Genomic DNA, 57671 nt, shown 5'->3' with positions numbered 1-57671 from the left:
CCGCAGGATTGGCGTCCGTCAGCCGCTCGCCAATCAACAGCGCCAGCTCCCCCTCAAAATGACAGCTCCCCCGGCCCCGCGGCAAATGGATCGGCTCCGCCATGGGCACCGCCGCCGTAGACGGCTTGATAAACAGCAGCGGTTCCTCCGGAATCGGGTTGTTCAACTCCTCCGCATGGGCCGCATAGTTGCGACCGACACACAGAATCTTCCCCGGGGGAAGGTCAACTGGAGAGTTACAGGTGAAAGTGTGCTTATACATAACCAGATTCGATAACTAGGATAAAAATTGCGTATAAAGCTTTGCAAAGCCCTTGTGGTATGATGCCGCCCTCGCCGGGACCCCGGCGATATCCAACTGGCTTTCGCCCCTTGTTTGCAATCATGCCGCGATGAAATCATCACCGCGCACGGCCAAGAGACTCGATATGGCTCCTCAGATTTCTCTTCAAAAAGACAAAATCCGAATCCTGCTGCTGGAAGGCGTACACCAGTCCGCCGTAGACCTGCTGAGTTCCCGCGGCTACACCAACGTCGAGTACATCAAAACCGCCCTGCCGGAAGACCAGCTGATCGAGAAGATCGCCGATGCCCACTTTATCGGTATTCGCTCGCGCACCCAACTGACCCGCAAAGTGCTGGAAAGCGCGAATAAACTGATTGCGGTTGGCTGTTTCTGTATCGGCACCAACCAGGTCGACCTGGAAGCGGCCACCGAGCTGGGCATCGCGGTATTCAATGCCCCTTACTCCAATACCCGAAGCGTAGCCGAACTGGTGATTGCCGAAGCCATCATGCTTCTGCGCGGCATTCCCGAGAAGAACATGGTCTGCCACCGCGGTGGCTGGCAGAAATCTGCGGTGGGCTCCTATGAAGCCCGCGGCAAGACCCTGGGTATTGTCGGCTACGGTGCCATCGGCTCGCAGACTTCGGTACTGGCGGAAGGTATCGGCATGCGTGTGATTTTCTTCGATGTGGTGACCAAGTTGCCACTGGGTAACGCGAGCCAGGTAAACAGCCTGGATGAACTGCTGGCGCAGTCCGATGTAGTTTCCCTGCACGTACCGGAACTGCCCTCCACCAAATGGATGATTGGCGCCGAGCAGATCGCCAAGATGAAGAAGGGCGCGATTCTACTCAATGCCTCCCGCGGCACCGTGGTAGAAATCGAACCACTGGCAGAAGCGCTGAAAAGTGGCCACCTGGCCGGTACCGCCATCGACGTATTCCCGGTAGAACCCCGCGGTAACGACGATGAATTCCAGTCGCCCCTGCGCGGCCTCGACAATGCCCTGCTGACCCCACACGTGGGCGGCTCCACCGTGGAGGCCCAGGAAAATATCGGTGTGGAAGTGTCCGATAAGCTGGCGCTTTACTCCGACAACGGCACCACCACCAGTTCCGTGAACTTCCCGGAGGTGGCGCTACCCGGCCACGCCGGTGCCCACCGCCTGCTGCATATTCACAAGAACGTGCCGGGTGTGCTCGGCGCGATAAACCAGGTGTTCTCCGACAACGGCATCAACATCTCCGCGCAGTTCCTGCAGACCAACGAATCCGTCGGTTATGTGGTGATTGATGTGGACGCAGAGTACTCCGACCTGGCGCTGGAAAAGCTGAAAAATATTCCCGGCACCCTGCGCTGCCGCGTGCTTTTCTAATTTCAGCGCGCACATCTAACAGGCCTCGCTGAGGTCTGTTACACTTTCTGAAACCCGGACCAGCGCATTCGCGCTGTCCGGGTTTCTTTTTTCTCGCTGTTTCATGTCGCCCGCAAACAGGCAGATCAACCCGTGCGCAACCAGGCTTTAAAGAACCAAAGTTCAGATTCCGCCACCGCAGGTTTGCTGGCCGGCCTCGGCGCCTACCTCCTGTGGGGGTTCGCACCGCTGTACTTCAAACTGCTCGAGCACCTGTCCGCACCGGAAATTCTGGCACACCGCAGCATCTGGTCACTGCTGTTGGCGATGGCACTGTTAACGGTACTGGGAAAACTGCATGGCGTGCGCGCTGTATTGCGCTCGCGTAAAGCCCTGCTGGCACTGCTGATTTCCACCGCACTGATCAGCACCAACTGGCTGATTTTTATCTGGTCGGTCACCAACAATCACCTGCTCGACGCCAGCCTCGGTTATTACATCAACCCACTGATCAGTGTATTGCTGGGTGTATTGGTGCTCGGGGAAAAGCTGCGGCCACTGCAGTGGTTGGCGGTAATGCTGGCGGCGGTGGGCATAGGCTATGAGCTCTGGCAGTTCGGACGCCTGCCGCTGGTAGCCCTTGGTGTCGCCATCACCTTCGGATTTTACGGTCTGGTGCGCAAACAGACGCCGGTTGACAGCCTGACCGGTCTCACCGTGGAGACACTGTTTATGCTGCCACTTGCGCTGGGTTTCCTGTTCTGGACCAACAGCCCCACCAGCAACCTGCTGAACAATTCCTGGCAGTTGAACGGCTTGCTGCTGTTGGCCGGCCCGGTAACCCTGACCCCGCTACTACTGTTCAATATCGCAGCGCGCAGACTCAACCTGTCCACACTGGGCTTTCTGCAGTATCTCGGCCCCACAATGATGTTTTTCTTTGCCGTGCTGCTCTATCAGGAGCCCTTTGATCAGGCAAAACTGGTGACCTTTATCTTCGTGTGGACCGCACTGGCATTTTACTCGGCAGATGCGCTGGTACAGCGGCGCAAGCGCCGGCAAATACGCAAAGGTCATTTTTAAGAGTGGATTAAAACGCCGGGATGGAGGAGTAGCGCCTATTGGGATAGCCACTCGTCAAGAGCGGCGATAATCCGCTGTCGGTAGGGCTGGGTCTCGTTGATCATCTGGTGGCGTGCACCGCGCACGATAACGCGCTTGCTGTTGGGGAAGCGGTCGCCGATCACACCCATGTTGTAGCGCCAATCCACGGTTTTATCGTCGGTACCCTGCACCACCAGTATGGTCTTGGTATTGCGCCGGGTTTTCGGAAACAGCGTCAGCCAGTCCACCATTGCCCCTAGCCAGCGAATTGACATTACCGGTGACTGCAGCGGATCGCGGTGGGCCTGACGGCGGGCGAACTCTGCATCGTGGGTATTGATGTTGAAACCCCGACTGGGGTGCGGCAACAGGAAGCGCCCCAGGTAAAACATCCACTTGCGCAAATGCCAGTTTGCCGGCCGCACCAGTGGCGCCAGTAGCATTACCTTGTCGAACGGCTGCCACTGACTGAACTGTAGATAGGCAAGCAGGGTGGCACCACCGGTGCTCTGCCCCATGGCGTGCCAGGGACCCGGCATCTTGTCTCTGGCACGGCTCAGCAGCGCCTCCAAGACCTCGCGGTACTGCATAAACGTATCAATGGCCACCGGCTCACCGCTGGACAGGCCATGACCCGGAAAATCCACCGCCACCACGTTGTAGCCGCGCTCAAGACCAAAGCGAATAGCAGAGCCGTATATACCGGTGTGGTCAAAGTACCCGTGACAGATAAACAAGGTGCCCTTGGGGCTGGCTACCCGCCAGTACTGGGCAACCAGTTCAAAACCGGCGGATGCGAAGGTGCCAATACCGGTCCCGCTGGCTCCGGCAAAATTCAGACGATAGAAATTGCGGTAAGAAATTACCGACTCAGGCAGGGGTTGGCCACAGGAAAAGTCCAGCGCCGGCAGCTGAGTGCGCAGTGCGGAATAGTCCGGCCGGTGAATGACCGGACTGGTATCTACGGCATTGAAATCTTTCAGCAGATCCATGACTCAATGGTACTGCATTTCCCCACTTGCGCCATCCCCAGACTGCGACTGGGTCCCTTGAGACTGCGAGAAGATTCTGGGAGCATCCTGTAAGACGAACTGACACTCTCCTGTTATGACAAATACACGCCTGACATCCGCCTTTGCCCTGACAATCCTTCTCGCTGCCTGCGGTGGCGGTGGCAGCGGCTCCGACAGCCATGGCGCCGATACAGGGAGCTCGTCAGGGGGCGCAGGCAGCAGTTCATCCGGCTCCTCAGGTAGCTCCTCTGGAAGCTCTTCGGGCAGTACGTCCAGTGGTGGTAATTCAGGGTTTTTTACCCTGAGCGGCCACATCCAGGCCCGCCCCTTTTCCGGCAGTGACGCCGATACCAATGACGCACAAGCCAGCGCGACGCCGAACAACCAGTCGGGCGATGCCCAAGCGGTGACGGTACCCGCCCTGGTTGGGGGCTTTGTCACCGCCTCCGCTACCGGCGAGCCCAGCGGCCGTTTTCGGGAGCAGGCCGATAGCGATGACTGGTTCGCCTTTTCCGCGCCCGCAGGCACCCAGGTCCTGCTGCAGATCCATCGCCACCAGACCCTACTGCCATTGCAGAATGATCTGGATCTGTTTCTCTACGACAAGGAAAACCCCGCCGAGCCCATTGCATCCAGTACCGATATCGACGAATTCGAATCGCTGACGGTTCCCCAGACCGGCAACTTTCTGCTGCGGGTAAATGCCGCGCGCGGGTACAGCAACTACACCCTGCGGCTGGATCGGCAGAACCAGTCTCACACTCAGGCCAGCCCATCCGTTGCCGACCCCATGGTGGCCGGTGAGCTGCTGGTTCAACGAGGTGGCAGCACCCCGCAACACTGGCAACGCCAGTTACTGCCGGCAACGGACCTGGACGACGCGTTCGGCGCGGCGCTGTCAATTCATCCCGCAGTCAGTGGCACCACCCTGCAACGCCTGCAACTGCTGTACGCGCGCAAATCACTGCTGGCACAGGGCGACGCTATACAGGTCGAGCCCAATTTCATTTACCAAGCCAGCGCCACACCAAACGACCCGCTGTACCTGCGCCAGTGGCACTACCGGAATATCCAGCTGCCTGCGGCCTGGAGCCTGAGCCAGAGCAACAGCGACACCGTGATTGCGGTGCTCGATACCGGCATTTTCAGTGCACATCCGGACCTCGTGAACAAACTTCGGGACGGTTACGACCTGATCAGCGACCCGCAGCGGGCCAGGGATGGGGACGGCCCGGACCCCGACCCGGAAGATCCGGGCGACTTATCCAGCAATCCGCGCAGCTCCTGGCACGGCACCCATGTTGCCGGCACTGCCGCCGCGGACACCGACAATACCGACGGGGTCAGCGGCAGCGGTTGGGATACCGCGATCATGCCACTGCGAGTACTAGGGGTCGGCGGTGGCACCAGCTACGACACCGCGCAAGCGGTGCTGTATGCCGCAGGGCTTGCCAATGGGGCCGGCGCTCTGCCCACCCGCCGCGCCGATATTATCAATATGAGTTTTGGCGGCAGTGGCTACTCACAGATCATGCAGGATGCCATTGACGCCGCGCGCAGCGCCGGCGTCATCGCGGTGGCCGCGGCCGGGAATGACGGTGCAGAGGCTCCCTCCTACCCCGCCGCCTTGCGCGGAGTAATTGCGGTCAGCGCTACCAATACCGCGGACGCTCGCGCCTATTACAGTAACTTCGGCAACTGGATCGATATAGCGGCCCCGGGGGGAGACATGCGCCTCAGTGCTGAAGATGGAATTTTCAGCACCTATGTCACCGAAGCCGCGACCAACACCGCCAGTTACGGCAACCTGCAGGGCACCTCGATGGCGGCGCCCCATGTCGCCGGTGCCCTCGCACTGATGAAATCACTCAACCCCGCACTATCCCCCGACGATGTGGATGCACTGCTGGCGGAAGGAAAGCTGACCCGGGATATCGGCGAAACAGGAAAAGACCAAGACTATGGTTACGGCTTGATTGACGCAGAGTCCGCCGCCCTCTCCGCCAACCAGACCCCGCAACAGAGCGTTCGCGCGGAACCTGGCCACCTGGATTTCGCCGGCAGCTACCGCAGGCTGACCGTAGTGATCTCCGATACCAGCGGTGGCGACAGTGCCATTGACGGTATCCCCGTCGGCGACCAGCCGTGGATTACCCGGGTAGATGCGGATACGGTGGATGCGCGCGGCTTCGGTCAATATACCGTGTTGGTAGATCGCAGCGCACTGGCCTATGGCAATCATACCGGCGCCGTAATTTTTCCCCTCAATGAAGCCCGCCTATTCTCGCTGCCAGTGCAGCTCACTCACGTCGAGCCTGCGGCCGGAGCAGTCAGCGCCGGTCAACAGTACCTGCAACTGCAGGGTACGGACGACGCAGGGAATTACACCGTTGTGGACCAGATTACGGTGGACGCCGACGGCGGCAGCTACCCATTTCAGTTTGCGAATGTACCGACCGGCAACTACCGCCTAGTCAGCGGCTCGGATCACAACGGCAATGGTATTTTGTGTGAGGCGGGCGAGTCCTGTGGATACTATCCCGGTGCGGAGACCACGTTTACCGTGGATGCCAGCCATAGCGATCTGATTTTTTTTTCGGACTACCTGAACCCCGCCGCGGAACCACAGCCGAAAGCACAATAGTCTCGTGCAGTGTCCCTGACATAAAACACAGGCACAAAAAAAGCGGGCGCAATGCCCGCTTTTTTTGGCTGAACCGATCTCAGTTGATCTTCGGTACCAGCTCGCCTTTCTCGTAACGCTGGAACATGGTTTCCAGGCTGACCGGCTTGATCTTGCTGCCATTACCCGCCGCGTTGAACGCTTCGTAACGGGCCACGCAGATTTCTTTCATGGCCTGGGTAGTGACCTTGAGGAACTTGCGCGGATCGAATTCGGACGGGTTCTGGGCCAGGAAGCGACGCACCGCACCGGTACTGGCGAGGCGCAGATCGGTGTCGATATTCACCTTGCGCACACCGTGCTTGATGCCTTCGCAGATCTGCTCCACCGGCACGCCGTAGGTTTCCGGAATCTCACCGCCAAACTCATTGATCACCTTCAACCACTCCTGGGGCACCGAGGAAGAACCGTGCATTACCAGGTGGGTATCGGGGATGCGCGCATGGATTTCCTTGATGCGATCGATCGCCAGAATATCGCCGGTGGGCGGGCGAGTGAACTTGTAGGCACCGTGGCTGGTACCGCAGGCAATGGCCAGCGCATCCACCTGGGTTTTCTTGACGAAGTCTGCGGCTTCTTCCGGGTCGGTCAGCAGCTGGTCGTGGGACAGTTTACCCTCCGCACCAACGCCGTCCTCTTCACCGGCCATACCGGTTTCCAGAGAGCCCAGGCAGCCCAGTTCACCTTCCACGGAAACACCACAGGCGTGGGCCATTTCCACCGCGCGCCTGGTCACGTCCACGTTGTACTCGTAGGACGCCGGTGTTTTACCGTCGTCCATCAGAGAGCCGTCCATCATCACCGAGCTGAAACCCAGCTGGATAGAGCGCTGACACACTGCCGGGCTGGTGCCATGGTCCTGATGCATTACTACTGGAATATGTGGAAATTCTTCCACAGCGGCCAGAATCAGGTGGCGCAGGAAGGGAGCGCCTGCGTATTTACGCGCGCCGGCGGAGGCCTGCACGATCACCGGAGAATCGGTCTCGTCGGCCGCCTCCATGATTGCGCGCATCTGCTCCAGGTTGTTTACGTTGAACGCAGGAATGCCGTATCCAAATTCGGCAGCGTGGTCCAACATTTGACGCAAGCTGATTAAAGCCATGAAAAAACCCTTTCTCGTCGAAATTTAGCTGGTATTGGGTGCGTGGGTTTCCTGTGAAATCCCCACTTTGTCGTGCGATTCCTGAAGCGGGGCTCCGGTCGCATCTCTTTTTAATTCGGGTCTCGACCACGACGATTGATTGTCGTGAGCGTAAATTTGAGTCGGGCGGTCTGTGACCGACCGCCCACCTTGCCCCCGCGCGCCGCGAGGTAGGTTGCTCGCGGTTATCTATTCCGCCAAGCGGCTATTCATTTCACTGAGCGGCTATTCATTCCGCTGCACGGCTCTCCAGCATCGCCACTGCCGGCAGCACCTTGCCTTCCACGTATTCGAGGAAAGCACCACCCCCAGTAGAAATATAGGAAACTTGCCCGGCAATGCCGTACTTGTCGACCGCCGCCAGGGTGTCACCACCACCGGCAATGGAGAAGGCATCACTGTCAGCAATGGCCTTGGACAGACGTTCGGTACCGCCACCAAACTGGTCGAACTCAAACACACCGACCGGGCCATTCCAGATAATGGTCTTGGCGTTCTTGAGAATATCCGCCAGCGCCGCAGAGGAGTCCGGACCGATATCGAAGATCATGTCGTCTTCAGTCACCGCATCGGCGGGCTTGGTTTCCGCCTCCGCGGATTCACTGAACTCCTTGCCGGTCACCACGTCGGTGGGCACCGGAATATCGCACTTCGCCATCAGCCCCTTGGCGGTATCCAGCAGGTCGTGCTCACACAGGGACTTACCTACAGGCTTGCCACTGGCTGCGAGGAAGGTGTTGGCGATTCCACCACCGACGATCAGCTGATCCACCTTGTCCGACAGGCTCTCGAGCACGGTCAGTTTTGTGGAAACCTTGGAGCCACCGACAATCGCCACCATCGGGCGCGCCGGGTTGGCGAGGGCTTTTTCCAGCGCATCCAGCTCCGCCGCCAGCAGCGGGCCGGCGCAGGCAATGGGGGCAAACTTAGCCACACCGTGGGTAGAGGCCTGGGCACGGTGCGCGGTACCAAAGGCGTCCATTACAAACACGTCGCACAGGGCCGCGTACTGCTGGGCCAGTGTTTCGTCGTCTTTCTTCTCGCCCTTGTTGAAGCGCACGTTCTCCAGCAGAGCGACTTCACCATCTGCCAGTTCAATGCCACCCTGCCAGTCTTTGACGACCGGCACATCTTTGCCCAGCAGCTTGCCCAGGTGTGCCGCCACCGGCGCCAGGGAAAACTCTTCCGCAAATTCACCTTCGGTAGGGCGGCCGAGGTGGGACATCAGCAGGACCTTGGCCCCGGCATCTACAGCGGCCTTGATAGTGGGCAGTGCCGCGCGAATACGCGCATCGGAGGTCACTACGCCGTCCTTTACCGGCACATTCAGGTCTTCGCGGATCAGAACGCGCTTACCCGCCAGATCCTGGTCCTTCATCAATTTAACCGCCATTACCAATCCTCTATTGCTGGTTGCTGAAGGGCACGACTACAAATCGACTGCGCGTGCGCCTGGCGGCGTCCGGCGGTGCTCGGCATGCTCATGTATCGCCCTACACTCCGCTGCCTCTTCTCCGGCGGCCACCACCAGGCACCCGCTCGCTGCGATTTCTAGAGGCGCCCTGAATACTTACTCACCGCTCCCCCATTGTTCTAGCGGGGAAAGCGGGCGCGGATTATACGCTTTTGCGCCGCCGGCGGTCACCGCCCAGGGTCGCGCTGCTGCAGCTATCCCGGGCCGGCTCGGTCAGGCGCGAGTATATCAATCCGTTTTGTAAATGAATTACCGCACACTATGGATAGCGAAGTGACACCGCTGTCATTTTTACAAGAAGGCAAAAAAAGTTCGGCGCCCTGGGTCTTCGGCCCGTCTGCCCCGCAGAGCCCGGTCACTTCGGAGCTATAGTTGGTGAACCCCGGCGAAAGAATGGAGAAACAGATGAGGGCCCAAGTGGAAGAGTTTCACGGCCAGTGTCCCTATTGCGGTGAAACCATCCTGATGCTGATCGATACCTCCGCCGGCAGCCGGCACTATATCGAGGACTGCGCCGTATGCTGCCGACCAATTCAGGTACTGGTCAGTATCGATCTGAGCGGGGATTGGCAGGTCCAGCTCAAGCACGAGAACGATACCTAGCACCCACAACCCGATTCCGTTTCCGCCTTTCCGAGAGGATGGAACCACACCGGACTTGATCCAGATCAATTCCACAGCCCACCCCCGCACATAAGATCCCGGCCCGCGCTGCCTGTCGCGGAATATTGAGCATCGCCGACGACAGAGGCACCGCGCACTAAACGTGGTCAGGGGGGTAAACATGGAAAATACCGATAGCGACACCGTTTTTCAGAGCTATGGACGCTGCTGCAACAACGAACGTTTCTTTATCGATTTCTACGATCGTTTTATGGGCAGCTCTGCCGAGATCCGCGCACTCTTCGTCGATACGGACATGGCCGCGCAACGGCATCTTTTACGCAATGGCATCATGCAGCTGGTGCTCCACGCAAGAGGCATGCCGGACACCAAGCTGCGTGCCCTGGGCTGCAGCCATTCACGCAGCGGCTTCAATATCCGTCCGGAGTGGTATCTACTGTGGCTAGACGCCCTGATCGCCACATTGTGGCAGCACGACCCATACTTCAGCGATGATATTGCGCGGGCCTGGCGTCGTACCATCAGTCCCGGAATTGACATCATCCGCAGCGCCTACTGAAAAATAAAAGAAAAGGCTTGCCGAAGGTACGGCAAGCCTTTTCTTTTTCCTTCCCTGCCCGCTCAGGTGCCATCACCCGAGCAAACAGCGCAATGAATCCACATTACTGCAGATCATTGATGCAGCGGTTGTACTCGTTAAGGTATACCGAGCTGCCCCGATTAGGTACAGCATTGGATTTATCCGCCGCAACATTACGACAACCTTCGATCTGGTCAGCAGTCACACCCGGGCCAGGCTGGGTTACCACAGACTGGTGCGTGGTAGTCTGACGATCCATCACATGAGGCGGATTGGTTTCATAAAAGTAACCACCCTGTTCGTTAAAACGATAGAAGGTGTCGCCACTTTTGTAATAGGTATTACCCATGATCTGCACTTCCTGTGCACCGGACGGCAGCTGAGTCATTGTGCTGTCGGCCTGGGCAAAACCAGCGATTGAACAAAACAGAACTACAGGTAACAGGTAACGCATGATGATCTCCTCATCTCCAATGTGCCCGGTAGTCTACTCACGGCATTTGGTCATCCCAACGAATTTAAAAAAATAAAACCGTTGAAATGACCTGAAGACTCAGCGAGGTCATGAATTAATTTGGACCCTGTAAATCCGCTTTCTGCTGGGCTCTCAGCTCCTCCAGTCGCTCACTGGTTTCCTCAGCATCTGCGGTTTTAGGAGCAAAATTTTCTACGGGCTTTGGGCCGGTTTGCAAAACACTTTCACGGAATCGCTGCTCATCGCTGTAATCCGGTGCCAGCACCAGTTTCGGCGCATTGCTGTTAAAACCGATCAGAACCCAGATAAAAAACAGAAGACACAGCAGGCGAATCACCACCGAGCGGTCCAGCAACCAGTGCAAACCCTCGCCACGCTGACGCAAAAACTGCACGCGCAGAACAATATTCAGCGCCAGCAGCACACAGGCGGCGATCACGATCCAGCTGGCGAGGCCCCCTAGGGCGCTCATCAACCAGTTGGCGATCTGTGAATTGAACTCCATTGAAGAACCCCACTCAGCGCTTGCGCGCAACCTGCTTCATCTGCTCGGAAAACACCGCCTGCTGCAGCCCAATGGTGCCCAGAGCCTCTACCGGCACGAACACTTTATTGTTGGATTCCGCCATGGTTTCCAGCACTTCCAGGGTGCGGTAAGAGAGGTATTTATCCGTTACCGACTTAGCCAGTAGATCATTGACCTCTTTCTGACCCATGGCTTTTTCGCGGGCGATGGCACGGTTCATTTTTTCCCGTTCCAGGTCGCGCTCCATCTGGATTTTCTGGATCTCGAACTGGGCCTTCTCCTGCTCGATCAGCTCGCGCCGTTCCGCTGCGCGCTCTTTCGCTTCGGTAATCACTTTGGGAAACTGCACATCGGCGATACCCAGGCGCTTGATCTTGATCGGTGTGCCATCGAGGGAAGAGGCCACTGCGGTAAAAAGTTCCTGGCTCAGCATCTCGCGGCTGGAGGCGATTTCATTGATGGAGTATTTGGCAATCACCCGGCGTACCACGTCGCGGATCACCGGCTGCGCATAAGTGTTGTACACCTGATTTACAGAAATGTTGCCATTGTGGGGTGGCATGCGGTCGAAAATATTGTCGATGTATTTCTCGTTGACCGCACCAGTCATACGGATATCAAAGCTCATGTTGAGCTGATCCCTGGGCATGAACAGCTTGAACTTTTCCATATGGCCGAAATCGGCAATGGCCAGGGTGACCAGTTTGTCGCAATAGTACAGGCACATATCCAGACGAAACTTGGATGGCGGCACCGTATTGGGCTTGTACCCGTTTTTGGTGAGGATTTTCCCTACGTGGGCCGGCGGCACCTCAACCCGGTCGGCGCAGGCGGAGAGCCCCAGAACCAGCCCTGCCAATGGCAGCAGCATCAGTGGTCGTGTCAGTTTGGACAGCTTTGGCATTCCTTTTTATTTCCTCTCATTTCCGGATGACCTATCAAAGGAGGGAATACCATAAAGAGCTATGGGGCAGGGAGCAAGCAGAAGAAAAAGCGCTGCCGTTGTGATCTAATTGGCCGCCTTATCTGACGAGATGGATCTACCAAGTGCAATCCGAATTCCTTACCGCCACTCTGTTCAATCTGGGACTCAATCTGCTCTACACCCTGCTTGCCCTGTTGATTGGCATGGTGGCGTTGCTGATTATTGACAAGAAGCTCCTCAAGCATGTGGATATCGAAGGGGAGTTGAAAAACGGCAATATCGCCGTGGCCATTTTTGCCTCGACGATCCTGATATTCGTCGCGCTGATTATCTCCTTCGGGCTGAAAGGTTAACAGCACCCATGCGGCAATTGCTTGCTGGTACCCTGCTTGGTATGTCGCTCATGCTGCCGGAGCTGATACAGCAGTGGCAGGCTTTACCGGCAGAGCAGTCACTGGGTGAAAACCGCCTGACGGCCATACACAATGAAGTGGCTGATGTACAGGTAAAAGATAGCCAGCGCGGTAGCGTGGTCATCAGCGGCAGCAGCTCGCCACTGACCGAAGCCATGGTTCAGCAGGCCGTCGCCAAGCGCTCGGAACACGAAAGCAGCTATATCTCCATCTGGAACTGGCAGGGCCTGGAGTCGGTCACCGCGTCTGCACGCGGTCTCGATAAGCTGCACCACTTTGCCAATAGCTATCTTGTGGGTTTCCAACCCTTTGAAACGAAATCCCTGTGGGTTCCTCTATACACCCTGGCAATCCGCAAGGAATATCAATACGACCATTTGCAGTACGCCGGTCTAGCGGATATCTGGCAGACCTCCCGCCAGGCCTATTATCAGAAGCGCGGCGACTGCGAAGACCACGCGATTCTGCTTGCCGACTGGCTGATCAATCTCGGTGTGGATGCACGGGTGGCTCTGGGCACCCATCAGGGCGAGGGCCACGCCTGGGTGGTGGCCATTGTGGATAACACCGAATACTTACTGGAGGCCACCAGCAAACGTCGACAGTCCAGCTGGCAGGCAATGCCACTGGCAGCGCTGGCAGAGGGTTACGAGGTGGAGTTTCAGTTCAACCGCGACTACTTCTGGGCCAAGACCACTTCCGCCCCCACACGCCGCTATCGCGGTAATCACTGGATCCGTAAATCCCAGTTTATCCGCGGCTGAGCAGCGCCCTGTAACTCTGTCGCGACTATCTTGTCCCGTTTCCGGGCCATTCCCGGTTACGACTTTATTGGCGACACCGCCGTGGCCAACGATGGCGACGGCCGCGACGCAGACCCCGGCGACCCCGGCGACTGGCTCAGGGCGTGGGAGTGTGGATTCTTCAATCCCTCGCAACCACGCAACAGTAGTTGGCACGGCACGCACGTTGCGGGCACCATCGCTGCGGTGACGGACAATAACCGGGGCGTTGCCGGCGTCGCCCACGGCGCCAGAGTTCTGGTGGCACGGGTGCTGGGTAAATGTGGCGGCTACACCTCGGATATCATTGATGCCATCGTATGGACAAGTGGCGGCAGCGTGTCCGGGGTGCCAACAAATACCAATCCCGCCCAGGTCATCAACCTGAGTCTCGGCGGACAGGGCAGTTGCAGCGCAGCCATACAGAGTGCGATTGATACCGCCCGGGGCAACGGCGCTACGGTGGTCATTTCCGCAGGTAACAGCAACACCAATGCCGCCGATTTCTCACCCGCCAACTGCGCGGGCGTGGTCACCGTAGCTGCCACTGATCGCCAGGGCAATCGCGCCGCATATTCAAATTACGGGGGAACGGTGGAAATCAGTGCACCCGGTGGAGAAACCTATGTCAGTGGTAACGGGATTCTCTCTACCCTGAATAGTGGCACTCAGGGTCCAACGTCAGAAAGCTACCGCTTCTATCAGGGCACCAGCATGGCGGCGCCTCATGTTGCGGGCGTCGCCGCACTGCTCTATCAGGCGAATCCCGCAATCACGCCGGATCAGGTCGCCAGTGCGCTTCAGACGACTGCTCGCGCCCTGCCCGGTAGCTGCAGTGGCGGTTGTGGCGCCGGCATTGTGGATGCGCGCGCGGCACTGAATGCAGTCAGCGGTGGCAACCAACCACCTGTTGCCGCATTCAGATGTAGTGATGATGCGCTTACCATCGACTGCCAGGACCAGAGCAGCGACGCCGACGGCAATATCACCGACTGGGCCTGGGATTTCGGCGACGGCAACAGCAGCAATACGCAGAGCCCGAGCCATACCTACACCACAGCCGGCACCTATTCCGTTTCCCTCACGGTGACGGATGACCAGGGCACCAGCGCCAGCAGTAGCCAGAGCGTAACGGTCACCGATCCAGATAGCGTTGGGCCCAACCAGCCACCGGTTGCGGATTTCACATTTTCCGTGGCCCGCGCCACCGCCAACTTCAGTGACGCCAGTAGCGACAGCGACGGCAGCAGTTCCACGGCCCGGAACCCCAGCCACGAATACGCCGACGACGGCACCTACAGCGTGACCCTGACAGTGACCGACGACGCGGGCGCGAGCCACTCGGTGAGCAAAAATGTGAATGCCACCTGTCGCTTCCGTTGGGGTGGCCGCTGTTACTTCTAATCGCGAAAAATACACAGCCAAAAACGAAAAGAGCCGCGTAATTTACGCGGCTCTTTTGCGATTGTCGGATTGATGAAAAGGGGCAGTAAATCGACCCCGTCATCAGATCGGCGATCCCGGCGGCATGGGTTTCAGGTCACCCTTGTCCACTTTCAGATCCCCGTTCATAAACGCTGCGATACGGTTGGCCTCATAAAAATAATGGGCGTTGTATCCCTGGGGATCATCACCAAACAATTTCATTTCACCGATCGCGTGCTGGAATTTGGCCAGTTCGAAGTTGGCGCGGGCGCGGGCGGACTCCGGCGCGCTCTTGTCACCGGCCAGTAACATCAACTGATGGATATACACGTGATTGACCCGCTGGTGGATCGCTGCCTGCAGCCCCTGGTACTTATCCTTATCCAGTGACTGCTCGGTAAGTTGCGCGAGCAGGGTATTGAACCCCGGGCCGTCGCCGCGGCGCGCCTGCTGTTGCTGCAACCGCGCGGCACGTTCCGGATGTAGCAGGATGGAATAGGTATGCCCAGCAGCCGCTTCCGCCATGGCAATCGCGTCAAAGGCCACGCCGGTATAGGCGGGGAAGCTTTCATTGCTGCGGCTGTAACCGAATGCCTTGGGCGGCAACAGTTTCAGTACCTTTTCCGGCAGGGTAAGAAATTCCGGCTGCAGGGTAAGTAACAGAGCATCGATGGCCTGCTGCTGCCGGTCGGCATCGACCATGCGATAACTTTCCGAGCCGGCATCGTTGTACAGGTAATCGTAATCCAGTCCACCGATAAGTTTACCCACGGCTTCCGCCTGATAGCGATGCCCGTAGTAGACCGGCACCAGGGTTTCATCCAGAGACGAGCGTGCGGCATCTGGCCTATTTGCGGCGGGGCCGAAATTCTCCAGGGCGTGCTTGCGCAGCTCCGTCATACGCTGGAATTCTTCCAGTGGCTCGCTGCCGTTATCCCACAGGTGGGATTCTGCATGGGCATTGTTGATGGTGCGGGAATCGCGGTCGGTAATAAAACGCAGCTTCTGTTTCCTCGCGTCCTCCAGCACACGTTCGAGATATTCCGACTCATCCCCTTCGGCAATTCCGTAGCCGTAACGGATCGCCAGTTTGTCCCAGGCGCCAATGCCACTGTCGTAAGCTTCGTGCACGTTCAGGCGCTTGCCGTTCATGGTCACCAGCGGTGCCGGGTAGTCCATCACCGAGGCGCGATCTTCCGCGCTGGCAATAAAGTTGTGCGCAAGGCCGATGGTGTGACCCACTTCGTGGGCGGACAGCTGACGAATACGGGCCAGCGCCATGGCTTTCAGTTTTTCCGTATCCGCATTTTCATCGCCGTATGGCTGCAGCAGACCCTGGGCGATCAGAAAGTCCTGACGCACGCGCAGGGACCCCAGGGTAACGTTGCCCTTCAGAATTTCACCGGTGCGCGGATCGTAAATGGAGTAGCCGTAGGACCAGCCGCGGGTGGAGCGGTGCACCCAGTTGATCACGTTATAACGCACATCCAGTGGGTCGGCGCCCTCGGGCAACAGTTTTACCTGGAAGGCATTGTCAAAACCGGCGGCTTCAAAGGCCTCGTTCCACCAGCTGGCGCCATCGATCAGCGCACTGCGCACCGGCTCGGGTACACCCGGGTCGATATAGTAGACAATCGGCTCCACCGGCTCATTACTGCCAGGACGTTTTTCCAGACGGTGACGGAAGATCAGACGCTGATCCATGGGCTGATCAATGGCAGTGGCGTAATCCCGGTAGATCAGCGGAAAGTAGCCGGAATTGGCGTGGAAGCGGCGGGGCGTGTAGCCCTCCTCCGGCAGTTCCACCAGGGAGAGGTGCTGACGCAGGGTCACCAGCTCCGGCGTTGGCACTACCTCTTTAAGATACTGGCCCGGTTCACTGCCGGCAAATGTCAGCTGCGCCTCAAACTCGCTGTTCTTTGGAAAGCTTTTACTGCGCGGTAGATAAATTGCAGACCGACTCGGGTCCAGACTGTAGCTGCCCTGGCCAGCTTGTTTAAGACGGTCGGCTATACCGTGCTGATCGCTGAGTACAAACGGGGTGAAGTCCAAAAGAACGGCCTTACCCTCCTCACCGATCACCTCAAATCCCCAGATCACTGAGGTGGCAAAGGCTTCGGATACGGCGCGGCGCTCGGCCGGGTTATCGGAAATGGCCCGGAACTTGAGGTTAATCTGATGCAATAGGACCTTGTTGCCCACACGCTCGAATTTGACGACCCGACTTTCCCCCACCTGATTGCGATCCAGCCCCACAGGGTTAGATCCCAGCCCCTGGGCGAGCCCAGTAAGCAGCAAAAGCTCGCGGTCAAAGGTATCCACTTCCAGCAATAACCGACCCTCCTGTTGATCCCAGTAAAAATCGAACAGTCCTTGCTGCTTTTGCATTCCGGCGGTCATCGCCGCAATGGACTCCCCATGAGCAACCGCACTGAATAGAAGCAATAATGCTATAGATAGCCGGTGAAACATGAATCCCCCAGGTTATTGTTGCTGATATTGTCAGATTTTTATTAATCGAAAGCCGAAGACTATCACTCGAGCAATGGCAGTCCACTGCCGCAGTGTACTGTTTTATTGGCTACCGTCAGATAATTCGTCTGATCGTACAAAACGTTCGCTTTATCCTCCGTCGAATTGATTCCCCCTCACCGCATTTGCCGTTGGCACGGTTAATGCTTTTTAGAACCTGTTCAATGACGAACAACCGGGGGAACCAATGAGCGTTGAGGAAGTGTCTCTGTTTATCCTGCTGCTTTGTGCCGCAGGTCTGATTGCGGGGATCACCGCAGGATTGTTTGGTAACGGCGGAGGCTTTGTGGTGGTCCCCGCGCTACTCGCCGTCTTTCCCTTTCTGCACAGTGCCAGTGATGAAATGATGCGTGTGGCCGTGGGCACATCTCTCGCCTCCATCGTAATTTCTTCGGCGCGCTCGGTGCAGGCACACCACAAACGGGGAGCGGTGGACTTCAAGGTGTTGCGGGACTGGTCGATCTGGATAGTACTTGGCGTTGGCGGCGGCCTTTATATAGCTTCGTTTACCGACAGTAAAAGCCTGGTCTACGTATTTGCTGCCGGCGTTCTGCTCTACTCCATCTATTTTCTATTTCCCAATTTATTCGATGGCCTAAAAGGAAAGCTGGAAATGCCCACCGGGATCGCCCGCGCAGGACTGGCCAGCTTTCTTGGTGGCTTCTCATCGCTGCTGGGTATCGGCGGCGGCACCATTACGGTAATGACCATGGTGCTGTGTAATCGACCAGCGCACCAGGCGGTAGCAACCGCGTCGGGTATTGGCTTTCTGATCGGACTGCCTGGCGCCATCGGCTTCCTCATTATGGGGCTAGGCGCACCGAATCTGCCCATGGGGTCCATCGGTTACATCAATATTCCCGCGCTGATCGCAATTTCAATTTTTTCAGTCATTTCCGCCCCGATTGGCGCGCGATGGGCTCACAGCCTGAACGAGCTGCACCTGAAACGCCTGTTCGGGGTTTATCTGATCGCTGTGTCTGTTGCCATGTTCGCCAAAGCCTGAATCCAGGCATCACGCTGCGCGGCGAGTTGCAGCAAATAACCCGATAAACAACTCACAACTACGACCTGACCGGGAGGGACAATAATGCATAAATCACTCAGCAGGAGGTTATTTCTTCAGGGGACCACTGCCACAGTTTCAGCTGCCCTTGCTACCGCAAGTGCCACCAGCCTGGCAGCAGCCACGAAAGAAATGACGCGCCCAGCCCCGCTTTATGGACCGCCGCCAGGCGTGGCCAAGCTCAACGCAAATGAAAACCCGTATGGCCCCAGCCCCGCCGCACTGAAAGCGATGATGGAAGCGAGCCAGAAGGGGGCCTATTACGTCTACGATAGCGTTACGCGCCTGAAAGCCATGATCGCGGAGCGGCATGGTGTTACGCCAGACCACGTCACCCTGGGGTCGGGATCCAGTGCGGGCCTTGCGGCGGCAGCCGTTACCGCTGCACAGACCGGCAACATTCTCGGCCCCGATCTGTTCTGGGACACCACTTCCCGGGTCGTCGAAATCCAGAACATCGGCGAAATCAAGCGCCTGCCAAAACTGGAATCCCTCGCCATTGACCTCGACGCGATGTACCGCGCGATTGATGACAGTATTTCAATGGTGCAGGTAACCAATCCGAACAACCCCACTGGCATGCTGATCGATCCGATAGCAATGCGTAACTTCTGCATCAAGGCTTCCAAAAAGTGCACCGTGCTCGCCGATGAGGCTTACAACGAACTCACAGACAATAGCGATGCAAATACTGTGATACCACTTATCAAGGATGGCCACGACATTATCGTTGCGCGTACTTTTTCCAAGATCTATGGTCTCGCCGGAATGCGCGTGGGTTATCTGATTGCCCAACCAGAAAAAATAGAACAGATGGAAAAATTCGGGCTCGGCTGGTACGGCCTTAATCAGGCTGGCCTCGCCGCCGCCATTGCCTGCTATGAAGATCATCGCTTTATGGATTACTGCCGATCGAAAGTGGTTGAAGCACGGGAGATGGTGGGTGCAGCGATCAAGGAGAATGGCCTTAGCGCACTTCCCTCAGTAACCAACTTCATGTTCGTCAATCTCGGTGATCTGAACGCGGAAACCTTCCGTGCGGAAATGGCCAAGGAAAATGTACTGATTCGCGGCATTTATCGTGACTACAATAACTGGTCACGGGTCAGTATGGGGCACTTGGAAGATGTACAGAAATATACATCTGCGCTACCTAAAGTTCTACACCGCATGACCTGACAACCGGTTTACAATCGCTCCAATGTTCAGGCCAGCTTTGCTGGCCTTTTTTGTGCCCGACAATCGATGCAAAACCCTGGACAAAAAAATCCCCGCGGAGCGGGGATAAGGTCTTGTAGAAGACACGTCAAATAACGATAAAAACGTAGCGAGCGCGTATCTGGTGGTGACCGCCGGAACGGAGGCTTCGGAGCGTACATCCAGTACAAGAGCATAGCGACCGGGCTGGCGCACCAGTACCGCCGGGCGCCGCCAGACACGTGCGCAGAAGTTTTTATTAGAAATTGTGGCTTAGGCTCATGTAGTAGAAACTCCCCTGCCAGTCGACAACAGTATCGGCTGCATAAAGCGCACCACAGCAATAGTCGCCGAGAGCATCTTTCTCAGGATACTCATCAAATATATTACGCCCGCCCAAACTGACATTGGTGTTATCCGTGATATGGTATTTCCCTTCCAGATCAACCTGTACGATAGGATCGTAAGTCTGGAAAACCAGACCATCATCAGTTCCCTGGGAGTTTTTATAGCTGCCGTACCAGTTGGCCCGAGCCATAAAAGAGAGAGCGCCGAAATCGTGCGTAGCGGTCAGTGCACCGCGCAACGTCGGGTCAAAATTCTCAAAGTCGTACATATCCTCTTCGTTTAGATACGCAGAGGGATCCGAAGCAAATTCGGACTTATTGTAATTGACCGAAGCGGTGACATTGGTAGTGCTGTCATTGCTCCAGGTGAGCGGGTAAGTTGCAACCAAATCCACCCCCTGAGTTCGGGTGTCAAACGCATTGGTGAAGTAGAAAACCCCTCCGATGGATTCGGCCCCTACAACACCGGCATCCACCAATGCAAGATAATTCACATAGGCGGAACCACTGCCTGCATCGGCAGACACATCCAGCGTGGAAATCGCATAGGTACGATCATCCACATCAATGCGATAGAAATCGATCGTCAAGCTGAGATTGTCGAAGTCCGCGGTCATACCGAAGGTAAAGTTGGTAGAGGTTTCGGGCTTCAGCGCTTCGGCACCCAGTGCCGCTGCTACATCGCTAGAAGCCGGGAAAAGCCCGGTAGCCACAGGAAAGCCATTCGGCAGTCGCGTGGACACGTTGGTAGTCCCCTGCTGACCAGGTGTTGGTGCACGGAAGCCGGTACCGATGGAGGAGCGCAGCCCGATACTATCGGTGATGTCATATTGCATCGCCAGCTTGCCGACGAGTTCGGAATCAAAATCCGAATAATCTTCAAACCGCATCGCAGCCTGCACAAACAACTGGTCACTGAGGTCGGTACTCAGATCGCCATAGACAGCATAGGAATCGCGAGAATAGCTGCCGCTGTATTCCGGTGAGTAACCGGGGAAACCGTTCGATCCTACTCCGACCACGGTGTACACCGGGTCGTCGGGGTTGTCACAGGCGAGACTCGAGCCGGCAAGAATCGCGGCGTTCCCCGCTTCCGTGGCTGTACCGTCGTCGTTACAAAGATTCCAGGGGTCCTGAGTCGCGTAGGGTCCAGCAGCATAGGAATCTGCGTCACCGCCAGTCAGCTCATAGGACTCATCCATATAACTCAGGCCAAACGCAGCCACCACCGGGCTGGAAAGTCCCAGCATCAGCTCCTTGGAGAAGTCCGCCTGAATCTGAAATTCCTCGTTGGCCAATGTGCCCGGTTGAAACGAAGTAGGGCTATCGGGCCCCATTGATGGGTTAATGGTATTTTTCAGAGTGTAAGCCACTTCCGAAAAACCATAGCGTGCACTGAAATCGTACAGCAGTCCGGACGTCATTTCTCCTTTTAGGCCGGATGCCAGGGAGTAATCGGTTACCTCACCGAAAAAGCGCGGGGTAAAGCCTCCGGGAAATTTCTCTAGTGGGCTATAGATGGACCCGTCTTCCTCACGGAGATCCATGATGGTGCCATTGTTGGGATAGCGGTAGTAGAAACTGCCATCTGCTTCACTCTGCGAATAGTTACCGAAAGCGTAAAGCTCTTTGCCATTACCTAAATCGTAGCCGGCATTAAAGAACAATCGCGCCGCCTCCGTGTTTGGCTGCCCCCACGGCTGCACCACATCGCCTTCCAGTGAAGCATTTTTTGCCGCTTCAATAAAATCTGCATTCTGATCATTCAGGCAGAACCAGCTTTCACAATATTGCTCACTGCGCGAGGTAAAATCAGACTGTGAGACTTCGCCAGATATACTCAGGAATCCCTCGCTACTCAGGGGCATCCCCACGTTACCGGTTGCGGTACTTTGAAATCCATCGCCCTCGCTATACTCACCGGCACGCACACCGATGGAACCACCCTCCGCATTATCTTTCAGAATAAAATTGATTACCCCGGCGATGGCATCGGAGCCGTACTGAGCAGCAGCGCCATCGCGCAAGACCTCGACAGATTTCAACGCTGAACTGGGAATGGTGGCAATGTCTGGCCCCTGGGTTCCGGAACCGCCAATCTCAACCAATGCCGCACGGTGACGACGCTTGGAGTTCACCAAAACCAGAGTTTTGTCTGTAGGCATTCCACGCAACTGTGCGGGACGAATGAAAGTACCACCGTCACTGATCGGCTGGCGGGACACGTTATAGGAGGGGACCAGGGTCTTCAGTACATCGTTGGTATCGGTGTGTGATACCGACTCCAGCGCTTCACTACCAAACACATCCACCGGCACCGGAGAATCGGATACGGAACGCGGTTTGCCGCGCAGACCGGTCACCGCCACCTCCTCTATTTCCTCTGCCAATACCGGCGCACTCGGTGCCGTTATTCCACTGGCGATGATTGCTACCACGGCACAACTCAGTACTTTCTTTTGCGTAAGTGACTGCTTCATTAGCGACCCCTTGGTTTGAACGAATGCCATAACGATTATTATTTTTCAGACAAAAGAACCCCCTGCCACGCACACGCTTGGTGCTGACATAGAAACCACATACCAATCCGGCTTTGCTAAAAGGTTCTTAACTAGTGCAGGGCAGCCACCCTGATGGTCGCTGCAGAATCTTTGGTGCCGGCTTCCGCCGATCACTTTCCGGGTTTAGAAATCATTATCCCGGAGGGTCTCACCCTATTGATCAATCTCGAGCAATATGCGTGCCAAATTTTTTTTGCATCTCCCGCATCCAGGAGGTAGCCAGGCCACGTCCTAGAGAAAACCACTGAATTGGATCGAGTAATGAAACCCCTGCTCCCCCTAGTGTTCACCGCCGCATTCACCCTCGCCACGGTCTCTGTACCAATGGCGGCAGCAGCGACCGAGGAGAATAAAGCTACTGAGGCGTACTCCCGGCAGTGCAATATCGATATTCACCACCAGGTTACCGTCGGCCCCGGCTTCCTCGAAGTTTGGGATGTAGACAGTGGCGGGCCACTGTTTGCCTTCAATGCGCCAGACCAGCTCGCGGTGGGTAACACTGGTCTGCTCCTTACCGCCCAGCAGCAGGAGTTGATGGAGGGCTACCAGCAGGGGCTGCACAGTGCGGGACGGGAAGTCTCCGCTCTTGCCATCGCGGCGGTTGATGTTGCCACCGAAGGCATGGGCATCGCCCTTGTGGCGCTCGCCGGCCCCGATGATTCAGACACCCGCGCCTACCTCGCCGACGCTCGGCGCCTGCGCGATACTGCTGCCAAAGAAATGGAACAACCGGGAGAAGTGTTTACTTATGGCAGCCCCTGGGTGGAGGGCAACTTCAGTACAAAGCTCGAAAGTGAACTGGAGCCGCAGATCGCAGATCTCGCTACACGCTTTGCCGGCAAGATTGCCTGGCATGCGATGAAAGCCGCGTTAACCGGTGGGGCCAGTATCGAGGAGCGCGCCGAAGCTGCGGCAGAAGAAGCGGAGAAGATTGTGGAAGCGAAAGCCGAAGTGTTAGAAGCCCGCGCGGACAGCCTGTGTGAACAGGTACAAGAACTGGACCAGCTCGAGCTGGCCCTGCACAAGGCAATTCCGGAGTTAAATGGTATCGAACTGATCAATACCAAGTAACCCCGCTAAACAGATACCCCCTAGTACTCGGCCGCCTGAATCGAATTCTGCGCGGCCTTTTTTAGGGATCAGGATTTCTTGGCCACGCCCAGCTCACCTAATGTACGTGCCATATCCTGAGCACTGGTGGCTGGTTTGATGTCCTTGTCGATCTTGGCAACGTTACCGTCCTTGTCGATGTATATCGTAATCCGCTTGGCCATATTCAGCACCGGCATTTTCACGTCGTAGGCCGCTGCCACTTCCCCCGAGGGATCGCTGAGTAACGGAAAATCGGCCTTCTGCTCCGCGGCGAACTTGGCGTTTTCTTCCACCTCGTCGGTGCTGGCCATAAAATAGGCCACATCGTATTCGCGAATCAGGTGGCCGTTTTCGGCCAGGGATTTGCACTCGATGGTGCAACCTTTGGTAAACGCCTTCGGATACCAGGCAATCACTACCGCCTGCTTACCTTTGAAATCGGCCAGTTTGTAGGTTTTTCCATCCGACGCCTGCAGGGAAAACTCCGGTGCTGGGCTTCCCACTTCCAGTGCCAAAGCGGGAACAGTGATTACCAGCATCCCCAGCCAAAGAAACAGTTTTCTCACATTCCTCTCCTCAAACGATGTTTATTTCACCAGGTCCTACGGCCGGCAAAAAGTGACTTGATATTCAGCTGCAGTTTCAGGCTTTTTACCTCTGGCTTCAACGGGATTCACCTCATAAAATGGCGCAATTTTGCGCAATCAGCATCAGGGAAAAGGGCACCAGGCAGTCATTTACTTGCCGCGCATGGACAACACACAATAATTGATAGCCCCAGCCCTGACATGCCTGAATTCTCCGTTCGCCGAAACCTTACCCTGCGCGTGCTCTGCGCCATCGCCTTCCTGACATTGACCGCCTGTGGCGGCGGCGGTGGCGGAAACGACGCCGTCGAAGACACGGAGTTGCAGCCTCCAGCACCATCTTACGCTCCGGGAGACGACCTGGATTCGTCCGACGGCAACACTCCAGCCTCCGGTAGTGGAGAATCAGAAAATCCGCTGAATCCTGGTGAATATGCCCAGCTGACTTCATGCACGCCGTTTACCGGCAATAACGAGGCCCCTTTCAAGGTGCTTTTTGCCAATCTGGATTCAGCGCCCTTCTTCAATGAAATAGTACAGGATGCCGTAACCAATCAGTTTCGCGCCCTGACGCCTTTCTCCGAATTCCAAAGCCAGTTTGCTTTCTATGAAATCGATCTGCAGGGCTTTTCCGCCCTGGGGTGTTCCCACAAGGACAAGGGCGGATTCAGTTGTGACACTGAGCAGGTGCACCGAGCTATTTTAGAGCAGTGCGCCAGTGATGATATTCACGGGACTCTGAAAGTCGTTATCGGTGAAAGTGATTACGGCGCGTCCGGTGGCGAGATCATCTACGTTGCCAGCGACAGGGACTGGCTGAATATCGAAACCACCCTGCACCAGCTGCGCAATATCATCATCCATGAGATTGGCCATAATTTCGGTCTCGCCGATCTATACGACAGCCCCATCAGTAAGGACGGTATAAGTGCAGAGGGATGGCCCAGCAAATTATCCAGAGAGTGGGCGAATCTGGACGGACCTGGATGCAGTAAATGGTGCAATAGTTTCAAACCAGCATCCGAGTATGTGCAGTCCGCAAACGCCACCTGCCCGACGCTCACCGACAGAGAAAGCTGTACCAGTTATAACCGCACCACAGATGGCACGTGTGAAACCGATGAGAATGGCAACTACAGTTGCTGCGGCTGGTCAGAGGATACCGTTGACGATTACTTCGGTTCTCAATGTACCCCGGCGTGGGGCTCTGAAAACATTGGCCAAGATTGCCTACAGGGTACCGGCTGCTATTACGGCGGCGCCCATGGCAATAATTCCTGGCGACCAGTAAAAACCTGGGAGGACAGTATTATGTACGGCGCAGGACATTCTCAGTCCTTCGACGCGGTATCGGAGCAGGCGTTGCGTGAGGCCATTCGATGCTGCGGTACCTCGGATGACAGTACAGAGTCCTGCGCAGTATTTCGCGCGGATTACAATACATTTCTTCTCGACTACCAGCCGTTTAAAAATCGCCTGGGTTCCTGCGGTACTTTTTAGTACCACCAGTATTAGTACTGCCAGCACTCTGGAAACCCGTTGATCGACCGCCGTCGTCAGGGGCTCTCTAGCAGAAACCGATCGAACGCAGTCTCTAATCGACGAGCAGCCCCGTGCAGCCCCTTCGCCTGCAGCAGGTGAGCAATACACTCCGCCGTGCACAAACAACCCTCCCGCTGATTACGCCGCAAGGTAAAGCGGGAGGGCTTTGGGGTATCCAGTTCGATTCTTGGTAGTTTGTGCAGGTAGGGGCTACGGTTGTACATTTTGCGGGCCTCCTGCCAGGTGCCGTCTAGCAGGATATAGGTGTCACACTCTGCGATCCTCAAGGGGCCGGCCTCGCGGCCATCGCATTGAACCTCACTGGCGGGATATAGCAGGGCAGTGCGCGGCCTCTTTAGCAAAGCGAGCAGAGAATCATCCGGCTCCTTACGACGCCACAGGACACGCCGCACCCTGTTGGACACAGACTCCCCAACTACTTCCAACACCAGCCGCCCGGTATTGGTTGGTCGATCCAGCTCACGCTCGTGGGTGAGTAGGACTACCTGCACATTTCTCACGGTCTACTACCGACTATAAATCACTGAGATTGCAATACGCGCGTAACATCCAGCATACGATTGGCAAACCCCCATTCGTTATCAAACCAGATCAATACTTTGACCAGTCTGTTGCCGGCAACGCGGGTCTGGCTGGCGTCGACAATGCCGGAACGGGGATCGTGGTTGTAGTCACAGGAGGTGAGGGGCTCTTCACTGTAACCGAGGACGCCACAGAAGCGGGTTTCCGCTGCGGTTTTCAATACGGAATTAACCTCGGCTTGGGTGACGGTCTTTTTCAATTGCACCGAAAGGTCGATGGCGGAGACGTTGATAGTGGGCACGCGCATGGCCTGGGCTTCGAATTTGCCGGCCATGTCGGGGAGCACCCGTTCGATGCCGCGGGCGAGCCCGGTGTCCACCGGAATAATCGACGAGATGGCGGAGCGGGTTTTACGCAGGTCGGTGTGGTGGTAGGCGTCGTTTACCGGTTGGTCGTTCATCGCGGAGTGGATGGTGGTGATGACGCCGGCTTCGATGCCGAAGGCGCTCTCCAGGGCGGCGATGACGGGGATGCTGCAGTTGGTGGTGCAGGAGGCGGCGGAGATGATGGTTTCATTGCCCGTGAGCGCGGTGTCGTTGACGCCGTAGACGATGGTGGCGTCGACGTCACTTTGCGCGGGTTGGGAGAAGATGACTTTTTTGGCCCCCGCTTTTAAATGCAGTTCGGCGCGCTGGCGCTCGGTGAAGCTGCCGGTGCATTCGAGGACGATGTCGACCTGGGGATTGCGCCAGTCGAGGTCTTCGAGGTCTCGGTAATGGGTGACGGCGATCTGGTCGTTGTTGATGTGCAGGGTTTCGTTATGCACTTCGACTTTGCCGTGGAAGCGGCCGTGGACGGTGTCGTATTTGGTGAGGTGCGCAATGGTGGCGCAGTCGGCCAGTTCGTTGATGGCGACGATCTGCAATTGGTCGCGCAGGTTGGATTCGTACAGAGCTCTCAGGACGCTGCGTCCGATACGGCCGTAGCCGTTTATCGCGAGTCTTATTGGTGCTTGGTTGGGCATGTATTCCTCGGGCCTTTTCCACCGCCTTCGATCAATGCTCTGTTCCCGTGCGGTGGCGGTCAAGCACCGGGCATAAGGTTTAGGAACCGCTGTGAATACATCCCTGTACGCTGCGTCGGCGACGTCCCTGTCGCCGACGCTTCCGAAACCCTATGCCCGGCACTTGCCCTTCTCGATGGGCCGCTGAACTACGTTAGCAGCTTACCTAGTAATTACTTCAGCAACCCTTCGACAGCTTCAGTAACTTTCTCAGCAGTGATGCCGAAGTGCTTCATCAGGTCACCGGCCGGTGCGGATTCACCGAAGGTGTCCATGCCAATGATGGCACCGTCGAAACCAACGAACTTGTACCAGTAGTCCTTGTGGCCGGCTTCTACGGCGACGCGGGCGCGCACGCTGGAAGGCAGTACGGATTCGCGGTAGTCGGCGGGCTGGGCGCAGAAGGCTTCGGCGCAAGGCATCGAGACGACGCGCACTTTGCGGCCGGACAGTTGTTCGGCGGCGGCGGTGGCGAGCTCTACTTCGGAGCCGGTGGCGATGATGATGGCTTCGGGCTCGCCGTCGCAATCGCGCAGGATGTAACCACCCTTTTCGACGTTGGCCAGCTGCTCTTCGGTGCGCGCCTGCGGGGCGAGGCCCTGGCGGCTGAAGATGAGGGCGCTGGGGCCGTCGTTGCGGGATACGGCCATTTTCCAGCTAACCGCAGATTCGGTGGCGTCACAGGGGCGCCAGGTCTGCAGGTTTGGTGTAGCGCGCAGGGCGGTCAGCTGCTCTACCGGCTGGTGGGTGGGGCCGTCTTCGCCCAGACCGATGGAGTCGTGGGTGTAGACGAAGATGACTTTCTGCTTCATCAGCGCGGCCATTCGCACGGCGTTGCGGGCGTATTCCATAAACATCAGGAAGGTCGCGCCGTAAGGCACGAAACCGCCGTGCAGGGCGATGCCGTTCATGATGGCGCTCATGCCAAATTCGCGCACGCCGTAGTAGACGTAGTTGCCGCTGGCGTCGTCGGCGCTCACGCCTTTGGAGCCGGACCAGATGGTGAGGTTGGAGCCAGCGAGGTCGGCGGAGCCGCCGAGGAATTCCGGCAGCAGCGGGCCATAGGCGTTCAGGCTGTTCTGGCTGGCTTTACGGGAAGCAATTTTCTCGCCGTCGGCCTGGCACTGTTTGATGTATTCGTCGGCCTTGGCGAGGAAGTCCGCGGGCAGGTCGCCTTTCATGCGGCGCACAAACTCTTCCGCCAGTTCCGGGTGGGCTTCTTTATAGTCTTCGAAGATATCGTTCCACTCGTCTTCCTGCTCGGCGCCTTTGGCGCGGCCGTCCCAGGCGTGATACAGGTCTTCGGGGATAACGAATGGCTCGTGCTTCCAGCCCAGGGTTTCGCGTACCAGTGCAATCTCTTCATCGCCCAGCGGCGCGCCGTGACACTCTTCACGGCCCTGCTTGTTGGGGGAGCCGAAACCGATCACGGTCTTGCAGCAGATGATGGTGGGCTTGCTGGTCTCAGAGCGGGCTTCTTCGATGGCGGCCTTAATCGCAGCCGGATCGTGACCGTCCACGTTCGGGATTACGTGCCAGCCATAGGATTCAAAGCGCTTGGGCGTGTCGTCGGTGAACCAGCCTTCTACTTCACCGTCGATGGAGATGCCGTTGTCGTCATAGAAGGCGATCAGCTTGCCCAGGCCCAGGGTACCGGCGAGGGAGCAGGCTTCGTGGGAGATACCTTCCATCAGGCAGCCGTCACCCAGGAAGCAGTAGGTGTTATGGTCAACCAGCTCGTAGCCTTCACGGTTAAACTGGGCGGCGAGGACCTTCTCGGCAAGCGCCATACCCACGGCATTGGTGATGCCCTGCCCCAGGGGGCCGGTAGTGGTTTCTACACCCGGGGCGTAACCGTATTCCGGGTGGCCCGGGGTCTTGGAATGCAGCTGACGGAAGTTCTGCAGCTCGTGGATGGACAGGTCATAGCCGGACAAATGCAACAGGGAATACAGCAGCATGGAACCGTGGCCATTGGACAGCACAAAGCGGTCGCGGTCCGCCCACTCGGGGTTGGCCGGGTTGTGTTTCAGATAGTCGTTCCACAGCACTTCGGCGATATCTGCCATACCCATGGGGGCGCCCGGGTGGCCGCTTTTGGCTTTCTGGACCGCGTCCATGGCGAGGGCGCGGATGGCGTTAGCCTTTTCTGTGCGAGACGGAGTAGAAGACATAGGGATCTCTCGGTTTGGGATCTTCGGTTCATCAGATGCGCTGCGGGCCCGGCTCTGACGGCCAGCTTGCCGCGACCCGTCGGCCGGAGGTTGTCGATGACCGGCAAAACGGGGGCAGTATTTTCCCGTAAACCCCCGCCGGGCGCAAAGGCCGCGGGTTCAATTCTTTACCGAAGGCAGCAACATTTTCCTAATAGATAGCGCTCCTGACGCGGTTCCATCCGCCCGGGCGGCGTTAGTTACATCTGCATCAAATTATTTCGATACACCTTTATCAAAATATTTTGATATAGCCTGAAAGCGCTGCTAGACTCCGCGCCATGCTTGACTCCAGCCAACCGTCTGCGACGGGTGATGCCAACAAAGAATCACACGCCAGCGACCCGATCCCGCAACTGGCGGCGACCCTGAAGGCCGCCGGCGATCCGCTGCGGCTGGAGATACTGCGCCTGCTGAGCCAGGACTCCTACAGCGTGCTGGAGCTGTGCCGCATCTTCGAGCTGCGCCAGCCGGCCCTGTCCCACCACCTCAAGGTATTGGCGCAGGCGGGACTGGTGAGCAAACGCCGCGAGGGCAATAACCTGTTCTACCGCCGCACCGCGGGCAGTGTGCTGCTGCAGCAGCTGTTCAGCGGCTTGGATCAGCTGCCACTGAGTGCATCCCGCGCGGCCACTGTGGATCAGATCGCGTCCGAGCGCGCCGAGGCCTCACGCCGTTTCTTCGCGGATTACGGCAACCGCTTCCGCGAGCAGCAGGAGTTGATCGCCAGTTATAGCGTCTACGGTCCACAGGTAGCACAGCTGCTGAAACCGGGCCGTCACGCACTGGAAGTGGGCCCCGGTGAGGGAGAGTTTCTGGAGGAGCTGGCGAACCGGTTTGGTACGGTGACGGCGCTGGACCTGTCGGAGACGATGCTTACGCGGGCGCAGGCGTTTGCCGATGAGCGGGGGCTGCAGAATATCGAGTTCGTGTGTGACGACACCCGCGCGGCGGCATCCCGTCCGGAAAGTGCGGACTGCATTGTGGTAAATATGGTGCTGCACCACACCCCGGAGCCGGCGCAGATTTTTCACGATTTACAGAAGGCGTTGAAGCCGGGCGGACAACTGCTGATTACCGAGCTGCACGATCACGGGCAGGACTGGGCGAGAGATGCCTGCGGGGATTTGTGGCTGGGGTTTGCGCCTCAGCAACTGGTTGAGTGGGCCGCAGAGGCGGGCCTGCAGAAAGGGCGCAGTGAACACAGCGCCCTGCGCAATGGGTTTCAGATTCAGATTCAGGAATTTTTGAAGCTTTGAGCTTCGTCGCTTTTTGTATGAGCTCTTTTTTAGCTCTGGCTTCACGAACAACATATTTACTTCGTAAGCAGCTTTCGCAAACAACAACAAAGTCGCGAAATAGGAATTGAAGGCCGAGGGGCCGGGGAAAGGTTTCAAAAGCGTCGGCGACAGGGACGTCGCCGACGCAGCGTACAGGGATGTATTCACAGCGGTTTTGAAACCTTTCACCGGCCCCTTGGCCGCCACAGAACCAGCACCAGTGCTCCGGACTGAAAAGCTACGAAGCACGAAACAAGATTGACGCCAACCGCCGGAAGCGGAAAAAGGAGAAGCTCAAAATGAGTGAATACAGCATTTTTACTTCGGAGTCGGTATCCGAAGGCCATCCGGACAAAATTGCCGATCAGATTTCCGATGCGGTTCTGGACGCCCTGCTGGCGCGTGACAAGAACGCGCGGGTTGCCTGTGAGACGCTGGTGAAAACCGGTATCGCAGTAATTGCCGGTGAGATCAGCACCTCTGCATGGGTGGACCTGGAAGATCTGGTACGCAAGGTAATTACCGATATCGGCTACACCTCTTCCGCCGTGGGTTACGACGGTGAAACCTGTGGTGTGATCAACGTCATCGGCAAACAGTCGGTGGATATCGCCCAGGGCGTTGACCGGGTGAAACCGGAAGACCAGGGTGCCGGTGACCAGGGCCTGATGTTTGGCTACGCCACCGATGAGACCCCAACCTTTATGCCTTCTCCGGTGTACTACGCACACCGTCTGGTAGAGCGTCAGGCGGAAGCGCGCAAGTCCGGTCTGCTGCCGTGGCTGCGCCCGGATGCAAAAAGTCAGGTGACTTTCCGCTACGACGAAAACGGCAAGCCCTGCGCGATCGACGCGGTGGTTCTGTCCACCCAGCACAACGAAGAAGTCACTCAGGAAGACCTGCGCGAAGCGGTGCTGGAACTGATCGTGCACCATGTACTGCCGGCCGACCTGCTGCATGAAAACACCAAGTACCACATCAACCCTACCGGCAAATTTGTCATCGGCGGCCCAGTGGGCGACTGTGGACTGACCGGGCGCAAGATTATCGTGGACACCTACGGCGGTTCCGCACGTCACGGCGGCGGTGCTTTCTCCGGCAAGGACCCGTCCAAAGTGGACCGCTCTGCGGCCTACGCCGGTCGTTACGTGGCAAAAAATATCGTCGCCGCCGGCCTCGCCAACCGCTGTGAGATTCAGGTGTCTTACGCCATCGGCGTCGCCGAACCGACCTCGGTTTCCATCAACACCTTCGGCACCGGCAAGGTGAGCGACGAGCGCCTGATCGAACTGGTGCGGGAAAACTTCGACCTACGCCCCTACGCAATCTCCAAAGCGCTGGACCTGTTGCACCCCATGTATCAGCTCACCGCCGCCTACGGCCATTTTGGTCGCGATCCGTTTGAGCACAGCTACAAATGGATTGATACCAACGGCAAAGAGCAGGTGGAAACCTTTACCGCTTTCCCGTGGGAGAAGACCGACAAGGCTGAGACCCTGCGCGCACAGGCTGGTATTTAATTCATATTGTCGTCATTCCGGCGCAGGCCGGAATCCAGCGCCACGAAACTGGATACCGGCCTTCGCCGGTATGACGGGGAAAAACTTCAAAGATTTAGGTAATGAACCAAATGAGCACCGAATTCAAAGACTTCAAAGTCGCCGACATTTCCCTGGCCGACTGGGGCCGCATGGAAATTGAAATCGCCGAAGGCGAGATGCCCGCGCTGATCACCCTGCGTGAAAAATACCGCGCTGAACAGCCGCTGGCGGGCGCCCGTATCATGGGCTGTATCCACATGACCATCCAGACCGCGGTCCTGATCGAGACCCTGGTGGCCCTGGGCGCGGAAGTGCGCTGGTCGTCCTGCAATATTTTCTCTACCCAGGATCACGCTGCTGCGGCAATTGCCGCCTCCGGCATTCCGGTATTCGCATGGAAAGGTGAAACGGAAGAAGAATACGAGTGGTGTCTGGAACGCACCATCGGCGCAGACGTACCCGGCTGGCAGCCAAACCTGATTCTGGATGACGGCGGCGACCTCACCGAGCTGCTGCACCGCAAATACCCTGAGCTGCTGGACAAGTGCCACGGTATCAGCGAAGAGACCACCACCGGCGTACACCGCCTGCAGGAAATGCTGAAAGCAGGCACCCTGAAAGTACCGGCGATCAACGTAAACGACTCAGTAACCAAAAGTAAGAACGATAACAAATACGGCTGTCGCCACAGTCTGAACGACGCCATTAAGCGCGGCACCGACCACCTGCTGTCCGGCAAGAAAGCGCTGGTCATTGGGTACGGTGATGTGGGCAAAGGTTCCGCTGCTTCCCTGCGTCAGGAAGGCATGATCGTAAAAGTCACCGAAGTGGACCCCATCTGCGCCATGCAGGCGTGCATGGACGGCTTCGAGCTGGTTTCCCCGTATATCAACGGCGTCAACGACGGCACCGAGTCCTGCATCAACAAGGAACTGCTGGCGAACACCGATCTGATCGTCACCACCACCGGCAACGTCAATGTGTGCGACGCAAATATGCTGAAGGCACTGAAGTCCGGCGCGGTAGTTTCCAATATCGGTCACTTCGATAACGAAATTGATACCGCGTTTATGCGCGAAAACTGGCAGTGGCAGGAAGTAAAACCGCAGGTGCACAAGATCGTGCGCGACGCGGCCACTAACGACCACCTGTTGCTGTTGTCCGAAGGCCGCCTGGTTAACCTGGGTAACGCCACCGGTCACCCGAGCCGCATTATGGATGGCTCCTTTGCCAACCAGGTGCTGGCGCAGATCCACCTGTACAACGAGAAGTTTGCCGACCTGCCGGCGGACCAGAAGGTTTCCGCGCTCTACGTAAAAGTACTGCCGAAGCACCTGGACGAGGAAGTGGCCAAGTACATGGTCGAAGGCTTTGGTGGTGTGATTACCCGCATGACCGAAGACCAGGCCAAGTACATCGGTGTTTCCGTGGATGGCCCGTACAAGCCGGAAAGCTACAAGTATTAATTGACCTCTCAGGTACTGGATGCCGGCCTGCGCCGGCATGACCAAGCAACGTCATCCCGGACGTGAGCCGGGATCCGGCAAACCGAGGGAATGGAACAGAATAATGAGTGATTTACGCATCAGCTTTGAATTTTTCCCGCCCAAGACCGAAGAGGGTCGGGAAAAACTGAAGAACACCCGCGAAGAACTGCAGGCCTTCGACCCCGCATTCTTCTCGGTCACCTACGGTGCCGGCGGCACCACCCGCGATACCACCGCAAACATCGTGTGCGAGCTGCGCGGAAAGGGTGTTTCCATCGCGCCGCACCTGTCATTTGGTGGCGACAACGAAGAGATCGTTCTCGGCCTGTTGAACCGCTACAAAGAAGCCGGTGTCGATCGCATCGTCGCCCTGCGCGGTGATATGCCGTCCGGTATGGGCTCCGTGGCGCAGCTGGTATATGCCAACGAACTGGTGGCATTTATCCGCCGCCACACCGGTGATCACTTCCACCTGGAAGTGGCGGCTTACCCTGAAATCCATCCGGAAGCGGACAGCTATGATGCGGACATCCGATTCCTGAAAGGCAAGTTCGAGGCCGGCGCCAACAGTGCCCTGACCCAGTACTTCTACAATCCGGATGCCTATTTCTACTTCCTGGATCAGTGTGAAAAGGCAGGTATCGATGCGCCGATCTATCCGGGTATCATGCCGATTACCAACTTCACCAATCTGGCGCGCTTCTCCCGCAACTGTGGTGCGGAGATTCCGCGCTGGTTGAGGTACCGCATGGAGAGTTTCAGCAATCCGGAAGATGTGAAAAAGCTGGGACTGGAGATCGTGACCGACCTGTGCGAGACGCTACTGGAAGGCGGCGCACCGGGGCTGCATTTCTACACCATGAATCAGGTGGGGCCGACGGCCGACATCCTGAACGCTCTGGAGCTATCCAAAGAAGCTTGAATTAATTCCCGGGCGGTGCCGCTACCGGGTATACCCGGTAGCGGCACCTTCGCGGCAACCTTCTTAGAAAATAATTTATTAATTACTCTGCAGCTTCTGCGGATTCCCCAACCGCACATTAATCGGCTTGCCATTAAAGTCGATCACCCGCACCACCAGCCTGCGATTCTGCTCCCTGCCCCGCTGGGTATTGTTGTCTGCGATCGGGTCCGAATCACCCAGCCCGGTGGCCTCTACCCGTTCTGAGTTTATCCCTCGCTCCAGCAAAAACTGTTTCACCCAGTTCGCCCGCCACTGGGATAACTTTCGGTTCTTGTCCGGGTCACCCGCATTGTCGGTGTGGCCCTCCACAACGATTTTCAGCGCAGGGAAGTCCCGCATGATCACCAACAGCGCTTCGATGTCGGCCAGGGTGTCCATCTTCGGCGCAAAGCCGCCGGGGTCAAAGTCCACATTCAGCACAAATGCATCGCCGCGTTCGCGGGTCTGGCCCATCAGGTAGCGGACCATGTCGTCACCGAATGGGGCCGCCTCGCGGGCACTTTTTTCGCCCAGACCATTGCTCACCAAGTCGCGGGGATCCAGGGAATACTTTTTTGTAGGATCTGGGCAACCGCTTACAAGCAGAGCACTCAACACGACGCCGAATGCGACACAGTGACGCGATAGTGGCTGACGGGAAACGACAATTGGCATAGTGGCCGACTCCTTCGAATGGCTGCAATCTATTTCGCGTGGATCGGTAAGCTGAATTTTGAGGAATTCTAGGGTGCGAAACATGTTTTCCCTAGCTGGCTCACCGCGGCGCAATACCACAACGCCATTCGCTATATCCGACGTTCTGAGTGATTCAACGGGACCCTAACCTATGTCACCTATGTCAAAATCCGTACTCACGTGAAAACTTGTACCGAACAGGCTTAAATGCCGGTGCCGGTATCGATACCTGTAGCCCTCAGGGAGATGCAATGAACAAACAGCTTCTGCTTACCATCCTCGGGATCGGCGCTATTGCGCTTTCTCTGGTATTTGGCTCTCGGGTCACAGCGCAGCAGATTGTGACCGTAGATCCCGGTGATGCCTGGCTGAACGCCAGCGAGGGATACCAGGAGAAGGTGACCTGGCGGGTAGCCAGCAAAGGGGGCGCAGCGTCGCCGCGGGGCGTGTTTGTGAACCTGGACAACAACCAGGAGCTGGCGGTGGTGGATCAGATTCTGGAATTCAGCGGCGACCGCGGCGAGGTTACCGAAATCGTGCAGATTTCCCCGGTGCAGGCGCGCAGCTGGCACGCCAAGGGCGTGCGCCGCGTGGGCTACCGCCGGGTATTCGCCGGTGCCGCGGGCAGCCTGTCGAACCATGTGCTGTTTGACCTGGATGCCAGTGGCCGCCTGGCACAGGTTCAGGCCTCACCGCCCTCGCAAACCGTGAGCGATAAGTCACGCAAACTGATGATGGCATGGAACCTGGACAGCGATCTCGGGGAAATCCGGGCATCTTCTGCGAGCGGACAGTTTATGGTGGGTGACCAGGTGATATATGAGGTAACGGAGCCGCTTACCGCACAGGCGGGAAAACCGCTTCGGGAAACAGTGGAACTGCCTCAGGGGCTGGTAAGTACGCTGATTGCCCAGGGAATATACGAAGTACGCTACACCCGCACCTTTGTGGATGACAAAGACACGCGCCGCAGTGCATCGGTGCAGGTACGCCTCACAGACTGAGATGGTAACCGCGTGTTAGCCGGTCCGCTTACGGCGGGTCAGCTGGAACCAGAAGGCCCCTTCCAGGAGGATGCCCAGTACTAGGAAAATCGCTCCACCGGCAGGAATACCAAATACATAGCAGGCAATCGCGGCAAACAGACAGACAACGGCGAGCAGGATTCTTTTCAGCGCATCCAATTTTTGCATCTCCCGTTTTTTAAACAGTATTTGGTTGAACCCGGTGGCCGGAGGTTGTCACCGAACGTAGTCCAGCAGCAACTGCATATCATTGATGACCCGTGCTCCTTCCGCCTCAAGCTGGCGCGCGCGCGTGTCATTGTGGCTGTATCCTATCACCGGCATGCCCGCCGCCACCGCGGCTTTCACACCGGCGATGGAATCTTCCACCACCAGACAGTGCGCTGGGTCCATATCAAACTGCGCGGCGCTGTGAAGAAACAGGTCCGGCCAGGGCTTGCCGCGACCAACGTCGTCGGCACTGTAGATACGCCCGTCGAAATAATCCCACAGACCGGTCTTGTTCAGTGTGATCTGCATCTTGGCGTGGGGCCCTGATGAGGCGACACAGGTTTGCAGATCCGTGGTCTGCAGCTTATCCAATACCTCGTGGATGCCGGATACCGCTTCCAGCTCAGTATGAAAAGCCTCGCGAATACGGCTTTCGGTGGCATTGAAGTAGGACTGCGGCAGCGGGCCGCCATAGCGGGTTTCAATGTCGATAATGCAATCCCTCGACGGACGACCACTGAACTGTTCGTCCAGCTCCTCGGCGGTCGCCGGCATTCCCAACTTGGTCATTTCCTCGGCCAGCACCCGGCAGACAATACTTTCACTGTCCACCAGGACTCCGTCACAATCGAAAATGACCAGACGGGTATTTGACGCAAACCTTTCCATTACTCTTCTACTTTCCGTTCCGCTATCGATTCTGTTTACGGTTTTTCAGGTAGCGGAAATCAGCAAAATACCAATCAACACACCAACCGCACCGGCTACACGTACAAGGTTTTCATTGCCGTGGACTATACCAAGTACAAATTCCTTGGTGCGCTCGTACCCCGACTGCAATGCATAGGCACCGATTACGATCAGGAAGATACCCAGTACATTGAACAGGGTTCCCCAGCTACGGGTATCAGAGATCAGCAGAAACACCATGCCGATCACAATGCGCGCCCAGCATCCGAAGTAGAACATCTGCGGATTCATCCGCTCGCCGATATCCCGCGCGACCTGCGGTTTTAGAATCACAAGAACAGACATGGCGATGATAGCCACACCGATCAGCCAGACTAATGCTTTCATAAAATATTCCTGTTAAATATCACCCCATTGAAATTGCAGCACTGATAGCGCGGCAACCGGCGCCGTCTCCGTGCGCAACACCCGCGGCCCCAGGCGCAGTGGATGAAAGCCCTGTTGCAACGCCAGCTCGATTTCCTCGACAGACAGCCCACCTTCCGGCCCCACCAATAATAGCGCGCTATCCGGTCGGCCGGACTTTTGCTCCATTTCCGCCAATGTAGACTCGGTGCGATGGTGCAGTACCAGCCTGAGAGTGTCGCCCTGTGTTGTTTGATCCAGTAACTGTGGATACTTCAGCGGCGGCAAAATTGCCGGCACGCGATTGCGCGCACACTGCTCACAGGCACTGATCGCTATCTGCTGCCATTGCCCCAGTTTCTTCTGCAGCCGGTCCCCGGATAGCTTCACTTCACAGCGCTCGGTAAACAACGGCTGAATCCGCGCCACCCCCAGCTCCGTGGCCTTCTGGATAACCCAGTCAAAGCGATCCCCACGGGAAATACCAATCGCCAGGGTAATCGCCAGTGGCGACTCCCGCTCCTCACCAGCAAAGGCACCAAGCTTAACCCGCGCCTTCTTCCCAGCCTCAAGCAACTCCGCCTCATACTCCCCACCCAGCCCATCAAACAGAATCAACGGACGACCAGGCCCCAGGCGCAGCACTTTCACCAGATGGCGCGAAGCGGCCTCATCTAACTGAACTTCAGATTGGCCGGACAACGGCTCGGAGGAAAAAATACGAGGAATACGCAAAGGGAGTTCCAACTCTAGGAAAACATTGCGTGAAGGGTAATACAGGACAGAAAATGTTTGTAGGGCACTTCGGGCCCCAGAAGAGCTCTGTTTGGAGCTCGGTGGCGGGGAAGCACCGGGTACTAGTTTTCAAAACCGAGCTAAGCGCCCCCCTGTGAACCCCCGCAAGCGGGCCCGGCCGCCAATCATAGATTGGCGTCGTTCGGCTGCGCACGAAGCGGTGCTTCGTAAACGCTTGCCTCACCCCTGGGCGCTGCGTCGCAAACATCCTGTTTGCGACGCTTTCAAAAACCAATCCCCGGCACTCCCCCTTCATTCCTTTGTTCGCGCTTCGTAAGAAGTAAAACGCGAAGCCCCTGATCGGGGCGGGGTGATTCGATACGGAACGATTGCCGATGAGGTTGTGGAGTATCGGATTACCCCGTCCCAATCCGGGGCGCCACAGGACCGCCAAACGGCCGCCACTGCACTCCACAATTACATCAGACTTTCTCGAAGCTCACCGGTAACTCTTCCGAAGCCTTTTCGCCTTTAAACTTGACCCGCAGCACCTCAATCACCTTATACAGGTTCGGCACCAGAATCAGAGTAACGAAAGTCGCACAAAGCACGCCAAACGCCAGGCTCACCACCATCGGGATCAGAAACTGCGCCTGAATCGAACGCTCGAACATAATCGGTACCAGACCGATAAATGTCGTAATGGAAGTCAGGATAATCGGGCGGAAGCGATCGCGTCCCGCCTGTACCACCGCATCCATCACCGCCAGCCCCTGGGCCCGCAGCTGATTGATCCGATCCATCAATACCAGGTTATCGTTCACCACCACACCCGCAGCCGCCAGGAAACCCAGCATCGACATAATGCTGATGTCATAGCCCATCAACAGGTGGCCCAGAATCGCACCGAAGAAACCGAACGGCACCGCCGTCAGAATCAGCAGTGGCTGAGAGTACGAGCGGAACGCGATCGCCAGCAGCGCATAGATTGCAAACAGCGACAGAATAAAGAACGCCAGAATTGCCGTGCCAAATTCCGCCTCTTCCTGCATCTCGCCCGCAGTCTTCAGGCTGAAGCCCGGGAAGCGCGCCTCCCACTGCTTCAGGTTCTCATCCCGCAGCTGCTTCAGGATCTCGAATGCCGGCGCCGAGCCCGGGATCAGCTCCGCAGTCACCTGCACCGTGCGCTCGCGATCGTTGCGACGGATGGTGGTGTAACCCGGCACGTAGACCGCATCGGCCACCGCACTGAACGGCACTTCACCTTCCGCGGTACGCACGCGAATCCGGTCGATCTGGTCCTCGTTGGCGCGCTCTTCCTGTGGATAACGCACCATCACCCGCACGTCTTCACGGCCGCGGGGAATACGCTGGACTTCTTCTCCATAGAAACCCTGGCGCACCTGTTTGGCCACATCGGCAAGGCCGATACCCATGTTGGTGGCGTGAGGCTTCAGCTGGATCTCGATGTCCTGACGGGCAGCCACCAGGTTGTCACGCACATCGTAGACACCGGCAAAGTTGTTCAGCGCCTCTTTCACCGCATCCGCTGCGCGTCGCAGTTCGTCCATATCACCGGATGACGTACTCAGGTTCAGGGACATGCCCGCACCGCCGTCATTGATGGTGTGGTGGATCTTCATTTCTTCCACGCTGGCCGGCAGCTCACCCACGTACTCGCGCCATTTCAGCGCCAGCTGTTCCGAGGTCACATCCCGCTGCTCGCCGTCGGTCAGCTGCAGGAGAACGGTGACGTTGCCGCGCCACAGGAACACCATGGTGTTTTCCACAAACGGTTTGCCACCGTTCAGTGCCAGCATTTCCGGGTCCTTGGCGAGCTGGGCACCGGCGCGCTCAAACTTCTGCAGTACCCGCTTGGATTCTTCGAAGGACTCTCCCTGAGCCATGGTGGTGCGAAGCTCAAGCATGTCCGAAGGCACTTCGGGAGAGAAGGCGGAGCCGATATAGCCGCCCTTGAACACCGCGAAGGACAGGATCAGCGCCACAAAGAAGATCATTACCGTTGCGCGGCTGTTGCCGAGGGATTTTTCCAGTAGCGGCATATAGTATTTGTCGCCAGCCTGCTGCATTGCGGCGGCGAACTTGCCGCGCACGGACTGCAGTTTCATGCCGATCCCGGAGGTCGCTTTTTTCTCGGGCTTTAGGTTCACCAGGTGCGCCGGCAGGATCAGCAGGGACTCCACCAGTGAAAACGCCAGACACAGCAGTACCACCACCGGCAGCGCCAGCATCATCTGCGAGGTCACTCCGGGTAGAAACAGCATGGGCACAAAGAACACCATGGTGGAAACCACGGCAAAGATGACCGGTGCGGAAACGGTTTTCACCCCCGCCTCGGCCGCTTTCAGCCCGGTTTCGCCACGGTCGTGGGCGGCGTGCACCGCCTCCCCCACGATAATCGCATCGTCCACCACAATCCCGAGAATCATCAGGAAGGCGAACAGCGACAGCATATTCAGGGTCACGCCGGTAATCGGCAGCAACCAGAAGGCCCCCATAAAGGCGGTGAAAATACCGATGGTCACCCATACCGCCAGCGCCGGGCGCAGGAACAGCATCAACAACACGAACACCAGCGCGAGACCGGTCACCGCATTCCAGAACAGCATGCTCATGCGGCTTTCATAGGCCTCGGAGAAGTCGAACCAGGTCTCGAATTCCATACCCGGAGGCAGGGTTTCCCGCGCCTCTTTCATAAACTCACGGATCGCTTCGGCGGTGGCCACTACGTCCAGTGGCTCGCCCTGCATTACCCGCAGGTTCATCGCCGATTCGCCGTTGAAGCGGATAATCGAACCCTCTTCCTCAAAGCCGTCGTTGACCGTGGCCACGTCCCCCAGTAGCAGCTGGGTGCCGTCGGCGCGGCTCAACAGCGGGATGCGCTCGAAGTCCGCCTGGGTATAGGCCTGACCGCGGGTCTGCACCTGGATATCGCCACGATCGGAGCGCACACGGCCCGCCGGCAGGTCCAGGGAGGAGCGGCGCACCGCATTGGCCACGTCATCGAAGGTCAGGTTGTAGCGGCGCAGATTGACCTCGGATACCTCGATAGACACTTCGTCCGCGCGGTCACCCCACACGTCGACCCGGCGCACACCGGGCAGCAGCATCAGTTTGTCGCGCAGGTCCAGCGCGGTCTGCTTCAGCTGACGGTCGGAAACCGGACCGCCGATGGCGATCATCATCATCTGCTGTTCCCACTCTTCCAGAGCGATCACCGGGCGCTCGATGTCCGAGGGGAAGGTGCTGATGGAGTCCACCTGCACCTTGATGTCGTTCAGCAGGCGCAGCTCGTCGTAGCCCTCCTGGGCTTCGATACGCACGGTACTGTGACTGCGGGAAGACCAGGAGTTGATCTCCTTGATCCCTTTCACTTCCGCAATCGCCTGCTCCACCCGCAGGGTAACCTGCTGCTCAACCTCGGCGGGACCCGCGCCGGGATAACTGATATCGACCTTGACGATACCCGGGTTGATGGCCGGGAAGACTTCGCGGCCGACGTGGGAGATACCAAACAGACCGCCGATGATGATCATGATCATCAGCAGGTTGGCGGCCTTACTGTTGCGGACGAACCACCCGATGATGCCCTGCATGATCAGTACGCTCCCTTCGCCGAAACCGTTTTGCTACCCGCCTCTGTTGCACTTTCATCGGCGTCGCTTTCAGGCTGCTCACCGAGCAGCAGCCCGGATGGCTTTTCGTTCAACGGATTGGGGGTCAGTACCATACCCTCGCGGGAATAGCCGAGGCTGGAAACCACCACCTTTTCTCCAGGTGCCAGATCTCCGCGCAACCAGACCTGGTCACCCACCGCCTGCAGCAGGTCCATGTCGCGGAAGCCCAGCTGATTCTCCTCATTCAGCACCAGAATGTGGCCACCTTCATGCAGCGCCTGACGCGGCAGCACGCTGATATCGTCATAGGTTTTGCCAGCAATCTGTGCTTCCACGAAAAGGCCGTTAATCAGCGGCGCTTCACCGGCGTAGGGGTTCTGGATCTGGGCGACGGCATAGACAAAGCGGCTGTTTGGATCGATCGCCGCCTCGGTGCGCACGATCTGTCCGCGCCACTCCCGCTGCTTACCGGCGAGGCTTGCAGTTACCCGCACCGCCGGGCCATTTTCAATCGCACTGCCCAAGGGCAATTCCAGCAGGGACAGCTGGTGATCGGTCAGCGGCAGCCGCACCTCCGCCACTCCGGTGCTGTGAATACGTGCCAACTTGGTTCCCGGGGTCACGTACTGGCCAATATCCACCAGGGTTTCCACCACACGGCCGGCAAACGGCGCCTTCACCGCGGTGCGCTCCAGGTCCAGTCTGGCCTGGTCGCGATCCGCTTTGGCAGCGGCCAGGCCGGCTTCGGCGGCAGCCAGCTGCGGCTTGCGCAGGAACAGATTGTTCGCGGTTTTGGTGCCCAGGTCGCGCCACTCGCGCTGGGCCTGTTTGGCCATGCCCTGCTCCTGGGCCAGGGTGGCGGCAGCATTGGCCACCTGGGATTCAGCACGGGTTAGGGCGTGCCGGTAGTCCGCCGCTTCGATCTGGATCAGGGAATCGCCCTGCTGAAAGAATCCTCCGGGAACGAACGCGTTGTTCACACTCTCGATGACACCCCCCACCCGCGCTACCACTTCAATCTCGTGACGAGCGCGCACCGAGCCCTGGCTCGGTACCAGCAGGGTCTGGCGACCGGGGTTGGCGTATACCACATCGGCCACCGGCGGAAGTGCTGCCTCAGCAACTTTTTCCTCAGGTTTCGGGGCGAGCAGGGTTACAGCTGCTACGGCGAGCACACCAACCGCTACAACGATTCCTAAGATTTTATTTTTACTGGTGTTTTTATTCGAAGGATTCACAGGCAATTCCGCTGATCAAAATTTAACTAGCTGGGCATTCTACAGGGCTTGCACAACTTTGGAACTGTTCACAGATACCAGCCGTCGCAGCAGAATGCGCTTGACCGCAAAAGACCTCTATGCGCAATTCTGCGCCGCGACCACCCGGTTTAAAAAGGCGCGGTTTTCAATCTTGGTCAGTGGCGTCGCATGGCCCATAATGGCCGCCCTTTTTACACGGCCGGCACCGCCGTCGATTTCGTGAAATACCCATGACTCTGTGTAAGTGACTCTGTGTTAATGACTCTCCGAGGAAGTAGATAACAAGATGTTGGATATCAACGCCCGTATCGCCGAAGAACTGAACGTGCGCCCACAACAGGTGGCCGCGGCCGTAGGACTGCTGGACGAGGGCGCCACGGTGCCGTTTATCGCCCGCTACCGGAAGGAGGTCACCGGTGAACTGGATGACACCCAGTTGCGCACCCTGGAAGACCGCCTGCGCTATCTGCGTGAAATGGAAGAGCGCCGCGCCGCGATCCTGAAAAGCATCGACGAGCAGGGCAAACTGACCCCGGAACTGGCCCAGCAGATCAACGCCGCCGACACCAAAAACCGCCTCGAAGACCTCTACCTCCCCTACAAACCGAAACGCCGCACCAAGGGCCAGATCGCCATCGAAGCGGGCCTGGAGCCTCTCGCCGACGCCCTCTACGCCGACCCGAGCCTGAACCCGGAAGAGGAAGCGCAAAAGTACCTCAACAGCGACAACGAGGATCCCGCCCTGCACGTCAAGGACATCAAGAGTGCCCTCGACGGTGCCAAGTTCATTCTGATGGAGCGCTTCGCCGAAGACGCCGAGCTGCTGGGCAAGCTGCGGGACTTCCTCAGCCGCGAAGGCCAGGTCAAATCCAAGCTGCTTCCCGGCAAGGAAGAGGAAGGAGCCAAGTTCCGCGACTACTTCGAATATGCGGAAGACTGGGCCAAGGTGCCAAGCCATCGCGCCCTGGCGATTTTCCGCGGCCGCAACGAAGGCATTCTGGCTATCAATCTCGGCCTCGAGGGCGACGAAGAGCGCGCACCGACTCAGGCCCACCCCTGCGAGGCGATGATTGCCCGTCATGTGGAGATCGAGGACCAGGGGCGTCCGGCGGACAAATGGCTGGGTGAAGTGGTGCGCTGGACCTGGCGCATCAAGTTGCTGACCAGTCTGGAAACCGACCTGCTGAGCCAGCTGCGCGAGAAGGCGGAAGAGGAAGCCATCAAGGTGTTCTCCCGCAACCTGAAGGACCTGCTGCTGTCCGCCCCCGCCGGCCAGAAAGCCACCATCGGCCTGGACCCGGGCCTGCGCACCGGGGTGAAAGTGGCCGTGGTGGACGCCACCGGCAAGGTGCTGGATCACACCGCCATCTACCCGAATCCGCCGCAAAACAAGCTGGCGGAATCCGCTGCGGTGATCGCCACCCTGTGCAAAAAGTACGACGTGGGCCTGATCGCAATCGGCAACGGCACCGCCAGCCGCGAGACCGACAAGTTTGTCGGCGAGACCATCAAACAATTCAAGCTCACCGCCCAGAAGGTGATGGTGAACGAGGCCGGCGCCTCCGTGTACTCCGCCTCTGAATTCGCCGCCAAGGAGTTCCCGGATCTGGACGTGACCATCCGCGGTGCCATCTCCATCGCCCGTCGCTTACAGGATCCGCTCGCCGAGCTGGTGAAGATCGAACCCAAATCCATCGGTGTGGGCCAGTACCAGCACGACGTATCCCAGTCCCAGCTGGCGCGTTCCCTGGACGCGGTGGTGGAAGACTGTGTGAACGGCGTCGGCGCCGAGCTGAACTCTGCCTCCGCGCCACTGCTGACCCGCGTGTCCGGCCTGTCGGCCTCCATCGCCGCCAATATCGTCAGCTACCGCGACCAGAATGGCGCCTTCAAGAGTCGCGACCAGCTGAAAGAAGTTCCGCGCCTCGGACCCAAGGCGTTCGAACAGGCGGCCGGCTTCCTGCGTATCAACAACGGCGAGAATCCACTGGACCGCTCTGGTGTGCACCCGGAGTCCTACATCGTGGTCAAACGCATTGCCGAGAAGAACGGCCGCGAGATCAACAGCCTGATCGGCGATTCCGCTTTTCTGCGCAGGCTGAACCCGATGGACTATACCGATGAAAAATTCGGTCTGCCCACGGTAAAAGACATCATCGCCGAACTGGAAAAACCCGGCCGCGACCCGCGCCCGGAATTCCGCACCGCCAAGTTCGAAGACGGCGTGGAAGAAATCAAGGACCTGCGTCCGGGCATGGTGCTGGAAGGCACCGTCACCAACGTCACCAACTTCGGTGCCTTTGTGGATATCGGTGTGCATCAGGACGGCCTGGTGCACATCTCCGCACTGAGCGAGAAGTTCGTAAAAGACCCGCACGAAGTAGTGAAGGCGAACGACATCGTCAAGGTGAAGGTGATGGAAGTGGACGTGGCGCGCAAGCGTATTGGCCTGTCCATGCGCATGAGCGACGAGCCCGGTGAGCAGGGCAGCGGCGGCGTCAAGAAAGGCGACCACCGCGAATCCCGTCAAGCGACCCGCCACAACAACCGCAGCCGCCAGCAACAGGGGAGCGGCAACGGTGGTCGCGGCAGCATGGGTGACCTGCTGGCGGCGGCAATGAAGGGTAAGAAGTAAACCTTTTATTTCCGGCAAAGCAAAATGGGCGGCCAGTGGCCGCCCATTTTTTTGTCCGAGGTATTCTCCCCCGGGACATGGTGCTACCCCGACCCTAGACGGCCAGTCTCCTGCGCGTCCAGGGTTGCCCCAGCGCGCCGGGCTCGTCAAACAACAAGTTCGAGATGGCCTGCATGATTCGGGTTTGGTCTCCAGTATGAAAATTCACGTTGCGCAGCTCATCCAGATACAGGTTGAACGTGGGCCGCACAACACCACCCTGCGGTGGTCGGAAGATCAGCTGATGCCAGGAGTATTCTGGTTTATAGCCGAAGAAATACAGTCCGAGCAGCTCGCGGGCGAAAACCCTTGGATTGCCGCCATCGAAGAACATTTTTTTACTGGCGTTAAAAAAAGACTTCCACGCATTTTTCAGCGCTGGCGTTTCACCAAACCGCGAGGCATTCACCGCAAAACGGGTCACCTTATCACCATTGATCCGCTCCCAGCGCAATTGCTCCGCCGAAGTGAGCGCGAGCGCAAACTGTTGCCGGCCCGCGGCGGCGCCAATAATCAATGCATCGTTCAAAATAGGGGTCCACCCTTTTTCACTCAAGATACTGCCGCTGCGCACAACCGGCGCGGGGTTTCTGTCTGCAGTGGGGCTGGGGTTGGTGGTACGTCCGATACGCCGCATGACTTCTGCGTACACATGCTCCTTGGTAGTCCTGTCCTGAATCCCATTGGCGCCGGTGATCCCAAAATTGCGGATATAGGCATCATCCAGTCGAATTTGCGTACCGCCGAGTACCGTAAGCTTCAACATATTGGTCGCTGTCGCGCGATACAGGTTATAGGCACAGTGGATGTAGTGCGCCATGGTATTTTCGTCATTCCAGCTGCCGCTGCGCCAGTTGCCGACCCAAGCATTATCCGCCCGGTATTGATCCCTCAACCCCATTAGTTGACGGGTAAACTCCGTTGCCGTAAGCATCGTGACTAGACTCCCTGTAGCGTTTCCCGAGTGATTCATTTGCCACAAGGTTACAGAGGTGACGTGGTAGCCAGCATTTGAAAAAGCGTGGTAATCGGGCAGAAGTTGAGGATCCCTCGATATCAGTGGTGCGCGATAAACTCGCGCACCGCCCGCACGAAGTCGCGAGAAGCGGCTTCGCGCCCCAGCAGAAGATGGCCGTTGCTATCCAGCCCGACAAATTCCGCACCGGGGATGGAGGCAGCCAGTTCCCGTCCTATATGGACGGGAATGCGCTGGTCACCAAGCGAGTGAATCACCAGGGTAGGCACCTGCACCTGCGCCAGGCGTGCGCGCACATCGATATCACTGAACACGGACAGAAAACGCACCGCATTTTCCGGCGAGGTCGTGCGCCGCTGAAACTCATTGAACCAGGCGAACTCTTCCGCGTTGGCAGACGGCATAAAAGTGGATGAGAAAATTTGCCGGTAAGCTGGATTATCCTGCCCCCAACCCGTGGCAGTGAGTGTCATCACCGCTTCGCGCTCGCGGGTCACCGCCTCACTGGCACCCACTCGCCAGCCAGCGGCGTAGCCGCCAAACAGAATCAGGTGCTTGACCCGCTCCGGGTAGCGCACCGCGTACTCAATAGAGACTGCCGCGCCCTGGGAAATACCCAGCAGGGAAAACCGCTGCTCCCCACAGGCATCGACCACAGTTTCCAGATCGGTCACAAACGACTCAAATGAGATTTCCCCCACATTCCAGTCGGACAGACCATTGCCCCGTTCATCGTAACGGATAAAGCGGTGATCGGAGGCGAGATCACGAAACAGCGGGCTCCATATCGGTGCATCCCAGTCGTGCTCGAGATGTGTCAGCCAGTTGGCAGCTTTGATTATTGTCGGCCCTTCGCCCACGGAGGCGTAGGCGATGCGAGCGCCATCGCGGGCACGGCAGAAATGAATTTTCTGGCGCGCCAACAGCTCGCGACCGGTGAACCCCTTTTCATCCGAGGGCGGTCCGGCTTCGGTTTGTGCCCGCGCTGCTGCTGACCAGGAGATGGCTGCACGCCGGAAGCGGTGGTCGAGCTCCCGCGCAGTGCGGTCAAGTTCCGCGGTAAGCCCCATGCGATCCAAAAGAGTCACCAGCACCGTTGCCGCGCTGGGGCACAAGGGCGCGAGCTCCTGCCAGCGTTGTGCCCACAGCAGCTGCTCATCCAGTGCGTTGTCGGGGTGCTGAGCCAGTCGCGAACAGACCTGTGTGAGTCGCCGCTCCTGTTCGCGACGCTCGCCATTCAGCCAGCGCTGATAGATATCCTGCTCTGGTAACTCCAGCCCCTCGAGAAAAGGAGCGTTGAGGCGCGCAGCAATGTCACAGAGACGGGAAACACAGAGAGTGGGGGCGCGCAACTCATCCGCAAGAATCCGGGTGTCGATAGCGATATCGCCGGCTTCCAGTACCACCCGCTCACGGTCGGCCTGCAGCCGTTCACACTCGGGGGTATTCACCAACGGCCGCAGTTTGCTCAGGGACCAGCGCAATGACCCTTTTGGGTCATTCGGTGACTCCCAGAAAGCCTCGCACAAGCTGTCACGACGGTGTGGACGGGCGGTGATCGCGAGATATGCCAGCAGGGCACGGGTGCGCTTCGATGCCGGTAATCTGACTTCATTACCATCACGATAGAGTGCAAGACCACCCAGGGTATTGATCGCAACCGCCACCGGCAAACTCCTTCTGAATCGGCAAGTGCACTTTTGTATTTACTGTATTCACGATTGGTGCAATGAATGCTTGCTACCCACCGGAACTCCTTGTGCAACGCGCCCAATAATACCCGGTCACGCTATATCAGATCATAAAATTTATCCTGGATTGGGACCTTTTCCCTGCGGGGACGCATTTTCCAGCGAGATCCCTGCAGCCCAGTCTCGATTATTCTGTCGGCCACTCAAATGCTGGCCCGGCGTCGCAGAAAAAGTGCATGGGGTGCCCAAGTGCGGGGTGCTCAAATCCGAGCTCCTGCGCGTGCAATAGCAGCCGCGATGCCGCTCCCTGGGCTTCGGGGTGGGCGTAAAAGGGATCACCGAGTATAGGGTGGCCCATGGCCTGCATATGCACCCGCAGCTGGTGTGAGCGCCCCGTTATCGGCAACAGCTCTAACAGTGCCGTTTGGCCATCACCAGCAAGCTTTCGCCAACGGGTGAGAGACGCTTTGCCGGAATCAAAGCACACCTTCTGCCGCGGCCGGTTGGGCCAGTCGCAGATGAGGGGTAAATCCACTTCGCCTTCATCCTGTCCCGGTTCCCCCCACACCCGGGCGACATAGCGCTTCTCCACCCGCCGGTTCTGGAACAGGCCGCTGAGCTGGCGATGTATCTCTGCGCCCCTCGCCATCACCACCAGGCCGGAGGTATCCATATCCAGGCGGTGCACAATCAGCGCGTCTGGGTAATCCTGCTGAGCGCGGCTGGCCAGACTGTCCTTGTGGGAAGGGTCCCGCCCGGGCACAGTCAGCAGACCACTGGGTTTATCCAGCACCAGCAGCTGGGCATCGCTGTAAACCACATCGAGAAAGGGGTGGGCAGGCGGGGTATAAGGACGCAAGTTTGACCTCGGCTCAACGACAAATACGCGCAAGCTTACGCAATTCCGCCTCCCCGGCACACAGGATTCATTGCCAAGCCAACTCGCACAATATACGATTCATATATATTTCATATAACCCGATTACTTGATCGCCAGAGGAGCTCCCCGTGGGCATCGTAAAAATCTCCGACGCATTGCACGATGAAATACGTCAGGCAAGCACCGTCATGTCACGCTCCATCAATGCCCAGGCCGAATTCTGGGTGAGAATCGGTATGCTCGCGGAGCTGCACCCAAACCTGAACTACAACCAGCTTTGCAGGATGCTGTTACGCAATCCGACCCCCAGCCTGCAAGCCCTGGCCCAAGAGGTGAGCGAAACCGGTGAATAAGGTGCAATTGAAAACGCCTGAGGAACAGGCACTGATACGCGAATCCGGCCGCCTGCTCAGCCAGGTCTTCGCGATGCTGGACGATTTCGTTGCAGCGGGTGTGAGCACCATGGAGATCGACCGTCAGGTGGATCACTATATCGTCAATACACTCAAAGCTCGCCCAGCCAGCAAAGGCCAGTATGACTACCCCTATACGCTCAATTGCTCCATCAACGAAGTGGTCTGCCACGGTATGCCCAGCGCAACGCGCAAGCTGAAAAACGGGGATATCGTGAACCTGGACATCACCCTGGAGAAAAACGGCTTTGTCGCCGACTCCAGCAAGATGTATCTGATTGGTGAGGTTGCTCCCGCCGCACACAAGCTCGTCAAAACCACTTATACGGCCATGTGGGAGGGCATTAAAAAAGTGCGCCCCGGAGCCAGGCTTGGGGATATTGGCCACGCAATCCAGAAGCATGCCGAGGAGCGGGGCTACAGCGTGGTGCGGGAATACTGCGGACACGGTATCGGCCGGGAGATGCACGAAGCTCCACAGGTGCTGCACTTCGGCCGCCAGAATACCGGGGAGATCCTGAAGGAAGGCATGACCTTCACCATTGAGCCAATGATCAATCAGGGCACCCACAAAACCAAAACCCTGAAAGACGGTTGGACAGTAGCCACCCGTGACAGCAAGCTGTCCGCCCAGTGGGAACACACGGTACTGGTGACCGCAGAGGGCTGCGAAGTGCTGACACTGCGAGCCGAGGAGCGGGAACACGGAAAGCAACGAACGGGATGACAGTGAAAGAAATCGAATTTACCAAAGATCAGAAGGAACGGATGGTCGCAAAGATCAAGTCCTACTTTATGGACGAGCTGCAGCAGGATATTGGCGGTTTCGAGGCGGAGTTTTTAATCGATTTTTTCGCGAAGGAATTGGGCCCCTTTTTCTATAACCGCGGGATTTACGATGCGCAGCAGGTTTTCCTCGAGAAAGCCGAAGAGGTGGGATACGTGATTCAAGAGCTCGAACAGCCGGAAGGTTACTGATTCACCCGAAACATCTGCGCGCGGATATGGGGATAGCCCGGCCCAGTGGGGCGGGCTGGCCCATCAGCCCAGCATGCCACGCAGCATGCGCAGTAATACCTGACGGCTATTGGCGCCGTCGATTCCCACACTGGTCACTGCAGAAAACTCCAGACACTGCACCATCCACATAAACATCTGCGCATCCAGCGCCGGGGCATCGGAGCCCAGAGGTTCGATAAACTCACGGGCGATACCGGAAAGCCAATCGTTATATCCGTGAATTTTTTCCGCCAGGGCCTCGGACGGATGCTGCTCGTACAGGTACTGGCATTCGATCCGCAATTGCCGCAAGCGTGCGGTCGGGCCGGTATCAATCAATTGCGCAAAGACCTCGGCAACGCCCTCAATGTACTGCCTGCGATCCTTCAGCTCGCCGTTCTCGTCCACGGAGCTGGACAACAGAGCCTGTTGCGCCCGCCGCAAGTCCTCATTCACCGGCTCCATGGACTTACAGTACTCTTCAAACGCCGCCACCAGGATATTGTCGATGGTGCCGAAATAGTAAGTGGTCATCGCCAGCTGCACACCGGCCTCACTGGCAATGGAACGATGGGACAGGGCTGCAAGCCCTTTGCGGGCAATCAGATCCAGAGTGGCATTCAGGATCTTCGCCTTGGCGATCTCTCGCTTCTCGGCCTTCTTGTTCGTTGCCGCAGGCCTGCGGGAAGAAGCAGCGGAAAAATTCTCGCCAGCTCCGCTACTGGAAACCATGTCAATTCCTCGAAAGGGACTATTTTCGGGTGCACCTGAGGCACGAAACACGCACCCTATACAATGGTCAATTATCGGTCAATCGTACAAGGAACGCACAAAGTTCGGGCAGCTTGTCATCAAGTGCCACAACTACCGGTACTATGGCACCATTTTCGCGCCATATTAGCCGTTATTCCGTAAAATCTGCCAAAAATCGGTGCAGCGCTGCATCACAAATTCCGCTCCAGCCGCTCGAGGGCCAGCTGTGCGCGCGAATGCCCACGCATTGCCGCCTCGTGAAAAGCCTGACGCGCGGTCTCCGGGTCACGATCCACACCTTCGCCGCTCAGGAACAGACTCCCCAACTGGTAGAGACATTCACTGTCGCCATGGCTGCCACACATCATGAACCAGAGTGACCCATGCACCGGATCGGAGTCAGGCAGGCGCTGTTGCTGATGTAACAGTGCCATTCCCAACTGGCTCGCCGTGGCCGATGCACCGCGCAGATAGGACGCTCTCGCCGCGACATATTCCCGGTTACTTCGATGTATATCGCCCTGCAGGGCATACGCCATATCGGAGTGGACCGCCAACGCACCTTCCAGATACCGGGTTGCATTCAGCACCCGTTCGACCGCCTGGGACGCTGGCGCGGTCAGCACGCGTCGGGCGTAGATTACACCGGCTTCGATATCGCCCGCTTCAGCCAGCTCCTGCAGCGGGGGCAACAGCGCGTCCAGATCGGCTTCCTCCCAGAAGCTGTTGAGTTCTGCCTGCAGCGCTATCCTCCGTGCGGGCAGATACCCCTCTGCCGCGGCTTTTTTTACATAGCGCATCCCGGCAGTCACCGAGCTCCCCAACTCCTCATCGAGATAGAACGCAGACAGAAGCAACCATGCCTTACCTGGCTCTAGCCGCTGACTGGCAGCCGCCATAAATTGTTCAGATAGTACTTCGCTGGGCTCTACCCCAAGCCCCTGCTGATAGACAAATGACAGCGCAACCATCGCGTTGGCACTACCCTGCTCGGCAGAGGTTATCAGCAGATCCACGGCATTTTCCCGGGAGTAGCCTGGCAACACACCCTTGAGTGCCGCCACGCCCAGACGCAATTGCGCGATTTCGCTACCGGAGCTGATCGCGCTGGCGTACTGCCTCGCGGCTCCCTCCACATCCTCGGTTTCCTCTAGCAGGCGGCCCAAGCCAATTTGCGCCGAACTCACACCACCTTCGGCCAGCGGTCGCAGCACCTGTGCCACATAATTTCCACCAACGCCGGCGAAGGGGTAAGTGGCCCCGAGCAACACATTGATGACCCGTTGATTCTCAAAATAAAACTCGTGTTGAACACCCGTGTCCGGATCTTCGGCAATGACGATATAAATCAGGCCGATACCACTGGCCACCGGTTGCAGGAGAGCATCGCGTACACGGTATCCCGCCAGTTGCAGGATCTCTTCCGCATGATCCAGCAGTGCAATTTCGTAGGCTGTATCAATGCTCGCCCCATCGCCGCTACCCAGCACACCACGCAGAATGTACTGAACGGAATTTTCATGCTGTAAGGCCAACGCAGTCTCACCAATCGACTCGTAGCACGCCTGAGCCGCAAGATGGGGTTCCAGCTCCATGAAATTGCGCTGACTCCAATACGCCCAGTCAATCTGCGTACATTCGCCATCTTTACCACTCGCCAGTGCAGCCAATTCCTGTTGGAATTCCGCGCGTACATCGACCGCGCTGTGCAGGTAAGAGGTGTCCAGATAGGCCTCCCAGAAGTCAAAAAACTCCACCGAACCCGGGTCCTGTCTCACCTTGCGTGTCAGCGCATCGAACCGTTCGTCGGCTGACATATAACGCTGCAAGAGCTCCGCGTCAGCAACTATCGGGGCACGTGACTGCTTACCAGAATCTCCCTGCGACCGCCCGGCGGATCCACCATCGAGATTATTCGAGGTTGCACATCCTCCCAGAGTTGCAGTCAAGAAAACTGCCACGGTGATCCGGCGGGATAAATCAACAAGCCTGGTGCACATACTGTTTCTCAAGTTTTATTTTTTAACGGCGCTTCAGAAGATCTCTTGCCAGGCTACTGGCGCGATCCCGTCGTTCATCGGCGGATACAGCTGCTGGTGCCAACCATACGGAATAAGTCAGCCCGCCATCCATTCGGTTGATTGCCTGCAGGTATTCGGAGAAGTCTTGCGGTTCGACCGATTTTTCCAGCGAATCGTAGCGGTAGTCGATGACCAACTGCTTTTTCTCTTTACTGACTTCTCTTGAAAATTCGAACCAGGGTGTATGCACATCGGTGTCGCCCTGCCCTTCCAACCAGCGCAAATCCTCGTCGTTCTGTGCGACAACGGTGATGCGTTCGTCCACGCGCATGTGGCCGGGCAAGCGGAATGGATATTTACGCTGGCGAGTCTGAGGCAAAGACAGATTACTTGCGATACTGGCAGCAGAGAGTTTGAGCAACGTCTGCCCTCCCACGTTATCTCCCAAGTTGTTCAGGCGATAGCGCTCACGTACCCGTAACTCATTGCGCCCCTCCACTTCATCAATCTCGGTCGATTCCAGCAATTCGATACCAGGGAAAAATCGTGCATAGAATTGCAGAAAGTCGTTGCTGATAGTCTGCACATCCCGGTAGCCAGCGTAACTACGCAACCCCTCTGCGCTCTGACCCACATAGTGACTGACTACGCTCAGCTCCGCGGAACGCCGATTGCGATCCAGGACGAGGGTTTCCTCCACCAGAATCTGGCCGCGGGTCTGTGCTTCGGTGGCAGGTTCGATTGCTGTGAGCTTGGAGGATTCACCATTAACCACCAAAGCCCAGTGAAAATCGGGCAATGACATCGCATCGAGAGAGCCCATCTGATTATTGGCAGTGGGATCCACCCAATATCGCTGCCCCCCCAGCTTCAGTGTTGTAATCACATGATCGAATTGGCCGGGGGATGGCAGCCGCTGGTCAAGGTCCATATTTTCTATGGACGAAACCAGCGCGGGGTATGCCTCTATACCAAGCCTGCGCAACGCGGCAACAAGCAACACCGTTTTGTCTTTGCAGTCACCAAAACGCCGTTCAAAGGTTTCCAGGGGAGAGGATGGCAGATGGGAGTTAACTCCATGCTCGATACCGAAATAGCGGATATGCTCCTGAATCCATTGGGTTGTCGCGGCGGCCTTTTCCGCGGGCGTACCGCGCAATTCTTCCAGCCACAGTGAAAATTCCGCCGGCAGCTGGTCCGTCATGGGCGCGTAGAGATTGTGAGCCCACTGATTGACCTCTCGCCAATCCGCGTACTGAGTGAACTCGATATAAGGATAGGGAGAAAGCCACTCCGGCACGCCGTCTTCAAGCTGAAGTGCGGCATTGTTGTGCAGATCAACATAATAGCGGGTGATGGCACCCAGTTGCTGCTTGCGAATCTCGACGTCGTCGCGACCGGTACTCCGCAAGTACAAAGGCTTTTCGCTCGGAGTCAACACGGAAAGGTGCAGGCGCTCGATGGCCACCCCCCAGCTCAGTAACTCACGACCAAAATAGGCATCACCGAGAACCGGGTTGCTCCCGCTTACCGTGTAGCTGTATTCAATGATATCGCCAATGCGCAGGTCCTTGAGCAGTAGCATTGCGGTCCAGCGCTCTGCATAAAGGTCTTTTTCCAGCTCTTCTTCCCGCTGAAACAGTTTGATTTCCGCAGATTGCAATCGATCGGACCGCACACCATCGCGCACAACGGTCACATCGTGAATGACAAGATCTTCATAGGCGGGAGAAAAGCCGAGACTGATACTGGATATTTGCTGCAAGCCCTGCTGTCGTAGCGGCTGCATGGCAAACCGGAAAAAGCGTTCTTTCCGCGGCCCCGCCAGGTTGGTCTGAGCATCCAGCAACAGGTTGCGCAGGCCATCATCCGCCTCTGTCCTGGCGGACAGGCTTGGCAACTCTACCGGCTGCACCCAGCCCGGGCGAGCCGCGGTTTGATACTCAGGCTGGGAGGAAGCCGCTGCCGGGGTAGCGGGGTACAGGATCAGGGTGAGGGCGAAGCACAGAAAATGTGCAACACCTCCAAAAGAGAGCAACTGCTTCATTATTGTCATCTTTCATCGCATACAACCACCTGACCACGCCCACTGCATGGCCAGCAAACCCATCATATAAGTTGTAAGCAATGAGCACCATGTCCGCGGCCCCTCCTCTCTCACCAGAGCCTGGTTGGTTTATTGCGAACGACTACGCGTGCTTGGCACCAGCTCCTTTCGGCACAGTTCACACCAGACTGATGACCAATCATTCCTCCGCACCTGCGCCCCCCTGTTTCAGTAGCGCCTGCCGCTCCCGCTCATAGGTCCGATAATCTTTCTGATAATCGGCCACACATTCCTCGTACTGGGCATCCGGGTACTTTTCACAATTGTGCAGCCGGTTTTGCTGGATTCCGTCGTAGATCTGTTGGTTGCTGCAGGCCACCAGGAACAATGGGGCAAGTACCAGTGACGACAGGGCAATTCCAGATTTCATCAATCAATCCTCTGTGGAGCTGGAAGTGGTGACTTCCGGTAGAAGCGTTTCCAGTATTTTATACAGTACGTCGACGCGCTCATCATTGGGGAAATACTTGTTGGCCAGCAGCACAAAACCAAATCGTTGCTGGGGAATAAATGCCAGGTAAGCGGAGAAGCCTCCAGTGGAACCGGTCTTGTTGATCAGCACGTTGTCCTGTGGCGCCAGTGGGCCAATGGCGCTGACCTCACGATCACCGCTGATCATCTCGCGGGAATTCCCGGCCAGCAACCCCGAGTGAGACACCGGCAGCGTGTATTGCTCCCACACCATATCCTGCACGTAGTAATCGGTTTCAAAATAGCCAGTGCGGGTCTTTGCAAGCGCCTTCTGCAGGTCGCCGTCGACCTTGACCAGTTGCATCTGTGCCGCCAGATAGCGAGTGAGATCTGCGGCACTGGAGCGCACCCCGTAGGCCTCCTCACTTAGCAGCCGAATATTCACCCGCACCGGCTCATGCTTACTGTTGTGCCCGACGGCATAATCGTCCACCTTGCTTTTCGGTACTCTGATAAAGGTGTCCGATAAACCCAGGCCACGAAAGATCTCCTTTTCAATCACCTGAGCAAAGGGCTGATTGAGGCTGCGCGCAGCCACAAACCCAAGCAGGCCAATGCCTGGGTTTGAATAGGTCCGTTTGGTGCCCGGGGTATATTGCGGTTGCCAATTGCGGTAATACCCCAAAAGTTGAGTATCACTTTCGATATCTTCTGGTAACTGTAAGGGGAAGTGGCCAGCAGTGTGGGTGGCGAGATTGAGCACGGAAACCCGATCCATGGCGCTGCCGCGCAGTGGCGGCAAGTAGGCGCTGACCGGCTTGTGGAAATCCAGCGCACCTTTTACCTCGGCGTAGGCTGCGAGCGTGGCGGTAAAAGTCTTGCTGACAGAGCCCACCTCAAACAGGGTGTGCTCGGTAACGGGTGCCCCGCCGTCCAATGCAGTTTCCCCAAAGGTAAAGAAGTGCGGCTCACCGTCGATGGTGAGTGCCAGGGCCATCCCCGGGACCTGGTACTTTTCCACCACAGGCTGAATGGCCTCTACCACCACGGACGCCAGCCGATCGGGTGCTGCACTGGCGCCCGATTCCGCCTGCGCAATCGCGCCACTCAGGAAGCCGGCCGACGCCAGCAACCCTTTGGCAAATTGGAATAGAGAAATGGGCTGAGGCATGGAGCTTCCTTATTGTGTGGGTGGCTGAAACCACCGGGTCTTGTATGTGTCTGACTATAAAGCCGTCAGAAAGTGCAGTGGAGACTGCACTATAGCCCGGAAATTTTCCCCGCCG

49 protein-coding genes and 1 pseudogene (1 of these 50 running past the window's edge) are annotated in these 57671 nt (G+C 57.5%); 21 read left to right on the top strand and 29 right to left on the bottom strand.

The genetic code is table 11. The features are described from left to right. Nucleotides 1–262, bottom strand: partial view of a fumarylacetoacetate hydrolase family protein gene (locus AU11_RS15665; RefSeq protein ID WP_043320192.1) — the 5' end (the start) only. The gene continues 401 nt to the left of window position 1, outside the view; 262 of the gene's 663 nt are visible here — the first part of the coding sequence; it begins with the start codon at nucleotides 260–262; its stop codon lies off the left edge, out of view. A gap of 166 nt (nucleotides 263–428) precedes the next feature. Between AU11_RS15665 and serA the strand changes: the two genes are divergently transcribed. Further along, a complete protein-coding gene (gene serA, locus AU11_RS15660) occupies nucleotides 429–1661 on the top strand; it encodes a phosphoglycerate dehydrogenase (protein ID WP_043320191.1) in 1233 nt (410 codons plus the stop codon). 132 nt (nucleotides 1662–1793) lie between these two features. Next, nucleotides 1794–2723 (top strand): EamA family transporter RarD, encoded by a 930-nt coding sequence (gene rarD, locus AU11_RS15655; protein WP_051687307.1) that lies wholly within the window; start codon nucleotides 1794–1796, stop codon nucleotides 2721–2723. Between the two features lie 35 nt (nucleotides 2724–2758). Here the strand turns inward: rarD and AU11_RS15650 are convergent, their stop codons facing one another. Continuing rightward, nucleotides 2759–3736, bottom strand: a complete 978-nt coding sequence (locus tag AU11_RS15650) for an alpha/beta hydrolase (RefSeq protein WP_043320190.1) — start codon at nucleotides 3734–3736, stop codon at nucleotides 2759–2761. 115 nt (nucleotides 3737–3851) lie between these two features. Between AU11_RS15650 and AU11_RS15645 the strand changes: the two genes are divergently transcribed. Continuing rightward, a complete protein-coding gene (locus AU11_RS15645; protein ID WP_043320189.1) occupies nucleotides 3852–6401 on the top strand; it encodes a S8 family serine peptidase in 2550 nt (849 codons plus the stop codon). 79 nt (nucleotides 6402–6480) lie between these two features. Here the strand turns inward: AU11_RS15645 and fba are convergent, their stop codons facing one another. Next, a complete protein-coding gene (gene fba / locus AU11_RS15640) occupies nucleotides 6481–7545 on the bottom strand; it encodes a class II fructose-bisphosphate aldolase (protein WP_043320188.1) in 1065 nt (354 codons plus the stop codon). Between the two features lie 268 nt (nucleotides 7546–7813). Beyond that, complete coding sequence (locus AU11_RS15635) at nucleotides 7814–8977, bottom strand: phosphoglycerate kinase (RefSeq protein ID WP_043320187.1); 1164 nt, start codon at nucleotides 8975–8977, stop codon at nucleotides 7814–7816. 486 nt (nucleotides 8978–9463) lie between these two features. On the opposite strand from AU11_RS15635, the gene AU11_RS15630 reads away from it, so the two are divergent. Continuing rightward, nucleotides 9464–9661: a CPXCG motif-containing cysteine-rich protein gene (locus tag AU11_RS15630; protein ID WP_043320629.1), complete on the top strand. Its 198-nt coding sequence runs from the start codon at nucleotides 9464–9466 to the stop codon at nucleotides 9659–9661. Between the two features lie 181 nt (nucleotides 9662–9842). Beyond that, entirely contained in the window at nucleotides 9843–10241 is a 399-nt protein-coding gene (locus AU11_RS15625) for a globin (protein WP_043320186.1), read from the top strand. Nucleotides 10242–10344: 103 nt separating this feature from the next. On the opposite strand, the gene AU11_RS15620 is transcribed toward AU11_RS15625, so the two are convergent. The 3 genes from AU11_RS15620 to AU11_RS15610 all read right to left on the bottom strand — a co-directional run bounded on the left by AU11_RS15620 (nucleotide 10345) and on the right by AU11_RS15610 (nucleotide 12167). Next, nucleotides 10345–10716, bottom strand: coding sequence for a hypothetical protein (locus tag AU11_RS15620; RefSeq protein WP_043320185.1), 372 nt, complete (start codon nucleotides 10714–10716; stop codon nucleotides 10345–10347). 115 nt (nucleotides 10717–10831) lie between these two features. Continuing rightward, entirely contained in the window at nucleotides 10832–11242 is a 411-nt protein-coding gene (locus tag AU11_RS15615) for a hypothetical protein (protein WP_043320184.1), read from the bottom strand. Nucleotides 11243–11255: 13 nt separating this feature from the next. After that, the gene (locus tag AU11_RS15610) at nucleotides 11256–12167 is read right to left on the bottom strand and encodes an SPFH domain-containing protein (protein WP_051687306.1); all 912 of its coding nucleotides are present in this window, start codon (nucleotides 12165–12167) and stop codon (nucleotides 11256–11258) included. Between the two features lie 143 nt (nucleotides 12168–12310). Between AU11_RS15610 and AU11_RS15605 the strand changes: the two genes are divergently transcribed. Genes AU11_RS15605 through AU11_RS17880 form a run of 3 tightly spaced genes read left to right on the top strand, consistent with a single transcriptional unit; the run spans nucleotide 12311 to nucleotide 14787 of the window. Beyond that, complete coding sequence (locus AU11_RS15605; protein WP_043320183.1) at nucleotides 12311–12541, top strand: DUF350 domain-containing protein; 231 nt, start codon at nucleotides 12311–12313, stop codon at nucleotides 12539–12541. A gap of 8 nt (nucleotides 12542–12549) precedes the next feature. Next, the gene (locus AU11_RS15600; protein WP_043320182.1) at nucleotides 12550–13365 is read left to right on the top strand and encodes a transglutaminase domain-containing protein; all 816 of its coding nucleotides are present in this window, start codon (nucleotides 12550–12552) and stop codon (nucleotides 13363–13365) included. A 30-nt stretch (nucleotides 13366–13395) separates the two neighbouring features. Further along, on the top strand, nucleotides 13396–14787 hold the full coding sequence (locus tag AU11_RS17880) for a S8 family serine peptidase (RefSeq protein WP_051687305.1): 1392 nt from the start codon (nucleotides 13396–13398) through the stop codon (nucleotides 14785–14787). Between the two features lie 102 nt (nucleotides 14788–14889). Here the strand turns inward: AU11_RS17880 and AU11_RS15590 are convergent, their stop codons facing one another. Further along, nucleotides 14890–17196, bottom strand: a complete 2307-nt coding sequence (locus AU11_RS15590) for a zinc-dependent metalloprotease (RefSeq protein ID WP_231491988.1) — start codon at nucleotides 17194–17196, stop codon at nucleotides 14890–14892. Between the two features lie 331 nt (nucleotides 17197–17527). On the opposite strand from AU11_RS15590, the gene AU11_RS15585 reads away from it, so the two are divergent. Continuing rightward, nucleotides 17528–18346: a sulfite exporter TauE/SafE family protein gene (locus tag AU11_RS15585; protein WP_043320180.1), complete on the top strand. Its 819-nt coding sequence runs from the start codon at nucleotides 17528–17530 to the stop codon at nucleotides 18344–18346. A gap of 231 nt (nucleotides 18347–18577) precedes the next feature. Beyond that, entirely contained in the window at nucleotides 18578–19585 is a 1008-nt protein-coding gene (locus AU11_RS15580; RefSeq protein WP_231491979.1) for a histidinol-phosphate transaminase, read from the top strand. 277 nt (nucleotides 19586–19862) lie between these two features. On the opposite strand, the gene AU11_RS15575 is transcribed toward AU11_RS15580, so the two are convergent. Beyond that, nucleotides 19863–22430, bottom strand: coding sequence for a TonB-dependent siderophore receptor (locus AU11_RS15575; RefSeq protein ID WP_043320177.1), 2568 nt, complete (start codon nucleotides 22428–22430; stop codon nucleotides 19863–19865). Between the two features lie 342 nt (nucleotides 22431–22772). On the opposite strand from AU11_RS15575, the gene AU11_RS15570 reads away from it, so the two are divergent. Next, nucleotides 22773–23582: a DUF2884 family protein gene (locus AU11_RS15570; protein ID WP_043320176.1), complete on the top strand. Its 810-nt coding sequence runs from the start codon at nucleotides 22773–22775 to the stop codon at nucleotides 23580–23582. A gap of 68 nt (nucleotides 23583–23650) precedes the next feature. On the opposite strand, the gene AU11_RS15565 is transcribed toward AU11_RS15570, so the two are convergent. Next, the gene (locus AU11_RS15565) at nucleotides 23651–24169 is read right to left on the bottom strand and encodes a peroxiredoxin (protein ID WP_231491977.1); all 519 of its coding nucleotides are present in this window, start codon (nucleotides 24167–24169) and stop codon (nucleotides 23651–23653) included. A 222-nt stretch (nucleotides 24170–24391) separates the two neighbouring features. On the opposite strand from AU11_RS15565, the gene AU11_RS15560 reads away from it, so the two are divergent. Beyond that, nucleotides 24392–25690 (top strand): hypothetical protein, encoded by a 1299-nt coding sequence (locus AU11_RS15560; protein WP_043320174.1) that lies wholly within the window; start codon nucleotides 24392–24394, stop codon nucleotides 25688–25690. 56 nt (nucleotides 25691–25746) lie between these two features. Here AU11_RS15560 and AU11_RS15555 read toward each other — a convergent pair whose 3' ends face one another. The 3 genes from AU11_RS15555 to tkt form a co-directional block, all read right to left on the bottom strand. Continuing rightward, nucleotides 25747–26244 (bottom strand): tRNA-uridine aminocarboxypropyltransferase, encoded by a 498-nt coding sequence (locus AU11_RS15555; RefSeq protein ID WP_043320173.1) that lies wholly within the window; start codon nucleotides 26242–26244, stop codon nucleotides 25747–25749. Nucleotides 26245–26273: 29 nt separating this feature from the next. Then, complete coding sequence (gene gap / locus AU11_RS15550) at nucleotides 26274–27299, bottom strand: type I glyceraldehyde-3-phosphate dehydrogenase (RefSeq protein ID WP_043320172.1); 1026 nt, start codon at nucleotides 27297–27299, stop codon at nucleotides 26274–26276. A 212-nt stretch (nucleotides 27300–27511) separates the two neighbouring features. Next, nucleotides 27512–29512: a transketolase gene (tkt, locus tag AU11_RS15545; protein ID WP_043320171.1), complete on the bottom strand. Its 2001-nt coding sequence runs from the start codon at nucleotides 29510–29512 to the stop codon at nucleotides 27512–27514. Between the two features lie 320 nt (nucleotides 29513–29832). On the opposite strand from tkt, the gene AU11_RS15540 reads away from it, so the two are divergent. The 4 genes from AU11_RS15540 (at nucleotide 29833) to metF (ending at nucleotide 34781) form a co-directional block, all read left to right on the top strand. Next, complete coding sequence (locus AU11_RS15540; protein ID WP_081848159.1) at nucleotides 29833–30810, top strand: metalloregulator ArsR/SmtB family transcription factor; 978 nt, start codon at nucleotides 29833–29835, stop codon at nucleotides 30808–30810. A gap of 320 nt (nucleotides 30811–31130) precedes the next feature. Beyond that, nucleotides 31131–32351: a methionine adenosyltransferase gene (gene metK / locus AU11_RS15535; RefSeq protein ID WP_043320170.1), complete on the top strand. Its 1221-nt coding sequence runs from the start codon at nucleotides 31131–31133 to the stop codon at nucleotides 32349–32351. Between the two features lie 101 nt (nucleotides 32352–32452). Beyond that, nucleotides 32453–33838 (top strand): adenosylhomocysteinase, encoded by a 1386-nt coding sequence (gene ahcY, locus AU11_RS15530; protein ID WP_156035358.1) that lies wholly within the window; start codon nucleotides 32453–32455, stop codon nucleotides 33836–33838. A 103-nt stretch (nucleotides 33839–33941) separates the two neighbouring features. After that, on the top strand, nucleotides 33942–34781 hold the full coding sequence (gene metF / locus AU11_RS15525) for a methylenetetrahydrofolate reductase [NAD(P)H] (protein ID WP_043320169.1): 840 nt from the start codon (nucleotides 33942–33944) through the stop codon (nucleotides 34779–34781). A gap of 78 nt (nucleotides 34782–34859) precedes the next feature. Here the strand turns inward: metF and AU11_RS15520 are convergent, their stop codons facing one another. Continuing rightward, entirely contained in the window at nucleotides 34860–35477 is a 618-nt protein-coding gene (locus AU11_RS15520; protein WP_051687372.1) for an OmpA family protein, read from the bottom strand. A gap of 272 nt (nucleotides 35478–35749) precedes the next feature. On the opposite strand from AU11_RS15520, the gene AU11_RS15515 reads away from it, so the two are divergent. Next, nucleotides 35750–36502 carry a hypothetical protein gene (locus AU11_RS15515; protein WP_043320167.1) on the top strand — a complete coding sequence of 251 codons (753 nt, stop codon included), beginning with the start codon at nucleotides 35750–35752 and terminating at the stop codon, nucleotides 36500–36502. Between the two features lie 15 nt (nucleotides 36503–36517). Here AU11_RS15515 and AU11_RS18345 read toward each other — a convergent pair whose 3' ends face one another. The 6 genes from AU11_RS18345 to AU11_RS15490 form a co-directional block, all read right to left on the bottom strand. Next, a complete protein-coding gene (locus AU11_RS18345; protein ID WP_156035356.1) occupies nucleotides 36518–36691 on the bottom strand; it encodes a hypothetical protein in 174 nt (57 codons plus the stop codon). Between the two features lie 48 nt (nucleotides 36692–36739). Next, nucleotides 36740–37402 carry an HAD family phosphatase gene (locus AU11_RS15510; RefSeq protein WP_043320166.1) on the bottom strand — a complete coding sequence of 221 codons (663 nt, stop codon included), beginning with the start codon at nucleotides 37400–37402 and terminating at the stop codon, nucleotides 36740–36742. Nucleotides 37403–37447: 45 nt separating this feature from the next. Next, the gene (locus tag AU11_RS15505; protein WP_043320165.1) at nucleotides 37448–37810 is read right to left on the bottom strand and encodes a hypothetical protein; all 363 of its coding nucleotides are present in this window, start codon (nucleotides 37808–37810) and stop codon (nucleotides 37448–37450) included. A 12-nt stretch (nucleotides 37811–37822) separates the two neighbouring features. Further along, nucleotides 37823–38563, bottom strand: a complete 741-nt coding sequence (locus AU11_RS15500; protein ID WP_043320164.1) for a 16S rRNA (uracil(1498)-N(3))-methyltransferase — start codon at nucleotides 38561–38563, stop codon at nucleotides 37823–37825. A gap of 482 nt (nucleotides 38564–39045) precedes the next feature. Further along, nucleotides 39046–42180 (bottom strand): efflux RND transporter permease subunit, encoded by a 3135-nt coding sequence (locus AU11_RS15495; RefSeq protein ID WP_043320163.1) that lies wholly within the window; start codon nucleotides 42178–42180, stop codon nucleotides 39046–39048. Between the two features lie 2 nt (nucleotides 42181–42182). After that, the gene (locus tag AU11_RS15490) at nucleotides 42183–43376 is read right to left on the bottom strand and encodes an efflux RND transporter periplasmic adaptor subunit (RefSeq protein WP_081848196.1); all 1194 of its coding nucleotides are present in this window, start codon (nucleotides 43374–43376) and stop codon (nucleotides 42183–42185) included. Nucleotides 43377–43746: 370 nt separating this feature from the next. On the opposite strand from AU11_RS15490, the gene AU11_RS15485 reads away from it, so the two are divergent. Then, nucleotides 43747–46095, top strand: a complete 2349-nt coding sequence (locus AU11_RS15485; protein ID WP_043320162.1) for a Tex family protein — start codon at nucleotides 43747–43749, stop codon at nucleotides 46093–46095. A 94-nt stretch (nucleotides 46096–46189) separates the two neighbouring features. Here the strand turns inward: AU11_RS15485 and AU11_RS15480 are convergent, their stop codons facing one another. The 3 genes from AU11_RS15480 to AU11_RS15470 all read right to left on the bottom strand — a co-directional run bounded on the left by AU11_RS15480 (nucleotide 46190) and on the right by AU11_RS15470 (nucleotide 49660). Beyond that, nucleotides 46190–47068 carry a hypothetical protein gene (locus AU11_RS15480; RefSeq protein ID WP_156035354.1) on the bottom strand — a complete coding sequence of 293 codons (879 nt, stop codon included), beginning with the start codon at nucleotides 47066–47068 and terminating at the stop codon, nucleotides 46190–46192. Between the two features lie 122 nt (nucleotides 47069–47190). Further along, nucleotides 47191–48777 (bottom strand): alpha/beta hydrolase, encoded by a 1587-nt coding sequence (locus AU11_RS15475; protein ID WP_231491973.1) that lies wholly within the window; start codon nucleotides 48775–48777, stop codon nucleotides 47191–47193. 211 nt (nucleotides 48778–48988) lie between these two features. Next, nucleotides 48989–49660 (bottom strand): pseudouridine synthase, encoded by a 672-nt coding sequence (locus AU11_RS15470; RefSeq protein ID WP_043320160.1) that lies wholly within the window; start codon nucleotides 49658–49660, stop codon nucleotides 48989–48991. A 149-nt stretch (nucleotides 49661–49809) separates the two neighbouring features. On the opposite strand from AU11_RS15470, the gene AU11_RS15465 reads away from it, so the two are divergent. From AU11_RS15465 to AU11_RS15455, 3 genes are read left to right on the top strand one after another with little or no spacing between them, the layout of a single operon-like run. Continuing rightward, nucleotides 49810–50034, top strand: a complete 225-nt coding sequence (locus tag AU11_RS15465) for a ParD-like family protein (RefSeq protein WP_043320158.1) — start codon at nucleotides 49810–49812, stop codon at nucleotides 50032–50034. Next, a complete protein-coding gene (gene map, locus AU11_RS15460) occupies nucleotides 50027–50821 on the top strand; it encodes a type I methionyl aminopeptidase (protein WP_043320157.1) in 795 nt (264 codons plus the stop codon). The genes AU11_RS15465 and map overlap by 8 nt, the downstream gene beginning before the upstream one ends. After that, nucleotides 50818–51072 carry a DUF2164 domain-containing protein gene (locus AU11_RS15455; RefSeq protein ID WP_231491965.1) on the top strand — a complete coding sequence of 85 codons (255 nt, stop codon included), beginning with the start codon at nucleotides 50818–50820 and terminating at the stop codon, nucleotides 51070–51072. The genes map and AU11_RS15455 overlap by 4 nt, the downstream gene beginning before the upstream one ends. Nucleotides 51073–51178: 106 nt before the next feature. Here AU11_RS15455 and AU11_RS18710 read toward each other — a convergent pair whose 3' ends face one another. The 6 genes and pseudogenes from AU11_RS18710 to ampC form a co-directional block, all read right to left on the bottom strand. Continuing rightward, nucleotides 51179–51241: a hypothetical protein gene (locus AU11_RS18710; protein WP_369797833.1), complete on the bottom strand. Its 63-nt coding sequence runs from the start codon at nucleotides 51239–51241 to the stop codon at nucleotides 51179–51181. Nucleotides 51242–51594: 353 nt separating this feature from the next. After that, nucleotides 51595–51825, bottom strand: a pseudogene (locus tag AU11_RS18705) (TetR/AcrR family transcriptional regulator); the annotation flags it as partial. 212 nt (nucleotides 51826–52037) lie between these two features. Beyond that, entirely contained in the window at nucleotides 52038–53663 is a 1626-nt protein-coding gene (locus AU11_RS15445; protein ID WP_043320154.1) for an SEL1-like repeat protein, read from the bottom strand. Between the two features lie 205 nt (nucleotides 53664–53868). Next, nucleotides 53869–55914, bottom strand: coding sequence for a DUF3857 domain-containing transglutaminase family protein (locus AU11_RS15440; RefSeq protein ID WP_043320153.1), 2046 nt, complete (start codon nucleotides 55912–55914; stop codon nucleotides 53869–53871). Nucleotides 55915–56113: 199 nt separating this feature from the next. After that, nucleotides 56114–56344 carry a hypothetical protein gene (locus AU11_RS15435; protein ID WP_043320152.1) on the bottom strand — a complete coding sequence of 77 codons (231 nt, stop codon included), beginning with the start codon at nucleotides 56342–56344 and terminating at the stop codon, nucleotides 56114–56116. 3 nt (nucleotides 56345–56347) lie between these two features. Further along, entirely contained in the window at nucleotides 56348–57556 is a 1209-nt protein-coding gene (gene ampC, locus AU11_RS15430; RefSeq protein WP_043320151.1) for a class C beta-lactamase, read from the bottom strand. Between the last annotated feature and the right edge of the window lie 115 nt (nucleotides 57557–57671).

This window comes from Microbulbifer sp. HZ11 (genome assembly GCF_000708675.1).
Taxonomy (GTDB): domain Bacteria; phylum Pseudomonadota; class Gammaproteobacteria; order Pseudomonadales; family Cellvibrionaceae; genus Microbulbifer.
This window is presented reverse-complemented; position numbering and strand designations above follow the sequence as displayed.

Coding starts and splice junctions, on each gene's coding strand:
- AU11_RS15540 (WP_081848159.1), top strand. CDS start 29,833: ATGCTTGACTCCAGCCAACCGTCTGCGACGGGTGATGCCAACAAAGAA.
- AU11_RS15445 (WP_043320154.1), bottom strand. CDS start 53,663: ATGTCAGCCGACGAACGGTTCGATGCGCTGACACGCAAGGTGAGACAG.
- AU11_RS15635 (WP_043320187.1), bottom strand. CDS start 8,977: ATGGCGGTTAAATTGATGAAGGACCAGGATCTGGCGGGTAAGCGCGTT.
- AU11_RS15495 (WP_043320163.1), bottom strand. CDS start 42,180: ATGCAGGGCATCATCGGGTGGTTCGTCCGCAACAGTAAGGCCGCCAAC.
- AU11_RS15620 (WP_043320185.1), bottom strand. CDS start 10,716: ATGCGTTACCTGTTACCTGTAGTTCTGTTTTGTTCAATCGCTGGTTTT.
- metK (WP_043320170.1), top strand. CDS start 31,131: ATGAGTGAATACAGCATTTTTACTTCGGAGTCGGTATCCGAAGGCCAT.
- gap (WP_043320172.1), bottom strand. CDS start 27,299: ATGCCCAACCAAGCACCAATAAGACTCGCGATAAACGGCTACGGCCGT.
- AU11_RS15505 (WP_043320165.1), bottom strand. CDS start 37,810: ATGAAAGCATTAGTCTGGCTGATCGGTGTGGCTATCATCGCCATGTCT.
- AU11_RS15575 (WP_043320177.1), bottom strand. CDS start 22,430: ATGAAGCAGTCACTTACGCAAAAGAAAGTACTGAGTTGTGCCGTGGTA.
- AU11_RS15590 (WP_231491988.1), bottom strand. CDS start 17,196: ATGCAAAAGCAGCAAGGACTGTTCGATTTTTACTGGGATCAACAGGAG.
- AU11_RS15485 (WP_043320162.1), top strand. CDS start 43,747: ATGTTGGATATCAACGCCCGTATCGCCGAAGAACTGAACGTGCGCCCA.
- AU11_RS15625 (WP_043320186.1), top strand. CDS start 9,843: ATGGAAAATACCGATAGCGACACCGTTTTTCAGAGCTATGGACGCTGC.
- AU11_RS15510 (WP_043320166.1), bottom strand. CDS start 37,402: ATGGAAAGGTTTGCGTCAAATACCCGTCTGGTCATTTTCGATTGTGAC.
- ahcY (WP_156035358.1), top strand. CDS start 32,453: ATGAACCAAATGAGCACCGAATTCAAAGACTTCAAAGTCGCCGACATT.
- AU11_RS15645 (WP_043320189.1), top strand. CDS start 3,852: ATGACAAATACACGCCTGACATCCGCCTTTGCCCTGACAATCCTTCTC.
- metF (WP_043320169.1), top strand. CDS start 33,942: ATGAGTGATTTACGCATCAGCTTTGAATTTTTCCCGCCCAAGACCGAA.
- AU11_RS15585 (WP_043320180.1), top strand. CDS start 17,528: ATGAGCGTTGAGGAAGTGTCTCTGTTTATCCTGCTGCTTTGTGCCGCA.
- AU11_RS15435 (WP_043320152.1), bottom strand. CDS start 56,344: ATGAAATCTGGAATTGCCCTGTCGTCACTGGTACTTGCCCCATTGTTC.
- AU11_RS18345 (WP_156035356.1), bottom strand. CDS start 36,691: ATGCAAAAATTGGATGCGCTGAAAAGAATCCTGCTCGCCGTTGTCTGT.
- AU11_RS15570 (WP_043320176.1), top strand. CDS start 22,773: ATGAAACCCCTGCTCCCCCTAGTGTTCACCGCCGCATTCACCCTCGCC.
- fba (WP_043320188.1), bottom strand. CDS start 7,545: ATGGCTTTAATCAGCTTGCGTCAAATGTTGGACCACGCTGCCGAATTT.
- AU11_RS15440 (WP_043320153.1), bottom strand. CDS start 55,914: ATGAAGCAGTTGCTCTCTTTTGGAGGTGTTGCACATTTTCTGTGCTTC.
- AU11_RS15520 (WP_051687372.1), bottom strand. CDS start 35,477: ATGCCAATTGTCGTTTCCCGTCAGCCACTATCGCGTCACTGTGTCGCA.
- serA (WP_043320191.1), top strand. CDS start 429: ATGGCTCCTCAGATTTCTCTTCAAAAAGACAAAATCCGAATCCTGCTG.
- AU11_RS15615 (WP_043320184.1), bottom strand. CDS start 11,242: ATGGAGTTCAATTCACAGATCGCCAACTGGTTGATGAGCGCCCTAGGG.
- AU11_RS15630 (WP_043320629.1), top strand. CDS start 9,464: ATGAGGGCCCAAGTGGAAGAGTTTCACGGCCAGTGTCCCTATTGCGGT.
- AU11_RS15560 (WP_043320174.1), top strand. CDS start 24,392: ATGCCTGAATTCTCCGTTCGCCGAAACCTTACCCTGCGCGTGCTCTGC.
- AU11_RS15600 (WP_043320182.1), top strand. CDS start 12,550: ATGCGGCAATTGCTTGCTGGTACCCTGCTTGGTATGTCGCTCATGCTG.
- tkt (WP_043320171.1), bottom strand. CDS start 29,512: ATGTCTTCTACTCCGTCTCGCACAGAAAAGGCTAACGCCATCCGCGCC.
- AU11_RS15515 (WP_043320167.1), top strand. CDS start 35,750: ATGAACAAACAGCTTCTGCTTACCATCCTCGGGATCGGCGCTATTGCG.
- AU11_RS15480 (WP_156035354.1), bottom strand. CDS start 47,068: ATGCTTACGGCAACGGAGTTTACCCGTCAACTAATGGGGTTGAGGGAT.
- ampC (WP_043320151.1), bottom strand. CDS start 57,556: ATGCCTCAGCCCATTTCTCTATTCCAATTTGCCAAAGGGTTGCTGGCG.
- AU11_RS15610 (WP_051687306.1), bottom strand. CDS start 12,167: ATGCCAAAGCTGTCCAAACTGACACGACCACTGATGCTGCTGCCATTG.
- AU11_RS15650 (WP_043320190.1), bottom strand. CDS start 3,736: ATGGATCTGCTGAAAGATTTCAATGCCGTAGATACCAGTCCGGTCATT.
- AU11_RS15455 (WP_231491965.1), top strand. CDS start 50,818: ATGACAGTGAAAGAAATCGAATTTACCAAAGATCAGAAGGAACGGATG.